This is a genomic window from Lentilactobacillus parafarraginis DSM 18390 = JCM 14109 (assembly GCF_001435895.1).
Lineage (GTDB): Bacteria > Bacillota > Bacilli > Lactobacillales > Lactobacillaceae > Lentilactobacillus > Lentilactobacillus parafarraginis.
Genome location: NZ_AZFZ01000015.1, coordinates 1 through 49,732, shown reverse-complemented (window position 1 = coordinate 49,732; position 49,732 = coordinate 1). Strand labels below are relative to the sequence as shown.

The following is a 49,732-nucleotide window of genomic DNA, read 5'->3' as shown; positions in this document are numbered from 1 at the left end:
ATATTTACTTTAACTTTGGGGGTACACCTCACAAGCGAAAGTGGGGGCGGCGCTTCATTGCGGCGTCGCTAATTGTTATTTTTCTGTTATCTGAAGTTATTTATAACGCCCAGTATTTGCAGGGGGCCCTGCTGAATCAACCACTGACGATTTCTCATCGCGGAGTGGATGATGGCAACGGCGTCCAAAACACGATTCCTGCACTGAACCGAACCAGTAAGGAACATCCGAATTTTGTGGAAATGGATATTCATGAGACTAAGGATCACCAATTTGTCGTGATGCATGATGAAAATTTGGCTAATTTAGCTGGCGTTAACGCCGCACCTTATCAGCTCACGCTCCAGCAAATGACCAGCATGAAGGTTCATGAAAATGGGTATACCGCCCACATTGCCAGCTTTGACCAGTATTTAAGAGCCGCTGAGCGTGATCATCAAAGACTGCTGGTGGAAATTAAGACAACCTCCCACGATAGTCCAAATATGCTCCAATTGTTTATTCACCGTTACGAACGGCGGTTGCTGCACGATCATGATCAGATTCATTCACTGGATTACCACGTGATTAGCGGCCTTAAAAAGCACGCGCCAAAATTATTCGTTAGTTACATTTTACCGTACAACTTTTCGTTCCCAGAAACCAAGGCCAACGCCTACACGATGGAAGAAACGACTTTAAACAGCCAGTTTGTATCAGAAGCTCATCGTCGTAACCAGTGGGTTTACGCCTGGACGGTCGATGATTCTGATGACATGACCAAAATGCTATTCCTAAACGTTGATGGCATTATCACCGACAATCTTTCGGAGCTGCAGGCGACTATCAAATCGACGTTTAACCATCCCAGTTATGCGCACCGGCTGCTCGTTTATTCCAATGAACTGCAAAATGAGAGTCCCGCAAACTAGTTAAGCATCGTAGGTCATTTTAAAGAGAAACCGGCGGGCGAGTTCGACCAGAATGGGCGTCATTGGCGTTGAGAGATCCCGGTAATTGCGTTCCATAAATGGTTCGAATTTGTTGAGGGCGCCTTCTTCGAGCTTTTTATTGTCGGTTAACAAATGGCGTAAATCAATCGTGAATTCCTGGAGAGTTACCTTGTCGGTTTCGGTTTGCATTTTACATTTGCAGGCGATTAGTTGCGTGAGGTAGCCATCATAAGCGGTGTCCGAACTGTGTTGCGTTCGCTGGCCCAGATCCGCGTGAATTGACTTACTTTCTTGAACTTTAAGCGCTTGCAAAAATTTAGACCCTTTAGGCGTGAGCCACCGATCAGCGTGATTGTTAAATAAATTTACCCCATCCACGAAGTCGACGTCCAGTGTGACCGTCAATATGGCTTCGTGTTTTTGGTCCATTTTCAGTAATTCATGGAGAATTTCTGGCGCCGAGTAGTCATTGTTTTTGCCAAATTCAATCAGTTGGCGGATTGTCTTCAAATTTACTTGATTAAGCTGCGTTTCCAAATAACTTAAAATAAATTCCCGTTTCTTATTTTGACTGTTCAATTGACTGCACCCCATTCGTAAATTGACCTAACTGTGAAATAGTTTCATTTGAATATCCTGATCGTAGTTCCCAAATCCGTGGCCGAAAATCGTGCAGCCACCATTGTGCTTGGCGTCTGGTTTAATCGCAAACCGGACGGTGAAGGTTGGTTGGCGCCAATCCAGGTCATCGATTGAAATGTCGGTGAATGGCTGGCCGTCCAAATAACTGCCGTGATTGGTGATGCGCACAATCTTCAATTGACCGTACTGGTTAACATTATCCGGGACCCAAGCCGGGGTGTACTTCCCACGAATGTCGGAGAAATCACCCGGACTGGTCCAGGTACCGATTTCAGTCCCGTTGATCGAAAATGTGATATCTGAGGGCCAAACGTTGTTGGAAAAGGGAAATTCGGATCCCAGTTCCATGGAGAGGTCCAGCATTTCCAGTTTGTCCTTACCTTCAAGATAGTTGGGAAATTGATATTCCACAAATCCGTTATTCCACCAAATCATGCCAGCTTTAATCCGTTCCGGACTCATAAAGTAGGTCGGATTATCAACCTTACCAATATAGTCGTTTTTACCGGCAAGCCCGCACGATGGGGTGACGGAATAGTCCGGGAACTGGCCAACGGGGACTTGAGTGTCGTAAACGGCAAAGGCCGGATAAATCGTTTTCGGGAAGTGGATGTTAATGTTATCGACCTTCAGATAGGAAATCTTTTTGTGACCCTGCCGCTCAAAGCCGATGACCCCAGCATCGGCAAGTTTATTCAAATGCATCAAAATAATTGCCGGACTAAGGTCGATTTTCTTTGCTAACTCCTGAACACTCATCCGTTTTTCGGAAAGAGCTTGAATAATGTCAATTCTGACTTGACTTGCAAGCGCTTTATAAACTTCGAGTGAATCACGAGAGATGTCTAAATCCATGGGGCATCACCTTTCACTACCTATTTTAAAATATTTCGTCTTAGTTTTACATATTTACCAGGTGTTTTAGGACGTTTATCAGATAAACTTTATATTTATGTGAATCTTCCCAAATGAAACCGCTTAATTCGGTGCTTATGTTAACAAAAGCCTGGTTCTATGTCAAAAGGAAGCCAAAGTTTTACAAAAACCATTGTAATCGGTTTCTAAGAATCATATTATCAAAATGTGCACAAGGGAAATAACTAATTAGTCAAATTTTAGACGTAAGGAGATTTCCAAATGAGTGATTCAAAAACACCTGAATACATCAACCCGTTGATTGTGCAACGCGCTGATCCATATATTTATAAACATACCGATGGCTATTATTACTTTACCGCCTCGGTGCCCGCGTACAACTTGATCGAAATTCGCCGTGCTAAGACGTTAGCCGGTCTCGCTCATGCCGCTCCCCGGACAATTTGGCGCAAACATGAAAGCGGTCCCATGAGCCAATTAATTTGGGCACCGGAAATTCACTATATTGATGGTAAGTGGTTTATCTACTTTGCGGCGGCGGAAACTACCGCTTTGGATAAGCTGGGGATGTTCCAACACCGGATGTTCTGTATCGAATGTGATGCGGAAGATCCAATGCGAAGTGAAGACGACTGGTTTGAGCATGGTCAGGTTGAAACTGGCATGGACAGCTTCTGCCTTGACGCAACCTGCTTCCAGCATGATGGCAAATTGTACTACGTTTGGGCGCAAAAAGATCCTGATATTAAAGGAAATTCAAACTTGTACATCGCCGAAATGGCAAACCCTTGGACCCTCAAGACTAAACCAGTGATGCTGTCAAAGCCTGAATTTGACTGGGAAACGATTGGCTTTTGGGTCAATGAAGGCCCCGCAGTCATTCACAGAAACGGGCGGTTCTTCTTAACTTATTCGGCCAGCGCGACGGATGAACACTATGCAATGGGGATGTTAAGCGTTCCTGATGATGCAAATCTATTGGACGCCAGCAAGTGGACTAAGTCAAAGAAGCCGGTCTTTCAAAGTGATATGGCCACTCATCAATATGGGCCGGGGCATAACTCATTTACGGTTGCCGAAGATGGCAAAACCGACATTTTGGTTTACCACTGCCGTGACTATACCGAAATAAAGGGTGACCCATTATACGATCCGAACCGGCATACGAAAGTTCAGCCGTTTACGTGGAATGCGGATGGGACCCCTCATTTTGGCAAGCCCGTTCCGTACAACTACGATTAGTCGGGACTTACAACAATTGACTATTTTTTAGGAGGCACATATTATGCAAAATAGTGCACAAGCACCACAAAAAAAGGGGAGTAAGCACTTCTGGGGCTTTCCATTTACCCACTTTACCTACTTCTTCATGTGGCAAATTATTTTTGGGTATTTAACCCTTTGGATGGAACAAGTTGGGCATATGAATGGCGCTGAAGCCGGCGTTGTATTCTCTGCAATGGCCGGGTTGTCATTACTGTTCCAACCCGCATTTGGTGTTATTTCTGATAAGCTTTTATTTAAGAAGAATCTGTTATTTACCATTTCAATTGCGGCGATGCTGATTGGACCATACTTCCAGTGGGTATTTCTGCCATTGATGAGCATTAACTCAATGTTAGTTGCCATTGTTACTGGGATCTACCTTTGCTTTATCTTTAATGGTGGGGTTTCAGTTATTGAACAATATGTTCAGCGTGCCAGCTTGGCCAACGGCTTTGAATATGGTCACTCACGAATGGGTGGTTCATTAGCCGGAATGGTTGCGTCATTTGTCGGTGGCCAAATTTTCCTGTGGCAACCGAACTCAATCTTCTGGGCATGTACAATTTCCGCAACCATTTTAACTGGACTGCTTCTGTTCAGTGATAAGGTTGATTTGGAAAATGCTTCAGCAGCCGGTGATACTTCGAATTCACTGGATCTTAGCTTGATTGGAAAGATTTTTAAGTTAAAGAACTTCTGGTACCTGTCCATCTTCTACATTGGTACTTCAGCTATTTACGATGTTTTTGATCAACAATTTATCATTTTCTTCAAGTCGTTCTTTAATTCTGCAGCTGCCGGAACCCAGGCATACAGTTACATGACGACTGCTCAAATCGGCTTGGAGTTCTTGCTCATGTTCCCAATGCCTTGGATTATTAACCGCATTGGTTCTCGAAATGGGTTGATTGCGTATGGTGTGATTCTTGCCATTCGGATTGTCGGATCAGCATTATCACCAAGTTTGATCTGGGTTGTTTTCCTACGGTTGTTAGCCGGATTCGAAATGCCATTAGTATTGGTTTCTATCATGAAATACATTGCTGGGGCCTTCGATGTTCGGGTTTACGCCACGGTCTATGCCCTTGCGTCAAACTTTGCTAAGCAAATTTCAGTCTTTATCTTCTCAGCCGTTGCCGGTAATTTGTACGATGCCATCGGTTTCCATCACACATATTTAATTCTTGGTGCAATCGTTGCCGTTGTCACTTTATTTGCTGCCTTTGCTCTTAAGAAAGAAAATCCAGTTCAAGCCGGAGAACGTGACGAATCAGGGAAGGCTAAATCTTAAGGTCACTTACGAACCCCAATTCATAAAAACCTGAAGAGATGGTTCCTGACAATCAGGGATCAGCGACACTTCAGCCCCTCTCACCGAACGTGATTCGAATTCACGCGACTGATTCGATACTAAAAACAAGTTCCACATTTTAAAATGCGGAACTTGTTTTTTCATGTCTCATTTTGAGCGGTGGTTTTCAGAATTTGTCATAAATGATTGGCGGCCCTTCCGATGGGAACCCATGACATATTGAAACAGCCAAACAAAGTTAAATTGTGACATCAGCAGCGAAATAAAGATGACCCCGCCGCCAAGCAGCAGCTGGGGGGTTAACGGTTCCACGCCTAATGACACCGAGAAGATACTGGCAAAAACCGATTCCAGCATCAGAATCAGGCCAGCGGAAATGCTATCTGTAAAGCGTTGACCAACAATTTGGAGAATCTGACCGCCAAACGATGCAAAAACGGCCAATAGGATAATTGGCATCACCACTTGCGGCCAGATAATCCTGGCATAACTGGCGTGTTCAAAGCTCACGGAGTACCCCAAGCCAAATACCGTTTCGCAGAGCGCGGTCATGAAAGCAATGACCATTGGGCGAGCCCTGCCGGTTGCATACTCCAGAAAGACAATTTGCAGGGCACAGAACAACGCGGCCGTGATGGTGAGGCCATCGCCGCCATGCAGCTGAAAGCCGCTTTGAAAGACGCCGGTAAGGATCATCATCCCAAATAAACAGAGAAATGTTGAGAAGTACGCCTTCTTTGCCGGCCGTTTATGCAGGATCAGCCAGGAAACAAACGGGACCATCACCACATAACTCGCGGTTAAGAACGCGCTGTTGCTGGGCGTCGTGAATTTAAGGCCGATGGTTTGCAGCTGAATGACACAGAAGTAGAAGAAGCCAATCGCAAATCCGAGTTTGAATTCAGTGCGGGTCATGTGGTTGATTTGGCGGTGAAAGAATCCGTAGACCAATGCCAGAAAAATGGCACCGCGGATGCCGTTTAGAAGGCCCGCCGGCATCCCGGCCCTGGTGGTGACTTTTATCATGGTGTAGCTGGTTCCCCAGATGAGTGCGGCCAGCAGCAGTAAGCCATTGGCCTGAGATTTATGTAAATGCACGGTATTTCCCCTGATTTCTTAAAATTGATAACCACCTAATATGGTAACTAAAATGTTCCCAAAATAAAAGAGCCGCTTGACCGGCCCTGCGAACAATTATTAGGATCGCTGATAAACTTTGGTTCCGCCAATCCAGGTTTGATCAACGTGCACGTTTTTGAGTTCTTCTTTTGGAACCGAAAAGATATCTTCATTCAGTACCACAAAGTCCCCAGCAAATTTGGGCTGCAGTTGCCCGTTTAACGTGAAGCCTCCGGCTCGAGCGGCGGTATTCGTATAGGCCAGAACCGCTTCGGGAACGGTGATGGCTTCATCCAAATTCACCACATCGCCGTTGGCGGCCTTACGGGTTACCGCCGCATAAATTGCGACAAACGGACTGTCTGGTTCGGCCCATGGCGTACATGGCGCGTCGGAACTGAGGGCCATCATCGCCGTCGTGTTGAGCATCGAGTTGATTCGGTAGGCGTTCTTAAACTGTGAAGCTGATAGGAACTGGCGGTAGGACTCATCTTCGGCAAAGAAGAAGATCGGTTGCGTGATAAGGGCGTAGTTCATGCGGGCGCGGTTAATTTCTCGCAGCATCTCATCCGACAGCAACGTGGCGTGCTCAATGCGAATGGAGGGCCGATCGGTCAGCCATGGGGTTAAATCAGCGGTAATGTCGATGATCAGCTGGACGGCAGCGTCGCCCATGGCGTGAACGGCAAGCTGGAGATGATGTTCAGTGGCGTACCAAACTGCCCGCTTTAATTTGTCGGCGTCCGCCAATAGCACGCCGCTTTGCCCACTTGGGTACGGCTGCTTATTGTACGCCGTCTGCCCGGAAATGCTGCCATCCATAAAGAGTTTAATGCCGGCAATTCGCAGCTGATCGTCACTGGTTGGGGTCACAACTTGGCCGGGCATTAACTCGTCAAAGACATAGTAAATGGCTGTCTTGGGCTTAAACCCGTCATACACGGCATCTTGATAGAGGCGCATTGAATCGTACGGACGGAAGCGGCCCATTAATTCGCCGATTCCAACAATGCCATTTTCAAGGTAGTGTGGTGAGCTGTTCACCATATTCTGGACGTCAGTATTGTAACTTTGACTGGACTTAGCCGTAATTAACAGCTGCGTGGCGGCCACTTCCTTCATGTAACCATTCGGGCGCCCATCGGCAAAGTGACCGATTAGGCCGCCAACCGGATTCGGCGTGGTGGCATCAATTCCGGCCAGTTCAAGGGCCCGGGAATTGCCAACCGACGAATGGCAGTCGGAGCGATAAATGAAGATGGGCTGGGTGGTTGACACTGCGTCCAAGTCATCCCGATTCGGTGATCGATGCTCAGCCAACTTAGTTTCATCAAAGCCCCAGCCCTCAATCCAGGTTGTGGCGTCTTTGCCATAAGCCGGCGATTTTTTTAGGGCGGCGACCATGTCTTTGATGCTGTTGACATTGGGTGGGGTGCAGGCGACCCCGTGCAGGGCGTCGGCAATGTATTTCGGATGGGTGTGCGGATCGATAAATCCTGGCAGAACCGTTTTGCCGTGCAGGTCAATCGCATCAGGATCGGTGACCTCACTGGTTTCACCAACGTGGGTGACCAAGCCATCCTGAATGTTCATGGCGCTGGCAAACGTGGTGGCGTTCGTTCCGAGAAATATTTTTCCATTTTTAAAGGTTGCCATGATGATCCTCCAATCCATTGAGTTTCCATCGTTATTAGTATTAATTATTAGGGTATTTTCAGGGAATTGCAACCGTTCGGCTTGTGATTAACGCGGAAAATGGCTGTTTTTAGGCCGTTGACATTAGAAAATGATTAGAATACTATTAAGACATTCTGCTTTTATGAGGTGATAAAATGGATTGGAATGCCAAACAGTACGATCATCAGCACGACTTTGTGTTTAAATATGGTTCAGCACTGCTGGGATACTTACCGCGCTCAGCAAGTACCGTCTTGGATATTGGGTGTGGGACCGGTGAGCTGACCCATCAAATTCAGCAATTAGGCCATCGCGTTACCGGCATTGATCAGTCAGCGGCGATGATTCATCAGGCCACTTACCAGTTCCCGGAAGTGAATTTTCAACAAGGGGACATTTTACATATGCCAATTGCACCAGCTTCTTATGATGTGATTTTTTCAAACGCAGTCTTTCATTGGATTGCCGATCAACAACACTTAACGCGAATTCTTGAATTAGCTTTGAAGCCTGGTGGCCGACTGATTTGTGAATTTGGGGCTCAGGGAAATATCAAGGCAATTAGTGATGCTTTTGGTACTGAACTTGCCGCCATTGGAAAACGGTATCGATCACCGTTTTACTTTCCGAGCGTGCCGGAATACACGCAGTTGCTCAAAACGCGCCACTTTATCATTGTCAAGGCCCGCGAGTATCCCCGGCCAACGGTTTTGAAAGGTGGCTGGCAGGGATTGCGAAACTGGATTCGCCAATTTTTTGCCGCTGATTTGGCAGAATTGCCCAATGCTGATGAGATTCTTGATAATATGGAAGCACGGCTAAAACCAATTTTGTGGCGGGGGGATCACTGGGAAGCTGACTATCGGCGCATCCAAGTGATCGCCCAAAAACAATCCGCATTTTGAAAAAGGAAGTTAGAATCGTGCAATCACTGGAATCACATACGCTGAACGCATTTTCAAAAAACATTGAATTAACCAAGCACCAAAAGACCATTCTTGATCGGATGACCGCCTTTACGCGGGATCATTTGAACCAGGACGGTCACGCGGTGTTTGTTTTGATGGGGGACGCCGGGACCGGTAAAAGCTTGATTTTAAACCAGCTATTTACCGAGCTTGCCCAAACCGTTGACGACGCATACTTTTTAGTGAACCATCCGGAACTTCTGAAAGTTTACCGAGAATTGGCCGGGGAAACGCCGCACATGCTCAAAAAGTATTACCAGCGGCCGACCAGCTTCATTAACAAGGTTCATAAACAGGGGAAAACGGTCAATTTAACGGTCATTGATGAGGCCCATTTACTGCTGAGTAAGCCGGACCACTACAATAATTACTACGGTGATAATCAGCTTAAAGATATCATTAATATCAGTAAGGTGACCATTGTGGTGTTTGATCCACATCAGGTTTTGCGAACCAAGAGCTTTTGGACCAAGGATCGACTACTGAAGCTCATTGAACCGTACCCCCATGACTTTGTGCACTTGAAGGAACAGTTCCGGATGCAGGCCGGACCAAAGCTCATGGACTGGTTGGATCACTTCGTCGACGGGGATGTCATTGGCCCGGTTCCAGACGAGGGCGGCCAGTATGACTTTCAGGTGTTCGCTGATGCCGAGAAACTATTTCAAACGATTATCAAGAAAAACAACCGCTACGGCCTGTCACGGATGACGTCAACCAGTGGGTATCCCTCGACGCTTGATGGTGGCAAGCACCTCGTTAATGAAGGGAATTTTCACCTGCCGTGGGATCAGTACAACTTTACCAGTACGCCGTGGGCTGAGCAGCCGCAAACGATTAACGAAGTTGGCAGTATTTACACCGTGCAGGGATTTGACTTGAACTACATCGGCATTATCATTGGGCCGCCATTTTACCTAACCGCTGATCATCGCCTGGGGGTTGACCCCAGTAAGGTGACCGACGTGGAAATTTTCAAGCACCGTTCGGATTTGCAGGGCAAGGATTTTGAAGCCAGTAAGGAAATTCTCCTGCGCAACTCGCTGAACGTTTTATTGCGACGGGGAATTCGGGGGATGTATATCCATGCTCATGATCCGAAACTGGAAGCGTGGCTGGAAAAAATGGCGGCGGATTAGGCGGTTATAATTAATTGACAACCTTCTTTATAATCGATATTCTTAAAATTAAATCAGATAATTATTGAAGGAGTTAACACGTCATGAAAAGAGGAACCCTTTACACCCTTGTGGTGATCATTGTTCTGGTTGTGATTGGTGGTATTTACTTCCAAGTCAATTACAGCAAGACACCTTACTATGGTCAAGTTGGTAAGCTTGATCATACTGAAAAGGCCCCCAAGGGTTATCCGGATACCGACTATTATGAAATTACCGGATACGATAAGAACGGCAAGGCAAAACATCTCGAGGTTGGCACGTATGGCGGCCAGAAGTTTACCAAGGGCCACTACATTACGATCTTTTGGTCAAAGGCCCAGGGCGTTGCCTCGTATGAACGGACCTATTGGAATAAGATTCCAAAGAAGGCCCGGGTTCATCTGCCTCAACCAAACAGTCAATAACGTTGGTGCCGACAGGCTGTGAAAATTAATTTTTTTGAAAGCGGGAATGGCTATGCGAATTAACGTGTTGCAGCACACCCCCAACGAGGGACCGGGATCCATTCAAGCGTGGGCGCATACCCATCATCACGAACTGTTTGTTTACCATCCCTATCAATTTGGCTTCTTACCGAAGGCTTCCGAAACCGACATGCTGGTCATCTTAGGCGGGCCCATGAGTCCAAATGACGACCTCCCTTGGATTCCGGCGGAACGTGAGTTGATTAAGACGTTATTAGGTCAGAACAAGCCGATCTTTGGCGCGTGCTTTGGCGCCCAACAAATCGCAAAGACGTTGGGCTATCAAGTTAAAAAGGGCCCGGCCAAAGAAGTCGGCTGGGCGCCGGTCTATCGCCAATCGGCTATCATTCCCGGGATTCCGGAAAAGCTGACGGCTTTGCACTGGCCGGGTGGTTGGATTGCAGTTTCACTTTGAGCCGGAACCTGATAATGTGCGTGAGATGGTGGTTAACGACTTTCCGTACATTGATGGCTCCGTGTTCAAACAAACGGCTGCCGATATTTTAGCGACGCCAGTGCCAGCTGAGAATCAGCGGGTGATGTTTCGAATACTGGATTATATCAGTGAGTAGAGTGAGAAGTGATTGTTTCGTCAAAAAAATTGGAACAATTAATTTAGCAGTTTATCCCTTTATCCCAATTTTCTTTTCTACATTTAACTTTGTTATTTTTTAGCCAAAATTGTAATTATTTTTTAAAATGCCTAGAGATCATTTTTTGGTCACAAATTTTAAGGAGGGAACGCAAACGTGAAACCCATTCAAATTGGCGTATTAGGGATTTGTCTATTTTTCGCCGGTCTTAAGGGACTTGTTTTTTCTGGGGACTATCCTACCTCCTTACAAAAATTGATTAGTATTGTCGTGATGAGTGTTGGATTAGTATTGTCTGGATATGCCTTAATTCTTTATAAGCTTCGAAGGCAAAACAAATAGTAATTATCACTAAAGTATCAAATTCAGCGTTCTCTCGTTACCAAAACAGGGTCAGACAATGTCGTGGGAAAGCCTCACGTTGTCTGAACCCTGTTTTGGTTTTAAAACTAAATCATTGAAATAAAATTATTCAAAAAGTGCAGTGCAATATTGTAACGAATATCCCGGAAGTGCATGTAGGTGTATGAAAGAAAACAGCCTAATCCGGAATACATGAGCCAATTAATATCAAAGTTCAGTTCGTGGGCGAAGCCAAACAGCAGGCCACTGATTAACACGGCGAGCACGTTATTCAACCGGTTATCGCGATTAAAGAAGTAGTTCATAAAGATTCCGCGGAAAATAAGTTCTTCAAAGATTGGGGCGAGGACCACTGAGAAAATGGCATTCCAAAGCGGCAACTTTAACTGATCGGCTTCGACGGCTTTCTGGTTGTTCGGGGTAATCAGAATATGCTTGGAAATCAAGTAGCTCCATATCATTTGAAAGGCCACCATCAAAATAAAGATGACCAGTAACTGCACAATTCGCTGTGAAGTGACCCGCGTTCGGCCAAAGTGCCGGGGGTTGGCGGCTGAAAGCTGCTGACCGTAACGCCAGGCAATCAACGAGAGGGCAATTGCGGTGACAATCAGGGCAATTCCCAGCATGTGGTGCGCAACAAACTGGTTGTTGGCGTAATCCCCGGCCACTTCGAGGGTGCCGGATGCTGCCAGGTAGACGATCAGAAAGCCCAGCCACTTGACGATTTGCCAAGATTTTTTAATGGGATAGTAGTTTAACATGTTATCTAAATTCGTTCACTTCAATCCGGTTCTTATCAGGATCTAGAATCGTGATTGAATTAACGTTTCTCCTGTTCTCTGTTTTTTCGGTGGGTTCGTCAACGATGGTCACAAAATAGTTAATGAGGTGCGCTTTGATATCTGCCATTGAATCCTTGGCAATGAGGCCAAACGAGATTGGTGTCACCTGGTCGACCACTTTAAAGTCCAGAAACATTTTTCGCAGGTCAGCGCCCATATCGCCGTTTGGCAGCGTGATCATTGGCAGGTCAAACACTTCGTGGTAGAAGCGGCGGCTGACTTCCTGATTGGAGATGGGGATGGTGATGTATTCAATTTCTCTGATGTTCATTTACGAATCCGTCCTTTATCTTTTGTAATAGTCCCATTATATCCTATGCGCCATTGATGCAAAGAATTTTTGCGGATTCTTAACCGGTTGATTGACGTCCTGGGAAATAACGTGTAACGTAATAGATTGTATGCTGTCAATCGACTGAAGAATTTAAACACGAGGTGAACACATTGCCATTACTATCAGTTTCAAATCTTTCAATGAGTTTTGCCGAGAAAGATTTGTACAAGGACGCCGAATTCACGCTGGAAAAGGGTGAACACATGGGCGTCGTCGGTCAGAACGGGGTTGGTAAATCAACGCTTATTAAGATCATCACCGGAAGCGAACTGCCCCTTTCCGGCGACATTAAGTGGCAGAAGAACATTAAGATTGGTTACTTGGACCAATATGCCGATGTCGATGGGGATAAAACCCTGATCGACTTTTTAAGAACGGCGTTTGCGGATTTATACAAAACCAGCGATCAGCTGAACCAACTTTATAACGACTACGCGAAGAATGCTGACGATAAATTATTGGAGCGGGCTGGCAAGCTCCAGGATATCCTGGATTCCAGCGACTTTTATAATATCGACACGCGCATCGAGCAGACCATCACCGGCTTAGGATTGGATAACATTGGCCGGGATCATTTGGTTGGCAAGATGTCGGGTGGGCAGCGTTCCAAGATTATTTTAGCAAAGATGTTGCTAGCTGATCCGGATGTCATCCTGCTGGATGAGCCCACCAACTATTTGGACGTTAATCAGATCACTTGGTTAGTGGATTATCTGAACAACTTTCAGGGAGCCGCAATGGTGGTTTCTCATGATTACGACTTTCTGGACCAAATTACCAACTGTATCATTAACGTGGCCTTTGGCAAGATTACCAAGTATCGGGGTAGTTTCAAGAAAGCCATGCGCCAACGCAAGGAACGCGAAGAATTTCAGCAGAAACAGTACGATAAGCAACAGGTTGAAATTGATAAGGCGGAACGGTTTATTCGTAAGAACAAGGCCGGATCCAAATCAACCATGGCGAAATCACGGGAGAAGAAATTGGCCCACATGGACAAGATCGATCCGCCTTCGACGAACATTTCAGCCAGCTTCAACTTTCCGTATGAAGATACCGGTTCTCACGAAGCCTTGACGGTCGATAAGCTGTCAGTTGGGTATAACAAGCCGCTTCTGGCACCGGTGACCTTCACGATTTCGATGGGCGAAAAGGTTGGCTTTAGTGGTTTTAACGGGGTTGGTAAGTCAACGTTGATTAAGACCATTTTGAACCAGCTGCCGGCAAAGGGTGGGACCGCCAAGTTCTCCCCGTCAGCGATTCTGAATTACTTTAGTCAGGATTTAACCTGGGATAACAATCGAATGACGCCGATGCAGATTATTTCGGATAAGTATTCGAAATTAAGTCAGCGGACCATTCGGACCAAGTTGGCCAAATGTGGTCTGGATGCCGAAAACGCCATGAAGCCGATTCACGAGCTTTCTGGTGGTGAGCAGACCAAGGTTAAGCTGGCCATGATGGAATTTGTCCCAAGCAACTTTCTGATTATGGATGAGCCCACTAACCATTTGGACGAGGAAACCAAGGAAGCTCTGAAACGGGCGATTGATCGGTTCCCCGGCAACGTCATTATCGTCAGCCATGAGAACAGTTTCTACGACGGGCTAGTTGACAAAGTACTGAACGTTGAGAAGTTGAGCTTGCGTGAACGGGCGAAGAGTGAAATGGAATAATGATTTGAATAGTTTGAACTGGCATGGCCGCTTTTGGGGGCCATGTTTTTTTGTGTTTCATCATTCGTGATTGATAATTTAAATGCTAACTTCTATAAATAAAAAGTGCTAGGATGAACTTGTATAAACCGGTTATATCATTTACCGGGCGAATAGTAGATATGCTTTATACAATATTTACTGTAATGGGGGTAAGTTTATGGAAAATAATCGACCATCTCATACAATCGTTAGCGAACTGCTTTGGGCAGCGCTAACCGTTCTCTTGGTAACGATTGGATTTAATGTGACTGTGGAGGCGGATTCATCGGGGAATTCGTTCATGGATAGTGGACAAGTGCCAAATCGACAAGTCGTTAACGCCAACGGCTTGGCACATAAGCTTTATTTTGGGTTGAGCAACGGAGAAAAATCAAATTTCGCTTAAGCAAACTCGGATACAAGTCAGACGCCGGACACATCAATTATTGATAAGGCCGGCATTGATTCGAATCATCCACTAACAATTAATTTTGAAATTACCGATAATACAGACAAGGATGATGATAAAGTTGATGAGATTTTGACGTTACCAAATTATCAGAATCCCTATTATCCTGATCCAAATCCCTTACCAACACCGGCAGAAACTGGTGGTACGCACGGGCCGGTTACCATCACGAATAACGCTGATAATAGTGCCCTGACGCTTCAGAGTTCTGATGGAAAAGGGGAGTATGGCCATTTTGTGAATTGGAATGAGCACGACTGGAAAGATGACGATGACGACAGTCAACCTGATCGAACGACTTTTTCTTGGTCTAAAGTTGAGTGTTTGAAGGTCTTGGGGACTCTCAAGGCCCACACGACCTATGCATTTTCAATCGCGCTTAATACCAACGACGTTGATGTAAATAGTGCGCATCTCTTTCATGTGCAGAATCAATCATATATCTATGAAAATTACAATAGTCTCATTCCTATCACCGCCTACGCTCGGGTTGCCAAAAAGGTTGATCTATCCGGTAAGTACTTAGCGGTCACTCAGAACCAGGCCAAAACCGGCTATACACCGCTAAAAGATATTCAAAATCAAATGCCGACGATTGATGCCAATAAGGAAATCTTCTTTGATAATTTTGACGTTTATAAGGGCGAACCCATTAACGGCAAGGATCAGGAGCAAAAACTCAGCACGCTTTCAACCACTGGGTATACCGGATCACCTTACTACATTGATCTATCTAAATTATCACCGCTGATGAAGAACTTAGCGACGAATGACGGCTATTCCGCCATGCATGCCAGTGATGGTACTTTGGAAACCGCCTATACGTACCCGATTACGCCGGCACCGGTATTTACCAGTGCTGATGGGAAGACAACCCTTCAGCCATTGGATAAAAACGGCGTTGGTAACTTTTATCTCATGTTTGATAAGATTCCAAACTGGGTTAAGCCGGTAACGCCGGCCAATTCCGGATCTGGATCTAATTCTAATTCGGTGACGACTAATCCGACACCGACGACCCAACCCAGTCAGAATAGTGGCGCAACAACGCCGACAGTGACCCCAACGCCGAACAATTCGACGTCGACGGTGGTCTCAAACTATGCGGAAGTTAAGGGAGCCGTTGTTTATGGGATCAAAGGTCTGTACATGTATCGCCACCCAACGTTCGCGAAGAACCAGCGGATTGCGCGTTATCCAAACCAAAAGCGCCCTAATCGGCCAATGTTTGAAATCATGGGGTATGCCCGTTCAAATGGCGGCGCCTTGCGCTACAAAGTGCGTGATCTGAATCACGGCACGAAATCGTTTGGCAAGATTGGCTACATTACCGCCAATGACAAATTCGTTGTGAATGGCTACTATCAAACCATGCCAAAGAATAAGCGGATCACGGTGATTGCCAAGCACGGTGTTTATCAATACCGAACGAGTTCCCTGAAGAACCGTGGAAAGCATGATCGTCAGAACGCCCACCTTAAAGTGGCAAAGTTGGTTCATTATCACTTAACAACGCGTTATCAGTTGACGAACGGCCACTTTGTTTCAGCAAATAAGCGGTTAGTGATCCAGGGACTTCACTAACGAATGAATCCCGATTAGAGGAATTGAATAGAATAGACGACAAAAGAGCAGGTACGTTATTTGCGTACCTGCCCTTTTGAGTGGCAAAGTTTCTAAGCTGCTTCGTGACGCATCTTCAAATCAGCTTCAATTTTCGGCTGCATCTTATCAAACTTGTAGAAGTACATCAGAATTAACCCGATGCCAAAGCCAATGAACGGAACCCAGACAAAGTTCATCTCAATTGCCTTGAGGGCTTGCGCTGTCTGCGCGTGGTTAGCGACATAGCCGTTCATGCTGAGCAGAAAGCCGGTGACAACGCCGCCCATGCCCATTCCTAGGTTGGAAGCGATGCCGGAGAATGAGGTGACCAGGCCTTCAGCGCGGACACCGTTCTTCCATTCACCGTAGTCCACGGTGTCGGCCAACATCACTGGCAACAGACCAGCGAAGAAGCCGTTACCGAAGTAACCCAGAATGGTGGCGCCGGCAAGGATTGGCACGTTCATCATTTTGGCACCAACGCCCAGAATTAATTGACTGATAACACAGAGCCCCAGGCCAATGACCATCGTGCCTTTCTTACCAAAGTGGCGGGTTAGGAATGGCGTGAAGACGATCACAACAAGTGAGAGCGCTTGCAGTCCAAGCATGAATGAAGCCAAATCGGCATTGTGCATGTTGTACTTGAAGAAGTAGACCGTCACTTGAAGCTTGGTCTGCATGCCGATCCAGAAAAAGAAGTACATCAGGGAAATGATCATCCATGGCCAGTTGCCTTTAAGCGCCTTGGCCGACTGTTTCAACGTTAATTTTTCTTGGTGACGCGGGTGAACCCGTTCACGGGTGTTCTTAAAGGTTAGGAGCAGGAGAAATGCCGTTAAAATGGCGACAATAATCGCCGTGATCAGAAAGCCGCGCTTGTCATTGCCCTGACCCAGCAGGGAAACGGCAGGCAGCACCATGATTGAAATCAGGGTCGCACCGGTAGTTGCCAGTACTTGACGGACGGTACTGAATCGCACCCGTTCCTGAGGATTGGCGGTCAAACTTGGCAGCATTGACGTGATGGGGATGTTAATGCCGAGATAGAGAATATCAATGGCAATGTAGGTTACATAGGCCCAGACCAGCTTTCCAAGCGGTCCGAGGGGAACTGACGAGAATGCCAAGATAAAGAAGATTGCGTAGGGAATTGAGAACCACAGGAAGAACGGCCGACTCTTGCCCCACCGGGTATGGGTGCGGTCAATCATGATCCCCCAGGTTGGGCCAGAAATCGCGTCGACAATTCTGGCGATGAAGAACAGGGTACCGATTGCCCCGGCGGCCAGGCCGAAGACATCGGTGTAGTAGTACATCAGGTACGTGCCGACCATGCCGTTGGCAACGTTACAGGCAAAGTCACTCGCCCCGTAACTGAGACGTTCTTTGTTGGTGATGTTTTCGTTAGTTGTGAGTTTATCGGAACCCGCAGGCAATGTTTGTGTCATTTTCATTTTTAATCCTTCCAATCTGACTGACTAATCGACAAGCGATAAGTTGCTGGTGAGCACCTGGGTGGTTTGGCCATCCGGCGTGGTTTCGGTGATGGTGAATTGTTGGGTCTTGAGGTTGGCTGCCAAAGTCGCGCTGGTTTTCCCATCGGCAGATCGCCGGGTGACCTGAATCTCGGTTTCGCTTGGCTGCTTCACATCGATGGCGCCGTCAAGGTCAAACGCGGCACTCTTGTTTCTGAACTTCAGCAAGTTAAACAAGGCTTTAACAACCGGCCGTTGGGTTTGCTGGTCAATTTCATCCAGCGAGTAATAGTGCCGGTTGATATTGCGGCCTTCCTTGGTCTTTTCCAGCAGGGCCAAATCATTCTTGCCGGCTAGTAACCCCACGTAGTAAACCTGAGGGATGCCGGGGGCGAATACCTGAACTGCCCGGGCAAGCAGGTAAGCCTGATCATTGTCGCCAAGGGCTGAGTAGTAGGTGGTGTTGATTTGGTAAACGTCGAGGTTGTGGTAGGCGGTACTTGAGTAAACCTTCTTGACGTTGGCACCAACCTTATACATTTCTTCCTTTGTGTAATCCATTTCGTCATCGGTCAGGATGTCCTTGGCATCAACGACGCCGATGCCATCGTGGGTATCAAGGGTGGTAAACTGCTTCATCGGACTATTCTTGAGCCACCCGGCGAGCCGATCGGTCTTACCGGAATACAGGCTGTACAGGGTCACGATGGGTAAGGCGAAGTCGTAGCTGAAGTAGTCGTGGTCGGTAATCTTGCGAACAATGTGATAATTTTCGTGGATTTCCGGCAGCAGCATCGTTTGTTTCGGGGCGGTAATCTGATTGATTTCTTTGAGGAGATCCCAGATTTCTGGTTCAACGAAAAAGTCGTTGGTGTCGAGCTTTTTAACCGCGTAGGCGAACGCATCAAGCCGAATAATGGATGCCCCCTGATCCATCAGGAAGTTGAGGGTATCGGAAATAAATTGCTTAGTGACTGGCTTGGTAACGTCCATGTCGATTTGGTCTTCGCCAAACGTGTTCCAGACGGCTTCTTTCTGACCGTCGGCAAACGTGACTGTTTGGACCGGGGCCTTTGGCTTGCGCTTATAAATCAGGTCGATATCGGCTTGGGTTGGGCGGCCCTTTGGCCAAAATTCGTTCCAGTGAATGAACAGGTCGCGGTAAGCGGAAGCGTTGTGTTTTTCCTGAAAGTCCTTAAAATAGTGGGATTGCTTGGAAATATGGTTGACCATAAAATCAAACATCAGGTAGTAGGATTGTGCCAGCTTGCGGACGTCATCCCAGTCGCCAAATTTGGCATCGACCTTCGTGTAATCCATAGGTGCAAAACCACGGTCGGCTGACGATGGGAAAAATGGCAGGAGATGAACGCCGCCGACAACGCCTTTCAGGTGCTTATCGAGGACGGTTTGGAGGTCCTTGATGTTATTGCCGAGACTGTCGGGGTAGGTGATGAGCATTGCTTTATTTGTTAATTTCATGAGTTAGTCAATTCCTTTCGTATTTGCACAGGTAGGCGCACCATGGCGCAAGCGTCAGGGCCCGGGCAGTTGGTTTGGCTGCCGTGTTACTCAGGACCAGCTTGAGATGCTGATAGGGTGATGGGATTGTGAACGCGGCCGGGTTGTCACTCAGGTTGGTGATGATCAGGTAGCCGGTTTTCCCGGTTTCGCGGGTGTAAACGTAGAGCTGGTGGTCGTGCGTGTCAATCAGCTGGTACTGTCCGTTGAGAAGAACCGGGTCAGTTAATCTGAGATGAACCAGCTTGCGGTAAAAGTTTAAAACCGACTCCGGTTCCTGGGTTTCAGTGGCGACGTTGATGGCGTCGTGATTGGCGTTCATGTCAATCCATGGCGTGTGATCGCTGAAGCCCCCGGTCGGACTGGCATCCCATGGAAATGGGGTGCGGGCGTTGTCTCGACTCTTGCTGCGAAGCTTGAACAGAATGTCCTCAGGAGAGGCGCCCTTTGCCAACTCTTCCTTGTAGAAGCGTTTGGAATCCAGGTCCCGGTACTGATCGATGTGGGTGAAATTCTCGTTGGTCATCCCGAGTTCCTGTCCCTGGTAGATAAAGGGCGTGCCCTTCATAAGAAAGTACATCATCGCCAGGGCAGTCGCACTTTGGGCCCGCATCGTGGTGTCGTTGCCGAAGTACGAAACGGCTCGCGGTAAATCGTGATTTTCCAGGAACAGCGCGTTCCAACCGATCCCCTCCAGGCCGGTTTGCCAGTTGGAGAGCGCCTGTCTGAGTTGAGCGACGTCGACTTTGCCGACAGTGAACTTTTCCCAGAAACTGACGTGGTCAAATTGGAAAATCATGTTGAAGTAGCCGGTTTTGGCGGCCACCCAGCGTTTTGCACCGGTGACCGGCACGCCACCAGCTTCACCGACGGTCATTAGGTGGTTGCGTTTGAAGTCCGTGCTGAGCCCGGCCAGCAGCTGGTCGATTCCCGGCACGTTGTTCATGGCGTCCTCCTGGTCAATGACATCCTTGAATGACTGATTCTTCTTTAAATGGGAAATTGCGTCCAGCCGGAAGCCGTCAACGCCACGCTTAGCCCACCAATCGATGATTTTGGCAACTGCCTGGTGAACCTTGGGATTCTCCCAGTTCAAATCCGGCTGTTGCTTGGCAAACAGGTGGTAGTAGTACTCGTCGGTCGCCTGATTATAGGTCCAGGCCGAACCGCCAAAGAGTGACACCCAGTTATTTGGAACGTGGCCGGCAACCGGTTTGCGCCAAATATAGAAATCATGGTAGGGGTTGGTCACTGATTTTTTGGCTTCCTCAAACCACTTATGCTGGTCAGAGGTGTGGTTGATGACCAGATCGAAGACCACCCGGATGTCATTGTCATGAAACTTGGAGATCATTTCAAGCGTATCGTTCAGTGATCCGTACTGGGGATCAATTGCCTGATAATCCGAAACGTCATAACCATTATCAACGTTTGGCGAGGCGAAGAATGGTGACAGCCAGACGAAGTTGACCCCCAGTGATTTAATATAGGGGATTTTTTGGATGATCCCCTGTAAGTCACCGATGCCGTCATGGTTGCTGTCCAAGAAGCTCTTGGGATAAATCTGGTAGCCAACGGCATTCTGCCACCAGTTTGGATTGGCCTGATTATTAATCAACTTGCTCACCTCTCATAATTATTGAAACCCCTTTCACAAAATCCATCATACACGCTGACAACTCGATATGTCAATCGTTTGACATAAATTATCATAAAAGATTTTTCGGGTATGCTATACTTGATACTGAGAAAATGCGATAAGGGGTGGAGTCATGCAGCCAAAATTGACGGATGTTGCAAAGCTGGCGGGCGTTTCCGTAACGACCGTTTCCCGGGTGATCAATGATCGGGGTTATTTGTCAGCGGCAACTAAGGAGAAGGTCTTTGCGGCCATGCAGCAGCTGAACTACCAGCCGAGCTTAGCGGCCCGGGTTCTGCAAGGTAAGCAGTTTAAGCTGGTCGGACTGATTTTTGCCAGCCTGGAAAATCCATTGATTGCCGAAGTGGTTGAAGAAATCGAGAACCGGCTGTTCGCTAAGGGATACAAAGCCATTATCTGCAATAGTATGGATAATCCGCAAAAGGAGCAGCAATATTTGAAAATGCTGATGGCCAACCAGGTGGATGGCATTATCACTGGCTCCCACAACGAGGGGATCAAGGAATACAAGATGTCTGGACTGCCAATTGTGTCGTATGACCGGTATTTTCAGAACAAGATCCCCACGGTCAGTTCCGATAACCAGGCCGGCGGTGAATTGGCCGCGCGAACGTTGATTGAGAAAGGCTCTCACAAGTTGATGCTGGTTGCCGGCAGTTTGGAAAAGAAGGTCCCCAATAACGGCCGGATGACTGGCTTTGTGGAGGGCGCCAAGGGCCATGGCCAATCGGTCGTAACGGTCCGGTTTCCATTTAACGCCACCCCGACCATTCGGCGGGCGACCATCCGTGAGAAACTAGCGGCCAAAAAACCGGATGGGATCTTCTGTACCGATGATCAAACGGCCCTGTTGTGCATTCAGGAAGCCCAAAAGTTGGGAATGACGGTCCCAAATGACGTGCAGGTAATCGGCTACGACGGTTCAACCTACGTGCAGGAATATCACCCCGAACTCAGCACGATTGTGCAGCCGGTTAGCGATATCGCTGATTTACTGGTGCGGCTCTTATTTAATCGTCTGCAGAAAAACGACGAACAGCTTTTGGATAAGTATATCCTGCCAATCAAGCTGCTCCAGCGGGATTCATTACGAAAATGACGTTAAAAATTTTTGGAGGAATTTGATGACCCAAACAACTGATAACCAACAGATTTCTTATGATCTAACGTTAATTAACAATTGGCAAAAACAACTCAACTATTCTGACGACCAGGTGCGGGCCGTCATTCAGATTGGCTCAGACGACCTACCTGATTTTTTGGCCGGCCACTTGGACGTCGACACTTATGACTTAGCAGCTGAAAGGATGCGCAAGGTCGCCTTTAAGCAGCTGTTGCCTCATCTGGACACCCGGTCGGCGTACCTACTGAACGGCATGAAGTTTGAGATCCGTGACTTGCGGCTAACTCCGGAGACCGTGCGGCAAATTACCGGTGTTTCCGCTGACGAATACAAGCGATTTCTCGCCGGTCAGTCGGATAGATTGGTGTACGAGGACGCCTTTGATTGGTTGGGCGTTTACTACTATTTCCAGACTAAGCGTTAAACGAATTGGTGTTTCAAGCGACGCCCGGGATCAATGCGTTCGGTTAGCCAGAAAGCCAACTTGGTTGATCGTCATTGCAGTTTGAATTTGTTGATCGACAAAGTTTGTGAACAAATCATATTAGATCATTTAAGGCCACCCGGCAATCCTTCCCAAACGGAAGAAACTGCTGGATGGCCTTAAATAATGTCCGTAATTTTTTGATTTCAATTGTTGCCCTGATAAGCGGTTCGGCTGTATTGCTTTGGGGTAACGTGATTATATTTTTTGAATAACTGGATGAACCGCGAAGTGTCGGGAAAGCCCACCTGCTGGGCAACTTCTTGAACCCGTAAATCTTGGCGGGTGACCAGCAGGTACTTTGCCTGTCGCATTCGATAATCGCTTAGGTACTGAAGGGGCGTCACGCCGTATTTTAATCGAAAAATCCGGTTTTGATAAGAGGTCGATAAGCCCGTTAGCTGACTGATTTCGTTATTGGTGATGGGAAATTGATAATTGCTCTCTAAAAAGCCAATGATCCGTTCAATAATTGGATCAGACTGCTTCAATGTTTGGTCAGTGGTTTCCTTTTTGCGTAAGAGCATCAGGAAATGGTAAATCAGTGCTGACTGGGTGGTTTGGGCCGCAACATCGTTATTGATGAATTCCCGATAATGCGCCTCAATAAACCCGCTGATTTCTTTGGATAAGTTGGTGAAGACCCGATATTTGTTAATATCAAGAAAGTTCGCCATGTAATTTGTGAGCGGCCCGTAGATGGTCAAATACGCGGTATCCCATTCTTCGGTGTCGGAATCGGCCGCGTAGGAGTGGGCAATCATCGGGGCGATTAGAAGCGCGGAATTGGGCGGTAATGAAATCTCCCTGCCGTTAATTTTAACCGTGCCGGAACTGCTTTCAGTTTGCAGCCAATGAAAGAAACGGTACCCGTTTGGCCGATAAATGGGGTATTGCCGCCAATGATAGCCGATTGACTCACAGGCTAACGGCATCGGACTATTTGGATTACTAAATGCAATTCTCATAAACATCGCTCCTCACATGATCACATCGTTGAGCATTTTAAGGGCTGACTCTCAAAATCGCCTATTTTTTCACCCAATATCGAACATTTCTGAAATTGCTTTTAACTTATGATAACGGTGTTGAGGTTGTTGTTTGGAAATGGTCATGTCAGGAACCGTGATCGCCAACGATGTCTCAACAATAAGATTATATTCGATGATTTTTCACCGAATGTCAAATCTTGATTTCTGTTTCGAGATTTGCGAAAGGAGAGCTATTAATGCTTAAAGTACCTGATTATGAATTTTGGTTTGTTGTTGGGAGTCAGCATCTTTACGGTGAGGACATCTTAGCTGAAGTCCGCTCTGATACGGAGGACATCGTTAAAAAATTGAATGAGTCTGGTAAAATGCCATACCCGATTCGATTTAAAACGGTGGCAACGACTGCCGATGAAATTACGGCCGTTATGAAGGAAGCAAATTTCAACGACAAGGTTGCCGGCGTGATGACCTGGATGCACACGTATTCACCAGCCAAAAACTGGATCCGCGGGACAAAGCTTTTGCAAAAGCCCCTCATGCACTTAGCCACCCAATACTTGGATCATATTCCCTATGACTCAATTGACTTTGACTATATGAATTTAAATCAAAGTGCCCATGGTGATCGCGAATATGGTTACATCAATGCCCGTCTCCAGAAGCACAACAAAGTTGTCTATGGTCATTGGGCAGATCCAGAAGTTCAATCAGAAATTGCTGATTGGGAAGATGTCGCTGTCGCTTATAACGAAAGCTTCAACATCAAGGTTGCCCGGTTCGGTGATACCATGAGAAACGTTGCCGTAACGGAAGGTGACAAAGTTCAAGGCCAAATTCAATTTGGTTGGACCGTTGATTACTGGCCAGTTGGAAACTTAGTTGAAGAGATGGATAAAGTTTCCGAACAGGACATTGATGCCAAGTATGAAGCGCTCAAATCTCAACATACGTTCGTGCAGGGGCACAACGACCCAGCAAAGTACGAACACTCGGTTCGTTATCAACTGCGGGAGTATTTTGGAATTAAAGCACTTCTTGATAAGGGTGGCTATACCGCCTTTTCAACAAACTTTGAAGATTTGTTTGGAATGGAACAGTTGCCTGGATTAGCTGTCCAATTGTTGATGGCAGAAGGTTACGGGTTTGCCGGCGAAGGTGACTGGAAGACAGCTGCCTTGGACCGACTACTCAAGATTATGACGCACAACGACCGGACAGTCTTCATGGAAGACTACACCTTAGAGTTGACGAAGGGCAATGAAGCGATCTTAGGGTCACATATGCTCGAAGTTGACCCAACAATTGCAAGCGGAACTCCTCGAATCGAAGTTCATCCGCTGGGCATTGGTGGTAAGGACGATCCTGCCAGATTGGTCTTTGATGGCATTGACGGCGACGCAATGGACGTGACAATTTCGGACTTCGGAACGGAATTTCGGATGATTGGCTACGGTGTTAATGCGCACAAGCCGACCAAGCCGACGCCGCATTTGCCGATTGCCAAGCAATACTGGACACCGAAGATGGGGCTTAAAGAAGGCGCAACCAAGTGGATTCAAAATGGTGGCGGCCACCATACGGTGTTGACATTTACAGCATCAGAACAACAAATTCAGGACTTAGCAACCCTATTTCAACTGCCGTTTATTGACATTAAATAGCTGAAGTGGGTTTATAACGAGTAACATTAATGGGTTCTCTCCCCAAATTAAAAACAGAATTAAAACAGGTGAGCAAGTGGCGTTTTTGATAGAGGCGCGCTTGCGGTAAGGTTGAGACAGGATAATGACTGTCTCAGCCTTTTTGGGTTTTAGGGGATTCGACCGCTGCTAAGGTGGATGGCTTAAAGCGATTCAATAGCCATATTATTACATAAATATTACATTGTTAATTAGAACTTTTCATTGTGAATTGAATTTACAAATGAGGTTGTATTCTATGCTTATTAATATATCAGAGCTGATTTAACTTGTGAAACGATCAATATTTCAACAGGTTTAAAATTTTATTAAGGCCGTTAATGTTTCAATTATATTTCGTTGACACCAATTTGTAATGTGGCATAATGAACGTAATCAATTAGGAGGTCAAGATTATGAAAAAATTTGCAACCATTTTAGCAGCCGCAACATTTGCATTACCACTGGCTTTTGCAGCCCCGCTTGCCGCATCTGCCGCAACCACGGCCACTGCAGCAACGACTACAAAGGCAGCCAAGGCAACGACCTATAACGTTGTTAAGGGCAGTTTGAAGAACTTTAAGGCTAAGAGCTATCATATCAAGACTAATATTCCGCTATACAGCGCTAAGTTCTCAAGTAATAAGGCGAAGGTCAGCTTTACCCGCAAAGGGAACTTGACAAAGCCAGTTACTTACAAAGTTACCCAATCAGTTAAGGTCAAGACCAAGACGAACAAGACCGCGTCATTCTACTATGTAAAGGGCTATGGCTATGTTCAAGCATCTAAGATTACCAAGGGCATTTACATGCCAGCTGACTAGTTTCAGCCCCTCAAATTAAATCATCAAAAAACTGGAAGTAAGTCACCCCGTTCGGTGACCCGCTTCCAGTTTTTTATTTGTCGTGGCTTATTTGTTAAAACTACCGTCCTCAACCTGACGGATGAAGTCAGCGAGATGCTTGTAATAAACATCTGGATTGTCGACCATATGATGGTGGCCGCCTTCAGGAGTTGAGACAAATTTGGCGTTCGGAATCATTTCGGCCATTCGCTTACCAGTGGCGATTGGCATGGTTTCGTGTTCACCAAATGTGACTAACGTTGGGACGTGAATGTTCTTCAGGTGATCGGTGAAGTTCCATTCGGCCAACTTACCGGTGATAACAAATTCATTGTCACCTTGGAAGGCACCGTAGATGTCGGTGTTGGTCACGTCAATTAAGTGTGACAGCTTGGAAGGCTGCTTGCGGTCAATGTAACCCTTGTTGAGGATGTCAACGTACGACTGGTATTTGGCGTTGTCATAGTCATTGGCTGCTTCGCACTTCTTCATATAGGCGACTTGATCGGCAGACAGGGCTTCTTCACGAACCTGTTCCAAATGATCAGTGTAGTCGGTGATTCGGTCGACCATTGAAGAAATAATTGCGCCTTTCAGGTGGGTGCCGTACTTCTCAGCGTATTCCTGAACCAACAGGCCGCCCCATGATTGACCGATGAGGTAGAAGTTATCAAGGCCTAACTTGTCCCGAACTTCATCGACTTCGTCAAGGAAGTATTCATAGTTGAGGATATCTTTTCTGGTTTGCGGATCGGAAAAGTCGGGACTGTCCGAGTACCAAGAACCAAGTTGATCGTACATGGTGACCTGAACGTTTAGTCCCTGTTTCTTTAATTGTTGCGCGGCGTCTTCCCAGTATTCGTGTTCGCCGCCGGGGCCGCCGTGCAGTGCCAGCAAGTGAATGTCGCCTTCACCCTGGGTGTTGGTCCACAAATGATAACCGTTATCCAACGTAATGATTTTTGTGCCTGTCTTCATCAAAATCACCTAGTCTTTCTAATTTATTTGCTTAATTAATATGATACCACGGATGACCGAATCAGTCGGCGGCTTTCGTTTACCGCTACTTGTTGGCCGAATCCGTTCTTAAAATTGGTAGGCTGATGCTTGAGTTTGCCAAGTCGACATGGTAAGTAATCGCCTGGTTGCCACGAATGGTGTAATCCATATCGGTGCCGTAGATAACAATGCCCAGCTGGTGGCCGGCTAATAACCGCCAGAAAGTTGGCTGAAAGTCAAGGTCAAAAGTGTAGAACTGATCCGGACTGACGTTATCGACGCGGTAGGCATTTTCACGATTTTGCAAATTGATATGAGCGTCGGTAAATTTCTTGTAAGCCGAGGCCTTTTTTTCTGGGACAAATTCACGGAGATTATCCTTACGCCAGTTATAACCCGTGATAATTTGCTGGTTGGCCAGAACTTGGGGAACTGCCGTCAGCCGTTTTGCCTTGCCATAGTCCACCAACGCCACGCTGATTACGCCAACGTTGGCGCTGCTGGACGCCGAAAGGGTGATCTTGGGTCGGCCGTCGATGATGATATCGTTTGAGAGGGGTTCGGAAACCAACTGAATGGCGTGGTTGGTCATCTTTGAATGAGACTTGGTGAAGAGGGCGTGCTGCCATTTGTTGGGATTCTTCACGTAACTCTTGAACAGATCATCGGGTAATTGGTCGGAAAATTTGGAATTTTCGTTTAAATTGGTGAAGTAGCTGTCATCCAGCGTGTACTGCTTGCTCGAAGGGGCGCCCCAGTCCGGATAGGTGTGCCAAGTTTCAGCCTCAGCATTATCCTGAACTAACACATCCGGAACCGTTTGGACGGCGGCATTATCAACATCGTAAAGCTTGTTTGAAAGCCAAAGATTGACCAAGTCGGTGAAGTCTACCGAACGGAAATTGTTTAGATATTCATGCTGTCCCTGATGAAGCACCAACTTCTGGGTAATCGGTTCCTGCTTAAGACGGTTACGCAAGTTCCAAACGTGTGAGAGCTTAACATTCCAATCGTTCAAGCCGTGAACCAGCAGCATATCACACTTAATATTCACGTTCTTTAACAGATTTCTGGCATCCCAGAAGGAATTATAGTTGCCAGTTTCACGGTCCTGGCCGGCAGTGAGTTTTTTTAGTTGGGCCAGCCAGCTATCCTTAATCTTCAAATAATCGGCGGCAGACTGCTCCCGGCTAAAGGTCAGTTCACCGAGCACGTCGGTATCTTCGCCTTGAAAGCCGCCAGGAGCGACCACCAGACCATTTTCCCGGTAGTAGTCGTAGTAGTTGGAAATCCCTGCTTCAACCACCGCGGTTTTTAAGCCGGTCACCCCAGTCATGGCGGCTGCCGTGGACAACGTGCCTAAATAGGAACGGCCGGTCATCGCGACATTGCCGTTAGACCACCACGCCTTGATTTCAATTTGATCGTTGCGGTTGGTGAATGCCGGCCGATCCCCGTGAAGCCACTCGATGACCGATGTGGCCGAAATGGTTTCAGCTTTGGTGCCAGTGGTGCGAACACCGTCCGAATCCTTGGTGCCGACACCGGCGGAGTAGACTACGGCAAATCCGCGGGCTAAGAAGTAGTCATTCAGGGTGTAGGTCCAATTCTTGGTAAAGGTTTCTTCGGCAACGTCGGTATTGCCTTTGATAACCCGGGGTTCTGGAAGGACTGGATCATCATCAGGCGCCTTCACATCGTCGTAGGTCGCCTTGTTGGGTTGTTTGCGTGCCAGCGGGTGGTTGACGTCATGGGTTAATTTGTCCGCAGCCTCGTCATTAGTGCCTTGATCGTACGGACTGGCCGTGAAGACGGTTGGCACCTTCAAGCTACTCTCCGTATCGGCAGGCCTGATAATTTCAGCTTTTAACAGGTCGCGGTGCCCGTCGTGGTCCGTATCCAGTGGCGCTTCAACATAAACGACGTCCCGGATCAATCGACTGGTGTCAAAGACCGCTTGGGCCTTGCCGTTAAAGAAAAATGGCCGGGGAAATTGGCTTTCGTCCTTAAACTGGTCGTAGTACCCCTGACCGGCCAAGTAGTCGATTAACGTTTGCCCAAATTTGGTCCGGGTATTTAATAGTCGGTACCAGGCGTCGATTAATTGATCACGGGTGAGGGGATCATCGGTATCGATGGTCGGAAGTTTAAGGGCCGCCATTTTCGTAAACGGATCGGCGAGCTCGAAATCCAAGCCAACTTGAAATCCCAGCAATTGGAGACCCACATTATAGAAGGCAATTCGCGACACGGCCGCTTGCTGGGTCGTGTAATCGTAAGCGTTCAGATCGGTCGTCGCCATCATATTGGCCACCTTTTGAATCCGAACTGCGCGGCTTTGGCGCTTTTCCATGAAAAATTTTAACAGCAGCTCCCGGTACAGCATAACCGGATCGGCCATCTTGCGGGTGCGGGCTGATAAAAACTGGGCAGCGGCCAATTCCTTGACGATGGCGGCATGATTTGTGGGAACGTAAGCAAATTGATTGATTTTCAAAGTGGGTCCTCCTCTTAATTTGATCGTTAGGGATATTATACCTTCAATTGCGGGTGATTGGGTGGGGGTTTCAAGGAGCGACGTGGCTTTTACGGAAATTTGATGGTGTCATTCCTGTGAACCGCTTAAACACTTTAGTGAAATAATTTGCGTCCTCAAAACCGGTCATGAGGGCAATATCAATGATTGAAGCCGGTTGGGTTAACAAGGCATTCTTTGCTTCTTCAATTCTTTGACGGTTGATATAGTCGGTCATGGACATGCCAACTTCTTGTTTGAAACGCCTGGATAGATATGCGGGGTTTGCCTCTAACTTGGTGGCCACTACTTCAAGGCTGACGGGATGGCCAAGATTAATCATGATGAAGTCGATTGCTCGCTTGATGATGGGGCTGAAATTTGTAGTGGCCGTATCGTGCACCAGCTGGGTATATTCCAGAAGCATGGCGGCCGTGAGGTGTTCAAGGGCGCCAACGGTATTTTGCTTCTCAATAAGAACGGCAAACTTTTCGGAGATGCTGTCAATGAAAACTGGATTAACGCCGCCATTTCTGGCTGCAATTCGGCAAAGGGTATTCGATACAAACGAAATGTTTTTGACTGATCTCAGGGGTGCGTTGGGGATTCGGGTGCTGAAAGAAGTAACAATCTCCGTCAGTGGGGTCATGAATCGGTCAATTTTGGCCAAGTTACCGGTGCTAACGGCTTGCATCATGTCCGCCTCCATTTGGTATCGCCGTTCAATGAGAGACTGTTTAATTGGATTAACCCGTTGGCTGATTGGAGTCTGCATCGAAGCTTGACTTGTGCGGGTGTTGACAAGCTTTGGAGGGATGAACGGCTTGGCAAATAAATTTGTCAGAAGAGCACTTGTTTGAGTGATGTCCTTTTTACTAAGGATGGGTAACTCATTGTAAAGCTGGGTTAACTGATGTCGGTCACTGATGGTGAGCTGATTAGCTACCAAGATTTGGTCGATCTGTGACGAACTTATTGGTTGGGAGAGGAAGGGTCCGACTAGGCAAGCACCAAATAAAGAGTCGTCAGTCCCAAGACGAAGAGCGAGGTATTCAAGTTGGGCGGCGGTTCGATAGTGCAGGCAGTTTGTGATGGAATAGTCTTTCAAAGAGCGCAAAAGATGGTGACCGGTTGGCAAATTTTGAAAACGAGGAATGACCAGACCGGTTTTAGAGTAAAAGAGCTTAGCTTTGTCATCAAATAGATGCACGTCAAGTTTAGTTGTCGCTTCAATGATGTCGGCATAATGGGTTGCTGAATTTTTGTCCAATTCGACCGTCTCCTTAAAATAATGGTAGCGATTACATAAAAGTCAAAATTACACGGTAAATGTCAATATTAGTCGGGATACAGCTAGCTGGTTCTAGTATATTAGACTCATGGAAAAACACAACCTGAAACGGAGGAGCTAATAATGTTATACCCAACAACCACTGCAAGCCGCACCCTGATAGATTTGTCAGGCCTATGGAAATTTATGATTGACGAAGAAACTAAGTCAATTACGCCCACTAAACCGCTACCGACCGAAGACGTCATCTCAGTGCCGGCATCGTTTAATGATCAGACTGCCTCGAAAAAGATTCGCGAACACGTGGGCTATGTGTGGTATGAAACCCACTTTAGTATTGCTAAACCACTTCTGAACCAGCGGTTGGTTTTACGTTTTGGATCTGCAACTCACGAAGCGTGGGTTTACTTGAATGGGGAAGAAATTACCCATCACAAGGGCGGTTTCACGCCGTTTGAAGTTCAAATTAATGATTACCTGGTGGATGGTGGGGTTAACCGGTTAACGGTTAAGCTCAGCAACATGCTGGATTACAGCACGTTACCGGTCGGCAACTATTCTGAATCCGTTGATGAAAATGGCCATAAAGTACGGAAGTTGGACGAAAACTTTGACTTCTTCAACTATGCCGGACTTCAGCGACCGGTTAAAATTTACACAACCCCAAAGGATTACATTGACGATATCGTGGTTGTGCCAACCGTCAATTTTACTGATGGCAGTGCGGACGTCAGGGTAACGACTGCTGTTAGCGGCCAATTTGATCACATCGAAGTCAATATTCTTGATGAAAATGGCAAATTAGTTGGCCAAACAGATGGAACCGATGCCAACGTGCATCTTGAAAACGTCCATCTGTGGCAGCCTTTGAATGCCTATCTTTATACCGTTCGGGTGACCGGATATCAGGAAGATGAGCCAGTGGATACTTACTCGGAGCCGGTTGGCATTCGCCAAATCGAAGTAAAGAACGGCCAGTTTCTGATTAACGAAGAACCGTTCTACTTCAAGGGCTTTGGCAAGCACGAAGATAGCTATATCCATGGTCGAGGATTCAACGAGCCTGTTAATGTTTTGGACATCCATCTAATGAAGGATATGGGGGCTAATTCGTTCCGGACTTCACACTATCCATACTCTGAAGAGATGATGCGCCTATGTGATCGCGAGGGAATTGTTGTGATCGACGAAACGCCGGCAGTTGGCTTGATGGTCTCATTTGGATTCGATTTGTCAGCTTTGGAACGCGATGATTATGAGGATGATACTTGGAAATCATTGAAGACGGCCGATGCTCACAAACAAGTTATCCAAGAAATCATTAATCGTGATAAAAATCACGCCTGTGTCGTTATGTGGTCAATCGCCAACGAAGCTGCGACGTTCTCGAAGGGTGCCCACGAATACTTTAAACCGTTGTTTGATTTGGCCCGAAAACTGGATCCTCAGAAGCGACCGCTAACCTATACCAGTATTATGATGGCCAATCCACGGAGCGATAAATGTATTGATTTAGTGGATGTTATTGCGCTAAATCGCTATTATGGCTGGTATCTCAATACTGGTGATTTGAAGACGGCCGAAAAATTAACCCGAAATGAATTGCTGGAATATCAGGCAAAATTCCCGGATAAGCCAATCATGTATACGGAATATGGTGCCGACACAGTTGCTGGCTTGCACAGTAATTATGGCGAGCCGTTCTCCGAAGAATTTCAAGAGGATTACTACCGAATGGCTAGTAAGGTGTTCGACGAAATTCATAATTTTGTCGGCGAACAGCTATGGAACTTCGCTGATTTCCAAACGAAATTTGGTATTCAACGTGTTCAAGGAAATAAGAAGGGGATCTTTACCCGGGCACGGGAACCAAAGATGGTCGTCCGCTATTTGAAGAATCGCTGGACAACGATTCCGAACTTTGGTTACAAGAAGTAGGTAGACACGCAAACAATTTTCGTAACAGGTATTACACGACTTCGACCGTTTTAGCCGAAGTCATTTTTAGGGGATAAATGAAAGCGCTAACAAAAATAGTTAATCAATTATCGGGAGTGAGTAAAATGGATAAAACACGTATTATTCCGGGGGCGGCGACTGAAGCTGCAAATGACACCGCAGCCCAGACAAAGCAGACAATTACCATCACGAAAGCGAGCCCCTTTGGATGGCCAGATAAAATTGGGTATATGTTTGGTGATATCGGCAACAACTTTTCGTTTAATATGGTCAATTCATTTTTAATGATCTTTTATACCAATGTTCTTGGATTATCAGGGGCAATGGTTGGCCTTCTATTCTTGATTGCCCGGCTGGTAGACGCTGTCGCAGATGTGACGGTTGGCCGCTTAGTTGATAACAGCCAACTGACCGAAGAAGGCCGCTTTAAACCCTGGATTCGGCGAATGAAGTACCCGTTGTTGATCTTTTCAATTCTGTTGTTTGTTCCATGGGTAAAGGAATTGTCAATGGGGATGAGGTTAGGATATGTATTTTTAACATACCTACTCTGGGGAATCTTCTACTCAGCCGTTAACATTCCTTATGGCTCAATGGCTTCGTCTTTGTCAGATCAGCCAAGCGATAAAACATCGTTATCGACATTTAGGAGTATCGGTGCTGCCCTAGGTGGAACCGTGGTTGCCTACGTTGTCCCGTTGTTTATGTATGTTGGAAGCTCACACCAAATCAGTGGGGAGCGCTTTTTCCTAGTCGTGATTGCTTGTTCACTATTAGGGTTTGGATCATATAAAGTTTTGACAAAAATGACAACAGAACGGGTTCGAACTAGTAAAAATGAACCGGTTCCGATGAAATTATTGATGACGAACTTGTTGAAAAACAAAGCGCTTATTGTACTGGTGATTGTCGACATTGTTGTCGTGATTAATCAAAACCTCAGTATGGTAACGATTGCTTACTTGTTTAATGACTACTTCAAAAATACGGCAGCAATGTCGGTTGCGATGATATTCAACTATATGATCATTATTATTCTGGCCCCGTTTAGTGGCTGGATTGTGAAACGGTTTGGTCGCAAAGAAAGTTCGGTGGTGACCTTGTTCTTCGGAGCAATTATCTATGTCGCTCTGGTAATTCTCCACACCCATAGTGTTGTGATTTATTTGGCAATGGTGTTACTGGGTGCTTTGGGAGCTGGCATGTTCAGTATGATGGTCTGGGCATTTATTACCGACGTGATTGATAATCAGCAGGTATTGACCGGTATTCGCGAGGATGGCATTGTCTATGGAATTAACTCCTTTGCCAGAAAGTTCGCCCAGGCACTTGCGGGTGGCTTTGGCGGAATTATGCTGACGCTGATTGGATATCAATCCTCTTCGGCCGGTGGGGTTGTTCAAAGTGACGCAGTTGCCAATAGCATCTACTACATGGCAACCGGGATCCCGGCAGTCTGCTGTGGACTAGCTGCAATCATCCTACTATTCTTCTACCCGCTTGGCAAAAAGCAAGTGATTCGAAATGCTGAAATCTTAAGAGAACAAGCTAAATAAGTGTTATAAAAAAGGGCCAGGACTCCAAATTAGCTAGGAGCTCTGGCCCTTCATCCGTAAAAATTGCCAAAAGAAAAAGGCCCCTCACCGGGAACCCTTATTTTCTAACTGGCTACTTAAGCAGGTGTTACGTTAGCTGCTTGCAAACCACGGTCGCCCTTTTCAACATCAAGGGTAACTTTTTGACCTTCTTCAAGAGTCTTGAAGCCGTCGATGTTGATAGCTGAGAAGTGAACGAACACGTCTGAGCCGTTGTCGAGAGTGATGAAGCCGTAACCTTTGTCGCCATTAAACCATTTAACTGTACCTTGTTCCATAGAATGAAACCTCCGTGCGCTGTGCGCAATTTTAAATTTTGCATTTGATGAAACTTTTGAATACTTGGAGTCATTCTATGAAGAACGCCGTACCAAATTTCGAAGTCATAAATACATTAATGGTAACTATATACGCGTTTGCCCAAAATAGCAAGACTTAACGCTCGAATAATCAATTGAGCCAGCCAACGTTGAGGCGCAAACCTATACGGGGTATCATTTCGATGCTAAAAAATTAATTCTGACAAAGGGCCATCTGGTGAGAGAAACGTAGGTGGAGGTTGTTGCATACTACGATGCAATTAGTCACTGTAAAAAAATAAGTTTCATCACAAAATATCGGCACTTTAACATGGTGAACGACACGCGGTCAATGGTATGATAATAGTAATTATATTGAAAGTCAGTCGACTTAAAGATTTGGAGGAATTGGATGGCATTTGTTGGTGCAATCGCCCTAATTTTAATTACGACGTTAATCGCCGGTGCAATTAGTCAGCGGCTCTCAATGCCGGCCGTGATTGGTCAGCTGTTGGTCGGCGTGATTCTGGGGCCCGGGATCTTGGGCGTCCTTCAGAATACTGAATTGATGCACGTTGGTTCGGAAATTGGGGTCATCATTTTAATGTTTATTGCCGGAATTGAAAGTGATTTAGACCTGCTCAAGAAGTACTTCAAACCAGCCATGAACGTTGCGATGATCGGTGTCTTACTGCCGATGCTGGTGTTTTACGTCTATGGGCAAATGATGGGGCAAAGCTTTGAAAAGGCAATCTTTTGGGGCGTTATTTTTGCCGCCACCTCGGTCTCAATCAGTGTCGAGGTGCTCCGAGAGTTTGGCAGTCTCAATACCAAAGAAGGGGCGACGATTCTTGGCGCGGCGGTGGTCGACGATATTATCGCCGTTGTCCTGTTAAGTATCTTCGTCAGTACCTTCGGGGTGGGGGATGCCTCCGAAAGCAATCTGCTGATTTCAACCATTTGGCAGCTGCTGTATTTCGTTGGGGTGGTGATTGTCGTTAAATGGGTCACGCCGATTCTATTGAGAATCGCGCAACGGCTGCCGGTCCACGGGTCGGTGCCGATCATCTCGTTATTTCTATGTTTGGCGATGGCCTGGCTGGCCGACGCGATTGGCTTAAGCTCGGTGGTTGGCGCGTTTTTTGCCGGGGTTGCCGTGTCCCAAACCAAATTTCAGGATGAGGTATCTGACAGTGTCAGCTCGGTTGGCTACACCTTCTTCATCCCAATTTTCTTTGTCAGCATTGGTCTCGACATGGAATTTAGCGGCCTGCTGACCAACTTGGGATTTGTGATCATCATGACGCTGCTGGCGATTGCGACCAAATTATTTGGCGGCGCGCTTGGGGCAGTTATGACCAAGATGAACTGGCATTCCGCGCTGGCCATCGGTTCCGGGATGGTTTCGCGGGGTGAAATGGCGCTGATCATTGCCCAGATTGGGCTGTCGGCACACTTGCTGGCGAAAAATTTATATTCGGAAATCATTATTGTAATCGTTTTGTCAACCATTGTTGCTCCATTGCTATTAAAATGGACGTTGAAGCGAGTTAAGAAAAACCAGCCGCAAAAGGCTGAGTAGTTGAGAAATATTGGAGGGATGTATGATGGTCACTGAACACGCAAGCGGCGCGGTCGTTTATAATGTCTGGAAGGGTGAAATTTGTTACCTGCTGCTCCAAAGTGCCACCGATGACTTTTGGGGATTACCCAAAGGTCACGTGGAGGCGTATGAAAACTTGATCCAAACGGCGATTCGGGAGATTAAGGAAGAAACCAGCCTGGACACCCGAATTGATCCGGATTTTAAGCAGCAGATCGACTATGATATGAAGAATGGGCATCACAAAACCGTGACGTTCTTTGTCAGTAAGGTTGCCCCAGACGTTAAGGTGACCCGGCAGGTTGAGGAGATTAACTCATTTGGCTGGTTTAACTTCCAAGAGGCTTACGATAAGCTGACCTATGATAATTTGAAAAAATTATTGCAAGACGCTGACACGTATATCCGAAATAAAGAAGAGATCGGGGAGTAGGCCTATGAAAAATCGCGTTTTTGTCATTACCGGTGCTGCCGGCAGCGGAAAAACCACCGTTCGCAATTATTTGCATGAGCGCTATGGCATGCCCCGCGTCATTACCCATACGACGCGGCCCGCACGGGAAAACGAAGTCAACGGCGTCGACTATTATTTTGAGACGGAAACGTCATTTTTCAAGCGTCACTATCTAGAGTCTGTTACCTATGCCGGGCACCACTATGGGTCTTCGTATGAAGGCTTACAGAGCGCGTGGCACAAAAATCCAGACGCGACAATCGTCCTGGACGGGGCTGGCGCGGTCACTTATAAGCAAAAGCTGGGCGATCAGGCAGTCATTATTTTCTTAAGAGTCGGCAATCCTGACGAACTGGTCAGGCGAATGCAAACCCGCGGTGACGATACCACCATGGTGGCAAAGCGGGTGAAGAGCCAGGAATATGCCCGTGATTTACAGATGCCCCGTCAGTTAGTGGGCAGGGCCTATGAAATTGTGAACACGGATCTGGCCCAGACAAAGGCCAAGATTGATCAAATTGTTGCCAAATACGTGGACTAACGGTGTTTCGTTTGTTGTTGACGCTGTTTTATGGTAGTATCATTTAAATAGTAATTATTACTAGTGAGGCACTGGCCGACAACGAACGCAATCGAAAAAGTAAGGGTGATTTTAATGCCTGCAGCAATGGAACAAGCAACTCATTTATTAAAAGATAATAATTTAAAAATTACCAAGCAACGAAAAGCAATGCTGGAATATTTGGTTGATACGGCTTCAAAGCGCTATATTGACGTTACCAGCATCGATGATTTTATGCGGCAATCATTTCCTAAGATGAGCCACAATACCATTTATCGCAACATCTCTGAATTTGCTGATCTCGGAATTGTTGAACGTCAGATTCAAGGCGACCGGGCATCCGTCAAATTTCAGTGTGACTTTCAACACGAACATCACCATCACTTCATCTGTAGCAACTGCGGCAAGGTGATTGAATTAAAGGACTGTCCTCTAAGCGATGAGATCACCTCCCAGCTCGCGGGCTGTGAAGTGACTGGACACCTCTTTCAAATTTATGGCTTGTGTCCGGAGTGCGCTAACTTAAAGAATAATTAACCAATTCTTCAGGTTTCGTTGACCTAAATGTGCGATAATATGGTTTACTAATTTGAGATAGGGAGTTTTTGGAATGGATAATCGAATTCCACCATTAGTAACGCCATTTGCAATTTTATCGATTTCATTGGCCCTCGGTGCGACAAATATCGTGGCCAACAAAGTGACCTCGACAAATGAAGGGACGCCCACCACGACCCAAACCACAAATCAGAAGAACGTGTCGAATTCAATTTACGGCAAGACCACTAAGAAACCGACCCAGACCGATAAGGAAAAGGCGAAGGAATCTTCTGAAAAGGCTGCCAAGGAGTCGTCGGAAAAGGCGAAGGAATCTTCACTGAAAGAAAAGCAGAAGGAATCCTCTTCGGCAGAGAAAGCGTCATCTGACGCCAACGAGAGTAGTAGCAATACTGACGATACAACGACCGGCAACACCGGCACGACGACCACAAAGAAGTCGGGAACGACAAATTCGAATACTGGGACGACCAACAAGTCGACCGGAACCACGAAGAAGTCGACCAATACCGGTAATACTGGAAATACCGGGACAACAACCGGCAACAATACCACCACTAACAAATCGACCGGGAATACCGGTACCACTGGGAATACCGGTGATACCGGGACGACCACGAATAATGATCAGGGAAATACCACCACTAACAACGATACCGGCGCAACTCAACAGACGACGGGAGGTAATGAATAATGTTTAGCTTTTTAGACATGATTAACCATTACCTTGGCTACTTCAACATTAACGTCACCGTTAAAAGCCGTATTTATACTGTGTTGGGATTTCTCGGCAACATGTATCTGTTCTACATTAGTTTCCGGTTCCTTCAGAATGGTTACTACGATCGTGGTGCGCTGATTTTGCTGGTCTCAATTGTGCTGTTCTACTTTCTGGTTTGTAATTTCTTCTATTACTTCACCAAGAAACAGCCGTGGTTCGACATTTCGCCGAAGTTAGCGCGGGCATTACATTTGCAGCCTCACGAGAAGGAAATTCAGGCGAATTCTAAAATGGGCAATACAACGATTCAGGAACCCCAGAATCGCCGAGGAAATGCTGCCAACGGGATCTTCGACGATGCCCATGTATTGCCGGCGAAGCTTGATGTTTCGCCGATTCAACAGGATAATTTGAATCGCTTAGTTGCTCAGATGCAGCAACGGCAGCTGTTTACCGCTGATTATGACGGCATGAATGATCGGAAGATCTATGAATTACTGAAGATTAATGGCGGTAAGCCGCTGTACGCAATTGGCAAGGGTGTCATGATGCCATACTTTGAGATGCGAAAAGAAGGCAGTTCGCTGGTTGTTTACTGTGGCTTGAACCAGGCGGACGTCTATCCGGTGGGCGTGATCAAACGAGTCGGCTTGCAGTCCATTCGGTCGGTCGACCTTTCGGATTTGAAGCTGTACTTGGCATCCGTCGAACTCTTTGGTGGGCCATACAAAGAGATTGGCCGATCCAGCGTGTTGGAACACCAACAGGACTATACTCTGCGGGCGGCTGTCGCCTATAAACGGGTCTAATGAAGTTAACTAAATCATTAATAGATGTCATTGGGTGATGATCAATCAATAGTTGGTCATCACTTTTTTATTGTCCGCGAAAGTTATCCGCTGATCCAAATAAGTTCCCCAGCCATCTTAAAGAATGCGGTCAGTCATTTGGAGGGGTCACAAAAGGCCGGTAATACGTTACAATGGATAAAGTAATCGCTTTCAATTAACTCGTTTGAAATGGGGAATCATGATGACAACGAAGCAATCCATTGACTTGGCGGCAATTGACCAACGCTTAAATCGCTTTTCAAAAATTGTTAACTCAAAGCAACCATTGCGACCGGTGAAGAAGGGGGAGTCCATCCGAACTGGGGTTGATCTGGGAACCTCATCAATTGTTCTGACCGTACTGGATCACGATAATCAGATGCTTTACGGCACCTTTGAATATGCTGATGCGGTTCGCGATGGGGTGGTGGTGAACTACCTAGACTCGGTGAAAATTCTGACCAGACTCAAGCAGCGCGCTGAGCACGTTCTGGGGGTTAATTTAACAACCGCGTGCGGGGCAATTCCTCCTGGAACGGGGAAGGGCAGTGCCAAAGTGGTCGCCAACGTGATTGAGTCAGCGGAAATGGCCTGCCGAAATGTGGTTGATGAGCCAACCGCTGCGGCCACCTTTTTGAATCTTAAGACCGGGACGGTTGTGGATATTGGCGGTGGCACGACCGGGATCAGTGTCTTTAATCGCGGCAAGCTCACCCAGGTGGTCGATGAACCCACCGGCGGCTATCACATGACACTGGTGATTGGCGGCAATTATGGGATCGAGTCATCGGCTGCCGAAGCGCTCAAGCGTGACGCCAGTCGGGAGGCGGAAATCTTCCCACTGATTCGGCCGGTTGTCGAGAAGATGGCGACAATCGTCAAGAATACCGTTGGGGCAGATATCAAGCAACCAGTGATCGTGGTTGGCGGCGCGGTTAACTTTGCTGACTTTGTCCCAACCTTTAGTGACGTTCTCGGCGTCCCTGTATACAAGCCGACGTTTCCACAGTATATTACCCCGCTTGGAATCGCGATGGACGATCATGACTGAGTTTCACTTGGTTTTCAACGTGGTGAAATTGAATTGCCAAAAATGAATAATCAAGATCCGGTGATTGTTGTGGTTGCCGGCTTTTTAAATGGCGGTCAATCCGACTGCCATTTATTTTTAGCGCACCTGCTTTTCTTTTCAGGAAAAATCCTGTAAAATTGTTATACATTAGACTTCATTAACCAAATTGATGCTTTTCACATTTTTAAGATTCAGTTTTAATCGCCAGTTTTTAGGGTTGAAAAATCGGGTGAATCCAGGCCATTATCAGATCGTGAAACATCCGATAACTTGTTTATAAATTTTTATATTACAATTTTTTGACCTGTTGTAATTTTTAACCTAAACTGGAAGTAGATTCATTCTTAGACAATTCTCATATTGTCAATTATTGGAGGAAAATGACATGGCAATGATCGAATTTAAAGATGTACAGAAGTACTACGGCGAGTTCCATGCGCTTAAGGACATCAACTTGAAGATTGATGCTGGCGAGACGGTGGTGCTCATCGGCCCTTCAGGCTCTGGGAAGTCGACATTAATTCGAACGGTTAACGGATTGGAAAGAATCCAAGAGGGGCAGTTAATCGTTAATGGGCAGGATTTGGCAAATCGGAAGACCGATATTAACCGAATTCGCAAGAACGTTGGCATGGTATTCCAGCATTTTAATCTCTATGTAAATAAGACGGTTCTGGAAAATATTATGCTGGCACCCCGGATTGTTCTGAAGCGTAATGAAGATGAAAATCGGAAGATCGCTTACGAATTGCTGGATCAAGTTGGTCTTCGCAGTCAGGCCGAAAAATTACCGGCCCAGCTTTCAGGTGGTCAGCAGCAGCGAATTGCGATTGCCCGTTCCTTGGCAATGCGACCAAAGTGCCTGTTGTTTGATGAACCAACCAGCGCGTTGGATCCTGAAATGATTGACGATGTTTTGAACGTTATGAAGGACATCGCCCGTAACTCCGATATGACCCTGCTGGTTGTGACTCACGAAATGGGATTTGCTCGTGAAGTTGCCAACCGAGTGGTCTTTATGGACGATGGTCGAATCCTTGAAGACGATACCAGTGAGAAGTTCTTTGACGGCGAACCCACCAATGAACGTGCCCGCCAATTTCTTGGGAAAATTATTACTCACTAAAACGTCGGATTGGAGGAAACATCATGAAAAAGATCTTATCAAAGATTGGATTGGTGTTCGCCTTACTCATCATGGTGGTTTCCCTGGGAGCCTGCAGTCAAAGCAGTTCTGGGGCAAAGCGCGATGTGCTGAAAGACGACAAGCAATCCAACACTATTACGTGGGGTGTTAAAGCGGACACCAAGCTGTTTGGCTTGATGGAAGTGAAGGATAACAGAATTAAGGGATTTGAAGTTGATCTTGCCAAGGCAATGACCAAGCAGATCCTGGGCAAAAATGGTAAGGCCCGCTTCATTCAGGTTACCAGTCAGACACGGATGCCGTTACTGGCAAATGGGAATATTGATGCCATTATGGCAACGATGACCATCACTCCAGAACGGGCTAAACAAGTTGACTTTACACGGTCCTACTTTGATGCCGGCCAAGCCATTCTTGTTAAGAATGGCAGCCCCATTAAGAACGTCAAAGGATTAAATCATAAGGGCGCCGTGGTGCTTGGCGTTGTTGGTTCCAACTCCGTTCAAAATATTAAGAAGTTTGCCCCTAAGGCTAGAGTGCTTCAGCTTTCAGATTATTCACAGGCGCTGACCGCTTTGAAGTCTGGCCAGGGGGATGCGTTAACCACTGATAACGGGATTCTTTACGGGATGTCAATTGAAAATCCCGGTTATTCAGTTGTCGGCGGCACCTTCACCAAGGAACCATACGGGATTGCAACCGCTAAGGGTCAAAAGCCCCTTCACAACGCTATGAATAACGCGTTGACCAAGGTTGAAAATTCTGGCCAGTACAATAAGCTCATTTACAAGTGGTTCCACAACGTGCGGGGCTTTGATATGAAGGGGGCAGAACGATGATAAGTATTTTCCAAAACTATGGCGGTGAATTACTGACCGGCTTGGGCCAGACACTCCTCTGCAGTATCATTGCGTTGTTCTTCGCATTAATTATTGGGTCAATCTTTGCAATTATGGAAACTGTCCCTAATAAGGCCGCTCGGATTATCGCCCGGGTATACATTGAAGTTTTTCGGAATATTCCACTGCTGGTTATTACCATGTTCTTCTACGTGGTTATTCCAATGTACGTCGTTAAGATCAGTGGCTTTGCTTCCGGAACCATTGGCTTGACGCTGTATTCATCCGCGTTTATTGCCGAAACGGTGCGGTCAGGAATCCAATCCGTTGATCCTGGTCAAATGGAAGGATCGCGAGCCAACGGCCTTTCATTCTGGCAGGCAATGCGGTATATTATCCTGCCACAGGCGTTTCGGTACGTTATCCCGCCATTGGGCAACCAGTTCATTAACCTGGTTAAGAACTCATCGGTCTTGGCCTTTGTTGCCGGGTTTGATTTGATGTATCAAGGAAACGTGATTGCATCTGACTCGCTGCAGAGTATGAGTACTTACCTGTGCGTTGGGTTATTGTACTTAATCTTAACCCTGCCGTTGAGTTACTACATGCGCTACCTTGAAAAGAAATTGGCCTAAAGGAGGAATTTAAACATGTTAACTGTCTTAGGTGCATATTCATGGGTTAATATCAAGTTCCTTCTTGAGGGAGCCTGGGTAACGGTGTTTGTTTCAGTCCTTTCAATTATCCTGAGTTACATTTTCGGGATTATTTTAGGGGTTATCCGTTACGTAAAAATTAAGTATTTGTCAGCGATTGTCGGCTTTGTGATTGATATCATCCGTAACCTGCCGTTGATCTTAATTCTCTTCTTCACTTACTTCGGGTTGCCACATATTGGTTTCAAGCCGGATCCGATTTGGGCGTCAGTGATCGCCATGGCGGTTTTCGAATCGATGATGGTGGCCGAAATTGTCCGGGCCGGGATTGCGTCAATTCCAGTTGGCCAAATGGAAGGGGCTCGCGCCAACGGGCTGAGTTATTGGCAAGCATTGAGATACATTGTTTTGCCGCAAGCGATTCGGAATATGATTCCCGCAATCGTGAGTCAGTTCATTTCATTGGTTAAGGATACCTCACTGGCAACCATCATTGTGCTGCCGGATTTGATGAACCATGCTCAGATTATTTACGGGCAAAATACGAATTACACGATTCCAATGTTCTTGGCCCTGGCGGTTATGTACTTTGTGGTTTGTTACTCGCTGTCCCTGCTTTCCAGATACTTGGAGAAACGGATTGGCGGCAACAACAGCAAGAAGCATGACCATGCGGTTGAACAGGCAATCGAGAATGGCAGCGATGCTTAAGGCGGATGGTTCGTTGATAATCATCGTTAAATAAACCGCAAAATGGTGTTTTGGATAAAGCGTTCTTTATCCGAAACACCATTTTTGAGTTAAACAACAAGTTAGTCAATCACTTCAATTTCTTGAACATCGGTAAACCGGGTCATCTGCTTGATGAACCCGTTTGGATTAACCTTCTTTTTTAGCCGTACGGTAATTGCCAGCGTGAACGATTCCGGATCATATTTCAAAATCCGCATTTGGCTGTTCAGGCCACCAATTTCTTTCAGGCGGGATGGCAGCTGGTCCATGGCCGTTAATTGGCCGCTTAGGGTTACTTCCATACGCAGTAGGGATCGGTTCGGATACCTCTTGAGGGCCCGAATCCGCCGAACAATGACTTGGGTAATCAGAATACAGCCGGTTCCGGCAATGCCGATGACGTACATGTCGGCTCCAATCGCAAGGCCAATGGCGGCAGTGGCCCACAAGCCAGCTGCGGTTGTCAGGCCGTCAATTTGATTGTTCCGGGTCATGATGGCCCCGGCACCAATAAACCCAATTCCGGTAACCACGCCGGCGGCAATTCGGGAGGGGTCCAAACCAATGCTGGAATGGCCGGCAACGTCGAAGAAACCGTATTTTGAAATAAGCATGAACAATGCCGAACCAACGGCAACGAGCATGTGGGTCCGAATCCCGGCCGTTTTAAGGCGCACTTTTCGTTCAAACCCGACCATGCCGCCACAGATTGCCGCAACGACCAACCGGAGAATCCATTCTAATTGATAAAGCGTAAAGCTCACGCGACCACCTCCTAATAAGCGTTACAGCACTATCCCTATGATAACCAATTTTGATGGAAACTTCTAAAATTAGCTTTGGGATTATCATCCCGGCGGGTTCGCTGACTTCTCAATCCTGTGATATGATTGGATTAATCACTTAAAATGGCGTAAGAAGGATGGGGCATATGGCTGCAACAATTAAAGACATTGCACGTTTAGCGGGGGTGTCGCCCTCGACGGTATCACGAGTTTTATCAAATCAGGTGGAATTCTACTCGGAAAAAACGGCGAAAAAGGTCAAGAAGGCCGCCACGAAACTGGGTTACCGGCGAAATGTCGGCGCCGTTGAATTGGTGACCCGCAAAAGTAACGTCATTGCGGTCATCGTGAGTTCGGTGCAGACAAACTTTTCTGACCAAATTATTCAGGGGATTCAGGATGAAGCCGCCAAAAAAAGTTTGAGCGTCATTATCATTTATGCCGGCGGCTCAGACGCTGAACTGCAACGGCGGGCGATTGAGACGGTGATTGAAAGAGCCGTCCGGGCCATTCTTTTGGTAGCGATTGACCTCAATCCGCAAAATGATGACTTGCTGACAACCGCGAATATTCCGTATCTATTTCTGTCGATGCGCTTTTCTGATCGGCCGTTTCCGTTCATTACGTCGGATGATTTTCAAATTGGCTATCAGGGAACCCAATATCTCATTAATAAGGGCCACCGCCAAATTGGGTTAGCGGCCACTGATTTGGAATCGCTGATTGGCCAGATGCGGGTTGCCGGCTACCGAAAGGCCATGACTGAAAACCAGCTGCCGATTGATCCGCACTGGATTGACGACGGCGAATTCACGTATGAAGATGGCGCTCGGGCGATGCGATCCTATGCAAAAATGGCGGTAACCGCCGCGGTTGCCTCCAGTGATTTGGCAGCGATTGGGATGCTCAATCAAGCCGCTGATTTGAAGATTAAGGTGCCCAGCGACTTCGCGATTGTCAGCGTTGACGGCACGAATTTGTGTTCAATTGTGCGCCCAAAGCTCACCAGCGTGACCCAGTCATTTTATCAAATGGGGGCCACGGGCCTGCAAACCTTGCTTTCACCGCGCCTCAAGCAGTTTAAATCCAGCTATACCCCGATCCAAATCGACGAACGACAGAGCAGCTAGCTGATTGTTGAGTGATAATGATTGCGGTTATCTCATCATTCTTTCAGCTAACCGGTCTTGAAGGGCATAACTGAGTAAGTGAATACTCTTCATGGCAATTCGATCCATGAAGCGAACCTGGTAGCGATTTTTCGGTCGTTTAGTACTTATTGCCTTGATAATGGTCCTTGAAACGTCTGCGGTTGTTTGGGTCGGTTTAGTGATCAGCTGCGCCTGCCGCTCGGCCATTTGCCGATAAGGGGAGCTTTTTGGCGTAACGCTTAACATTTTATCGATGGTAATGCGCGCCCAGTTCGTATTTGTAATGCTAGGCTCAACAATGACCACTTTAATGTTGAATTGCTTGAGTTCCAACCTCAGGACGTCACTCATTGTTTCCAAAGCGTGTTTTGAGATATAGTACCAGCCAGCTAACGCCGAGTAGGATTGTCCGGCCAGCGATGAAATGTTGATGATCCGTCCGCACTTTTCCGAATTAACGGGAGGATCACTTGGATCAGATCGACAATGCCCAGTAAATTAACATCTAATTGATTTCGGGCTTCTGCCAGCGGGACCTCTTCAAGGGCGCCAAATGCCCCATATCCCGCCGCGTTAACCAAACCATCAACATGGGAATATTGATCTGAAATGGCCGTGACAAAGTGGGCGATACTTGCATGACTGGTGATATCGAGGTTCATGGTTGTGATATTTTGATGATTCGATAACGCCTGATCGTTTTCGATCGTTCGGGCTGCGCCAATCACTTGGACCCCCTGATTGGCTAAATCTAATGCGGTTTGGCGACCAATTCCGGATGAGGCGCCAGTGATAACAACTATTTTTTTCATTTGTAAGCTCGCTCCTTGATTAACAAATTAAAGTCATTTATTATTAGTGATAGGTCTATCGTCAATAACTATAGCGATAGACCTATCACTTGTCAAATGATTAACCCATGAATAAAGAGGCGAATCTAGTTGAAGGTTAAAAGTACCGTCTTGCGGCAAACGATCTTGAACGCGACAACTGACATGATCGTGAAGGGTGGAATTGGCGCCGTGTCGACGGTTAAGGTTGCGCGATTATCCGCAACCACTCAGTCAAATATCTATTCTTATTTTCCGAATAAACAGGCATTATTACTGGCAGTTTTTGCGTATCACCAGCAGCAGATGATCGGGGCACTATCCCCGTTGATTTCGGATACTCTGACGCCAAAGGCTCAAGTCACTGCGTTTGTGAAGGGAACCGCTGAATTCGGCTTGGCGCACCCGGAGACCATTCAGGTAATCGCAAGCTTTCGAAGCCAACCGGATTTACGAACAAAATTACCAACGATTGCGGAGAGCAAGTTCTTTTCCGACTTGTTTAAACAATTAGCGACTTATCAAGCCAAGGGGATCATTCGCCATATGGACTTGGCGTTTCTGGCTGACAGTGTTTTTTTGATTATTTCTAACTTTGTCCTGACAACTCAGTTAGACCAAAATTCACCGGCACCAGTATCGATTGATGAATTGATCGATTTAATTGGTCATTTGTTGTTTCGATCCAATTCAGAGCCGGAAACTAGGGGGTAATTTGGAAAACACGAGCCAAGTCGGTCTGCTGCCCCAATGAATCACGGTACAAAAATATCGCCACCATTCAAAATTGGGCTTTTGAATGATGGCGATACTTTTTGAAATTTTTGAATGACCATGTGATTGATAAATTTTCTAACTATGAACGAAAGTCTGAAATTGGTAATTACACCACTAGTTCTGACCCTTTACTGATGAAGAATCCGATTGGTCGTCATCCTCTTCAATGGGGGCATCTTCATTTTTGGCTTCAACGATGCCGTGTTTTTTAGTTTCGTAATAGAAGACCGGAACCCCAACGGCAACGAAGATGAATGACGTCAATACGCCTGGCAGGTCGGAAGCAATTTCACTCACGATAACAAATAGCGATCCGAAGATGGCGATGATTGGCGTGATTGGGAAGAATGGCGTCGAGAATACCCGGTGCTGGTTCGGGTTGCGCTTCCGCAGCAGGAAGACGCCGACAAATGCCATGACGTAGAAGCAGTAAACCGTGAAGATACAAAGTTCTGACAGCCGATCGGCATTTGAGAAGATGATCATGATTGCAACAATGATCAGTTCAGCAATGGTTGAAAAGATTGGCGTGTGGGACTTTGGATGCAGGTAAGCCAGCGTCTTTGAGAATGGTAATTGATTGCGCTTAGCCATGGCGTACATGATTCGGGGGAACGTCATGATTTTCCCGTTCATACAGCCGACAATTGAAATGATGATCCCAATACTGAGAATTTTGCCGCCAATGTTGCCAAAAGCGGTGGTGGCGATAAATGGAATGGCGCCGGTCCCCATGCTGTGGATTTTTTCAGCGGGAATGGCCCGGTAAACGCCGTAGGATACTAAAAGATAAATTGCGAGAACGGCAAGGATCCCAAAAGTAATGGCTTGGGGTAATAGCTTTCTCGGGTTCTTGATTTCACCACCCAGGTTGGCAATTAAGATCCAGCCATCAAAGGCAAATAACGTTGCCAGAATTGCGACCCCGAAGTTTCCGGCTGATTGATGCACTTCTGAAATGCTTTGGCCCAGGGCGCCCTGCTTGCCAAAGAACAGGCCGAAGATAATCAAGGCAGCGACTGGGACCAGCTTACACAACGTCGTGATAATGGCGAAGGTTGCGCCGTACCGGTTGGAAAATAGGTTCAAAATGCCGACCAGGATAATTGTCCCGATGGCGATTAATGCGTTATATCGACTTGGAAATCCGAAAAAGTCAGATAATAAAATAGCTAGATAAGCGCCCAGTGAGGCAATCATTGCCGGGCCGTAGATGATAATCTGCATCCAGCCGGAAAGAAATCCCCAGATGCGGCCATAGATTTTTTCCATGTAGACATATAGACCACCGGTTTCCGGCATCTGTGAGGCAATTTCAGCGATGGTTAAACCAGCGGTAATCGTTAAGATACCGCCTGCCAGCCATGCCAGAAGACCCATTGTGGTTGAGCCGGCGTCATCTAGTACGGCTGATTGACGGACGAAGACACCGGCACCGATGATCGTTCCGATCACCAGCGATAACGCGGACCAGAGACCGAGGTCCCGGTCAAGCGAAACTTGTTTTTGTTGTTTCATTGAAGTTCTTCCTCTCTGTAGGTCGCGAATTAGACCAAAATCGTATCACAGAATAAATTGATGACGCAAGCATTGTTAATCAACTGGCTGAACGTAACGGCTAAACCGCTTAGCGTCAACTTCATTTAATTCAGCGGTGATTAACGTGCCGTTGGCGTCGTAATCGGTTTTAAGGACCGTGGCGTTGTCATTAAGATAGGAAACAACGTCGCCCTTATCAAATGGGATCATGAGTTGGAGAGTCTTGAAGTTCTTGAAGACCTTTTCCTTAATGATGGCGGTGAGCTCGACAAGTGATGTTTTGTCGGTGGCGGCCATGATCAGGTTATCGCCTTCCCGGGTGGGGTAAGGGGTCTCCATTTTGTCAGCCTTATTTAAAGCGACGACCATCGGGATGTTGTCAATGCCAATTTCCTTCAGGGTGTCCTCAGTGGTCTTAATCATCATGTCCCGATGAGGATCGGAATAATCGACCACTTGAATAAGCAGGTCAGCGTTGGCGGCTTCGGCCAAGGTTGATTTAAATGCTTGGACCAGCTGGTGAGGCAGTTGACTGACAAATCCGACGGTATCACTCAACAGAAATTTCTTCTGGTCTGGCAGTGTCAGCTTTCGTACCGAGGTGTCCAAAGTGGCGAACAGCATGTTTTTAACCAGAACCTGCTTGTCTTCATTTTCGCCCAATAAATTAGGGTCCGTCTGAAAACTTTATTT

At 46.7% G+C, this 49,732-nt stretch carries 45 protein-coding genes and 3 pseudogenes; 30 read left to right on the top strand and 18 right to left on the bottom strand.

Annotation, left to right across the window (positions count from 1 at the left end):
* The coding region (locus FD47_RS05440; protein WP_235806058.1) for a glycerophosphodiester phosphodiesterase at window positions 1-911 on the top strand (911 nt) is incomplete at its 5' end.
* Here the strand turns inward: FD47_RS05440 and FD47_RS05435 are convergent.
* Together FD47_RS05435 and FD47_RS05430 are read right to left on the bottom strand one after the other, a co-directional pair.
* Window positions 912-1,511, bottom strand: coding sequence for a hypothetical protein (locus FD47_RS05435; protein ID WP_225425073.1), 600 nt, complete (start codon window positions 1,509-1,511; stop codon window positions 912-914).
* A gap of 27 nt (window positions 1,512-1,538) precedes the next feature.
* Window positions 1,539-2,429, bottom strand: coding sequence for an ArsR/SmtB family transcription factor (locus FD47_RS05430; protein ID WP_054733720.1), 891 nt, complete (start codon window positions 2,427-2,429; stop codon window positions 1,539-1,541).
* A gap of 282 nt (window positions 2,430-2,711) precedes the next feature.
* On the opposite strand from FD47_RS05430, the gene FD47_RS05425 reads away from it, so the two are divergent.
* Together FD47_RS05425 and FD47_RS05420 are read left to right on the top strand one after the other, a co-directional pair.
* Window positions 2,712-3,692, top strand: coding sequence for a glycoside hydrolase family 43 protein (locus FD47_RS05425; protein WP_008211381.1), 981 nt, complete (start codon window positions 2,712-2,714; stop codon window positions 3,690-3,692).
* A 43-nt stretch (window positions 3,693-3,735) separates the two neighbouring features.
* Window positions 3,736-5,007 carry an oligosaccharide MFS transporter gene (locus FD47_RS05420; protein ID WP_008211382.1) on the top strand — a complete coding sequence of 424 codons (1,272 nt, stop codon included), beginning with the start codon at window positions 3,736-3,738 and terminating at the stop codon, window positions 5,005-5,007.
* A gap of 168 nt (window positions 5,008-5,175) precedes the next feature.
* Here FD47_RS05420 and FD47_RS05415 read toward each other — a convergent pair whose 3' ends face one another.
* Together FD47_RS05415 and FD47_RS05410 are read right to left on the bottom strand one after the other, a co-directional pair.
* The gene (locus FD47_RS05415; protein ID WP_056980168.1) at window positions 5,176-6,126 is read right to left on the bottom strand and encodes a DMT family transporter; all 951 of its coding nucleotides are present in this window, start codon (window positions 6,124-6,126) and stop codon (window positions 5,176-5,178) included.
* 99 nt (window positions 6,127-6,225) lie between these two features.
* Window positions 6,226-7,803 carry an amidohydrolase gene (locus FD47_RS05410; protein ID WP_054733711.1) on the bottom strand — a complete coding sequence of 526 codons (1,578 nt, stop codon included), beginning with the start codon at window positions 7,801-7,803 and terminating at the stop codon, window positions 6,226-6,228.
* Between the two features lie 176 nt (window positions 7,804-7,979).
* On the opposite strand from FD47_RS05410, the gene FD47_RS05405 reads away from it, so the two are divergent.
* The 4 genes and pseudogenes from FD47_RS05405 to FD47_RS05390 all read left to right on the top strand — a co-directional run bounded on the left by FD47_RS05405 (window position 7,980) and on the right by FD47_RS05390 (window position 11,009).
* Window positions 7,980-8,729 (top strand): class I SAM-dependent methyltransferase, encoded by a 750-nt coding sequence (locus FD47_RS05405; RefSeq protein WP_054733708.1) that lies wholly within the window; start codon window positions 7,980-7,982, stop codon window positions 8,727-8,729.
* 17 nt (window positions 8,730-8,746) lie between these two features.
* Entirely contained in the window at window positions 8,747-9,931 is a 1,185-nt protein-coding gene (locus tag FD47_RS05400; RefSeq protein ID WP_054733705.1) for a DUF2075 domain-containing protein, read from the top strand.
* Window positions 9,932-10,014: 83 nt separating this feature from the next.
* The gene (locus tag FD47_RS05395) at window positions 10,015-10,377 is read left to right on the top strand and encodes a YxeA family protein (RefSeq protein ID WP_054733701.1); all 363 of its coding nucleotides are present in this window, start codon (window positions 10,015-10,017) and stop codon (window positions 10,375-10,377) included.
* 52 nt (window positions 10,378-10,429) lie between these two features.
* Window positions 10,430-11,009, top strand: a pseudogene (locus FD47_RS05390) (type 1 glutamine amidotransferase).
* 470 nt (window positions 11,010-11,479) lie between these two features.
* Here FD47_RS05390 and FD47_RS05380 read toward each other — a convergent pair.
* Entirely contained in the window at window positions 11,480-12,157 is a 678-nt protein-coding gene (locus FD47_RS05380) for a CPBP family intramembrane glutamic endopeptidase (RefSeq protein WP_054733695.1), read from the bottom strand.
* A gap of 1 nt (window position 12,158) precedes the next feature.
* Window positions 12,159-12,509 carry a VOC family protein gene (locus tag FD47_RS05375; RefSeq protein ID WP_008211392.1) on the bottom strand — a complete coding sequence of 117 codons (351 nt, stop codon included), beginning with the start codon at window positions 12,507-12,509 and terminating at the stop codon, window positions 12,159-12,161.
* Between the two features lie 203 nt (window positions 12,510-12,712).
* Between FD47_RS05375 and FD47_RS05370 the strand changes: the two genes are divergently transcribed.
* The 3 genes from FD47_RS05370 (at window position 12,713) to FD47_RS15015 (ending at window position 16,322) form a co-directional block, all read left to right on the top strand.
* Window positions 12,713-14,248: an ABC-F family ATP-binding cassette domain-containing protein gene (locus tag FD47_RS05370; protein ID WP_054733729.1), complete on the top strand. Its 1,536-nt coding sequence runs from the start codon at window positions 12,713-12,715 to the stop codon at window positions 14,246-14,248.
* Between the two features lie 199 nt (window positions 14,249-14,447).
* Window positions 14,448-14,675 (top strand): hypothetical protein, encoded by a 228-nt coding sequence (locus tag FD47_RS05365; protein WP_054733692.1) that lies wholly within the window; start codon window positions 14,448-14,450, stop codon window positions 14,673-14,675.
* Window positions 14,676-14,810: 135 nt separating this feature from the next.
* Complete coding sequence (locus FD47_RS15015; RefSeq protein ID WP_082620193.1) at window positions 14,811-16,322, top strand: DUF5776 domain-containing protein; 1,512 nt, start codon at window positions 14,811-14,813, stop codon at window positions 16,320-16,322.
* Window positions 16,323-16,414: 92 nt separating this feature from the next.
* On the opposite strand, the gene FD47_RS05355 is transcribed toward FD47_RS15015, so the two are convergent.
* Genes FD47_RS05355 through FD47_RS05345 form a run of 3 tightly spaced genes read right to left on the bottom strand, consistent with a single transcriptional unit; the run spans window position 16,415 to window position 20,969 of the window.
* On the bottom strand, window positions 16,415-17,800 hold the full coding sequence (locus tag FD47_RS05355) for a glycoside-pentoside-hexuronide (GPH):cation symporter (RefSeq protein ID WP_054733685.1): 1,386 nt from the start codon (window positions 17,798-17,800) through the stop codon (window positions 16,415-16,417).
* 24 nt (window positions 17,801-17,824) lie between these two features.
* Window positions 17,825-19,303, bottom strand: a complete 1,479-nt coding sequence (gtfA, locus tag FD47_RS05350; protein ID WP_054733683.1) for a sucrose phosphorylase — start codon at window positions 19,301-19,303, stop codon at window positions 17,825-17,827.
* A 7-nt stretch (window positions 19,304-19,310) separates the two neighbouring features.
* A complete protein-coding gene (locus tag FD47_RS05345) occupies window positions 19,311-20,969 on the bottom strand; it encodes a glycoside hydrolase family 13 protein (protein ID WP_191982191.1) in 1,659 nt (552 codons plus the stop codon).
* Window positions 20,970-21,114: 145 nt separating this feature from the next.
* Here FD47_RS05345 and FD47_RS05340 point away from each other — a divergent pair, with 145 nt between their 5' ends.
* On the top strand, window positions 21,115-22,101 hold the full coding sequence (locus FD47_RS05340; protein WP_054733680.1) for a LacI family DNA-binding transcriptional regulator: 987 nt from the start codon (window positions 21,115-21,117) through the stop codon (window positions 22,099-22,101).
* A gap of 25 nt (window positions 22,102-22,126) precedes the next feature.
* The gene (locus FD47_RS05335; protein WP_054733677.1) at window positions 22,127-22,549 is read left to right on the top strand and encodes a hypothetical protein; all 423 of its coding nucleotides are present in this window, start codon (window positions 22,127-22,129) and stop codon (window positions 22,547-22,549) included.
* A gap of 206 nt (window positions 22,550-22,755) precedes the next feature.
* Here the strand turns inward: FD47_RS05335 and FD47_RS05330 are convergent, their stop codons facing one another.
* Window positions 22,756-23,577, bottom strand: coding sequence for an AraC family transcriptional regulator (locus FD47_RS05330; RefSeq protein ID WP_054733674.1), 822 nt, complete (start codon window positions 23,575-23,577; stop codon window positions 22,756-22,758).
* Between the two features lie 260 nt (window positions 23,578-23,837).
* Between FD47_RS05330 and araA the strand changes: the two genes are divergently transcribed.
* Together araA and FD47_RS05320 are read left to right on the top strand one after the other, a co-directional pair.
* Window positions 23,838-25,262, top strand: coding sequence for an L-arabinose isomerase (gene araA / locus FD47_RS05325; RefSeq protein ID WP_054733671.1), 1,425 nt, complete (start codon window positions 23,838-23,840; stop codon window positions 25,260-25,262).
* A gap of 434 nt (window positions 25,263-25,696) precedes the next feature.
* Window positions 25,697-26,104: a hypothetical protein gene (locus FD47_RS05320; RefSeq protein WP_008211764.1), complete on the top strand. Its 408-nt coding sequence runs from the start codon at window positions 25,697-25,699 to the stop codon at window positions 26,102-26,104.
* A gap of 87 nt (window positions 26,105-26,191) precedes the next feature.
* On the opposite strand, the gene FD47_RS05315 is transcribed toward FD47_RS05320, so the two are convergent.
* From FD47_RS05315 to FD47_RS05305, 3 genes are all read right to left on the bottom strand, one after another.
* Complete coding sequence (locus FD47_RS05315; RefSeq protein ID WP_054733670.1) at window positions 26,192-27,103, bottom strand: proline iminopeptidase-family hydrolase; 912 nt, start codon at window positions 27,101-27,103, stop codon at window positions 26,192-26,194.
* An 85-nt stretch (window positions 27,104-27,188) separates the two neighbouring features.
* Window positions 27,189-29,621: a Xaa-Pro dipeptidyl-peptidase gene (locus FD47_RS05310; protein ID WP_056980163.1), complete on the bottom strand. Its 2,433-nt coding sequence runs from the start codon at window positions 29,619-29,621 to the stop codon at window positions 27,189-27,191.
* A gap of 70 nt (window positions 29,622-29,691) precedes the next feature.
* Window positions 29,692-30,909: an AraC family transcriptional regulator gene (locus tag FD47_RS05305; RefSeq protein WP_056980162.1), complete on the bottom strand. Its 1,218-nt coding sequence runs from the start codon at window positions 30,907-30,909 to the stop codon at window positions 29,692-29,694.
* A 144-nt stretch (window positions 30,910-31,053) separates the two neighbouring features.
* On the opposite strand from FD47_RS05305, the gene uidA reads away from it, so the two are divergent.
* Entirely contained in the window at window positions 31,054-32,868 is a 1,815-nt protein-coding gene (gene uidA, locus FD47_RS05300) for a beta-glucuronidase (RefSeq protein ID WP_056980160.1), read from the top strand.
* A 125-nt stretch (window positions 32,869-32,993) separates the two neighbouring features.
* A complete protein-coding gene (locus FD47_RS05295) occupies window positions 32,994-34,445 on the top strand; it encodes an MFS transporter (protein ID WP_054733662.1) in 1,452 nt (483 codons plus the stop codon).
* A gap of 116 nt (window positions 34,446-34,561) precedes the next feature.
* Here FD47_RS05295 and FD47_RS05290 read toward each other — a convergent pair whose 3' ends face one another.
* Entirely contained in the window at window positions 34,562-34,762 is a 201-nt protein-coding gene (locus FD47_RS05290) for a cold-shock protein (RefSeq protein WP_008210390.1), read from the bottom strand.
* A 433-nt stretch (window positions 34,763-35,195) separates the two neighbouring features.
* On the opposite strand from FD47_RS05290, the gene FD47_RS05285 reads away from it, so the two are divergent.
* The 12 genes from FD47_RS05285 to FD47_RS05235 all read left to right on the top strand — a co-directional run bounded on the left by FD47_RS05285 (window position 35,196) and on the right by FD47_RS05235 (window position 43,936).
* Window positions 35,196-36,365, top strand: a complete 1,170-nt coding sequence (locus tag FD47_RS05285; protein WP_008210391.1) for a cation:proton antiporter — start codon at window positions 35,196-35,198, stop codon at window positions 36,363-36,365.
* A gap of 25 nt (window positions 36,366-36,390) precedes the next feature.
* The gene (locus FD47_RS05280) at window positions 36,391-36,819 is read left to right on the top strand and encodes a bis(5'-nucleosyl)-tetraphosphatase (protein WP_040537450.1); all 429 of its coding nucleotides are present in this window, start codon (window positions 36,391-36,393) and stop codon (window positions 36,817-36,819) included.
* A 4-nt stretch (window positions 36,820-36,823) separates the two neighbouring features.
* Window positions 36,824-37,381 carry a guanylate kinase gene (locus tag FD47_RS05275; RefSeq protein WP_056980158.1) on the top strand — a complete coding sequence of 186 codons (558 nt, stop codon included), beginning with the start codon at window positions 36,824-36,826 and terminating at the stop codon, window positions 37,379-37,381.
* A 114-nt stretch (window positions 37,382-37,495) separates the two neighbouring features.
* Complete coding sequence (locus FD47_RS05270; RefSeq protein WP_054733659.1) at window positions 37,496-37,939, top strand: Fur family transcriptional regulator; 444 nt, start codon at window positions 37,496-37,498, stop codon at window positions 37,937-37,939.
* 73 nt (window positions 37,940-38,012) lie between these two features.
* Entirely contained in the window at window positions 38,013-38,654 is a 642-nt protein-coding gene (locus FD47_RS05265) for a hypothetical protein (protein WP_054733656.1), read from the top strand.
* Complete coding sequence (locus FD47_RS05260; protein WP_054733653.1) at window positions 38,654-39,490, top strand: DUF6681 family protein; 837 nt, start codon at window positions 38,654-38,656, stop codon at window positions 39,488-39,490. The genes FD47_RS05265 and FD47_RS05260 overlap by 1 nt, the downstream gene beginning before the upstream one ends.
* A 220-nt stretch (window positions 39,491-39,710) precedes the next feature.
* Window positions 39,711-40,562, top strand: a complete 852-nt coding sequence (eutJ, locus tag FD47_RS05255; protein ID WP_054733651.1) for an ethanolamine utilization protein EutJ — start codon at window positions 39,711-39,713, stop codon at window positions 40,560-40,562.
* Window positions 40,563-40,595: 33 nt separating this feature from the next.
* Window positions 40,596-40,718, top strand: a complete 123-nt coding sequence (locus FD47_RS16080; RefSeq protein WP_263849864.1) for a hypothetical protein — start codon at window positions 40,596-40,598, stop codon at window positions 40,716-40,718.
* Window positions 40,719-40,968: 250 nt separating this feature from the next.
* Window positions 40,969-41,709, top strand: coding sequence for an amino acid ABC transporter ATP-binding protein (locus FD47_RS05250; RefSeq protein ID WP_054733648.1), 741 nt, complete (start codon window positions 40,969-40,971; stop codon window positions 41,707-41,709).
* Window positions 41,710-41,732: 23 nt separating this feature from the next.
* Window positions 41,733-42,569 carry a transporter substrate-binding domain-containing protein gene (locus FD47_RS05245; RefSeq protein WP_054733646.1) on the top strand — a complete coding sequence of 279 codons (837 nt, stop codon included), beginning with the start codon at window positions 41,733-41,735 and terminating at the stop codon, window positions 42,567-42,569.
* Entirely contained in the window at window positions 42,566-43,204 is a 639-nt protein-coding gene (locus FD47_RS05240) for an amino acid ABC transporter permease (protein WP_008210404.1), read from the top strand. The genes FD47_RS05245 and FD47_RS05240 overlap by 4 nt, the downstream gene beginning before the upstream one ends.
* Window positions 43,205-43,219: 15 nt before the next feature.
* Window positions 43,220-43,936 carry an amino acid ABC transporter permease gene (locus FD47_RS05235; protein ID WP_008210406.1) on the top strand — a complete coding sequence of 239 codons (717 nt, stop codon included), beginning with the start codon at window positions 43,220-43,222 and terminating at the stop codon, window positions 43,934-43,936.
* Window positions 43,937-44,037: 101 nt separating this feature from the next.
* Here the strand turns inward: FD47_RS05235 and FD47_RS05230 are convergent, their stop codons facing one another.
* Window positions 44,038-44,721 (bottom strand): MgtC/SapB family protein, encoded by a 684-nt coding sequence (locus FD47_RS05230; protein WP_008210408.1) that lies wholly within the window; start codon window positions 44,719-44,721, stop codon window positions 44,038-44,040.
* Between the two features lie 167 nt (window positions 44,722-44,888).
* Between FD47_RS05230 and FD47_RS05225 the strand changes: the two genes are divergently transcribed.
* Window positions 44,889-45,872 (top strand): LacI family DNA-binding transcriptional regulator, encoded by a 984-nt coding sequence (locus tag FD47_RS05225; protein ID WP_054733643.1) that lies wholly within the window; start codon window positions 44,889-44,891, stop codon window positions 45,870-45,872.
* A 27-nt stretch (window positions 45,873-45,899) separates the two neighbouring features.
* Here FD47_RS05225 and FD47_RS05220 read toward each other — a convergent pair.
* Window positions 45,900-46,705, bottom strand: a pseudogene (locus FD47_RS05220) (SDR family NAD(P)-dependent oxidoreductase).
* A gap of 129 nt (window positions 46,706-46,834) precedes the next feature.
* Here FD47_RS05220 and FD47_RS05215 point away from each other — a divergent pair.
* Window positions 46,835-47,437 (top strand): TetR/AcrR family transcriptional regulator, encoded by a 603-nt coding sequence (locus FD47_RS05215; protein WP_054733641.1) that lies wholly within the window; start codon window positions 46,835-46,837, stop codon window positions 47,435-47,437.
* 177 nt (window positions 47,438-47,614) lie between these two features.
* Here the strand turns inward: FD47_RS05215 and FD47_RS05210 are convergent, their stop codons facing one another.
* Together FD47_RS05210 and FD47_RS05205 are read right to left on the bottom strand one after the other, a co-directional pair.
* Window positions 47,615-49,018, bottom strand: coding sequence for an APC family permease (locus FD47_RS05210; protein WP_056980156.1), 1,404 nt, complete (start codon window positions 49,016-49,018; stop codon window positions 47,615-47,617).
* A 75-nt stretch (window positions 49,019-49,093) separates the two neighbouring features.
* Window positions 49,094-49,708 (bottom strand): annotated as a pseudogene (locus FD47_RS05205) (GTPase); the annotation flags it as partial.
* Window positions 49,709-49,732: the final 24 nt, after the last annotated feature.

What these genes read in the sequence shown, in the direction of transcription:
- FD47_RS05340 (WP_054733680.1), top strand. Translation starts at nt 21,115, where the DNA reads ATGCAGCCAAAATTGACGGATGTTGCAAAGCTGGCGGGCGTTTCCGTA.
- FD47_RS05270 (WP_054733659.1), top strand. Translation starts at nt 37,496, where the DNA reads ATGCCTGCAGCAATGGAACAAGCAACTCATTTATTAAAAGATAATAAT.
- FD47_RS05330 (WP_054733674.1), bottom strand. Translation starts at nt 23,577, where the DNA reads ATGAGAATTGCATTTAGTAATCCAAATAGTCCGATGCCGTTAGCCTGT.
- FD47_RS05275 (WP_056980158.1), top strand. Translation starts at nt 36,824, where the DNA reads ATGAAAAATCGCGTTTTTGTCATTACCGGTGCTGCCGGCAGCGGAAAA.
- FD47_RS05355 (WP_054733685.1), bottom strand. Translation starts at nt 17,800, where the DNA reads ATGAAAATGACACAAACATTGCCTGCGGGTTCCGATAAACTCACAACT.
- FD47_RS05420 (WP_008211382.1), top strand. Translation starts at nt 3,736, where the DNA reads ATGCAAAATAGTGCACAAGCACCACAAAAAAAGGGGAGTAAGCACTTC.
- FD47_RS05245 (WP_054733646.1), top strand. Translation starts at nt 41,733, where the DNA reads ATGAAAAAGATCTTATCAAAGATTGGATTGGTGTTCGCCTTACTCATC.
- FD47_RS05235 (WP_008210406.1), top strand. Translation starts at nt 43,220, where the DNA reads ATGTTAACTGTCTTAGGTGCATATTCATGGGTTAATATCAAGTTCCTT.
- FD47_RS05405 (WP_054733708.1), top strand. Translation starts at nt 7,980, where the DNA reads ATGGATTGGAATGCCAAACAGTACGATCATCAGCACGACTTTGTGTTT.
- FD47_RS05315 (WP_054733670.1), bottom strand. Translation starts at nt 27,103, where the DNA reads ATGAAGACAGGCACAAAAATCATTACGTTGGATAACGGTTATCATTTG.
- FD47_RS05425 (WP_008211381.1), top strand. Translation starts at nt 2,712, where the DNA reads ATGAGTGATTCAAAAACACCTGAATACATCAACCCGTTGATTGTGCAA.
- FD47_RS05265 (WP_054733656.1), top strand. Translation starts at nt 38,013, where the DNA reads ATGGATAATCGAATTCCACCATTAGTAACGCCATTTGCAATTTTATCG.
- FD47_RS05290 (WP_008210390.1), bottom strand. Translation starts at nt 34,762, where the DNA reads ATGGAACAAGGTACAGTTAAATGGTTTAATGGCGACAAAGGTTACGGC.
- FD47_RS05285 (WP_008210391.1), top strand. Translation starts at nt 35,196, where the DNA reads ATGGCATTTGTTGGTGCAATCGCCCTAATTTTAATTACGACGTTAATC.
- FD47_RS05225 (WP_054733643.1), top strand. Translation starts at nt 44,889, where the DNA reads ATGGCTGCAACAATTAAAGACATTGCACGTTTAGCGGGGGTGTCGCCC.
- eutJ (WP_054733651.1), top strand. Translation starts at nt 39,711, where the DNA reads ATGATGACAACGAAGCAATCCATTGACTTGGCGGCAATTGACCAACGC.
- gtfA (WP_054733683.1), bottom strand. Translation starts at nt 19,303, where the DNA reads ATGAAATTAACAAATAAAGCAATGCTCATCACCTACCCCGACAGTCTC.
- FD47_RS05320 (WP_008211764.1), top strand. Translation starts at nt 25,697, where the DNA reads ATGAAAAAATTTGCAACCATTTTAGCAGCCGCAACATTTGCATTACCA.
- FD47_RS05395 (WP_054733701.1), top strand. Translation starts at nt 10,015, where the DNA reads ATGAAAAGAGGAACCCTTTACACCCTTGTGGTGATCATTGTTCTGGTT.
- FD47_RS05210 (WP_056980156.1), bottom strand. Translation starts at nt 49,018, where the DNA reads ATGAAACAACAAAAACAAGTTTCGCTTGACCGGGACCTCGGTCTCTGG.
- FD47_RS05370 (WP_054733729.1), top strand. Translation starts at nt 12,713, where the DNA reads ATGAGTTTTGCCGAGAAAGATTTGTACAAGGACGCCGAATTCACGCTG.
- FD47_RS05280 (WP_040537450.1), top strand. Translation starts at nt 36,391, where the DNA reads ATGGTCACTGAACACGCAAGCGGCGCGGTCGTTTATAATGTCTGGAAG.
- FD47_RS05375 (WP_008211392.1), bottom strand. Translation starts at nt 12,509, where the DNA reads ATGAACATCAGAGAAATTGAATACATCACCATCCCCATCTCCAATCAG.
- FD47_RS05365 (WP_054733692.1), top strand. Translation starts at nt 14,448, where the DNA reads ATGGAAAATAATCGACCATCTCATACAATCGTTAGCGAACTGCTTTGG.
- FD47_RS05335 (WP_054733677.1), top strand. Translation starts at nt 22,127, where the DNA reads ATGACCCAAACAACTGATAACCAACAGATTTCTTATGATCTAACGTTA.
- uidA (WP_056980160.1), top strand. Translation starts at nt 31,054, where the DNA reads ATGTTATACCCAACAACCACTGCAAGCCGCACCCTGATAGATTTGTCA.
- FD47_RS05410 (WP_054733711.1), bottom strand. Translation starts at nt 7,803, where the DNA reads ATGGCAACCTTTAAAAATGGAAAAATATTTCTCGGAACGAACGCCACC.
- FD47_RS05240 (WP_008210404.1), top strand. Translation starts at nt 42,566, where the DNA reads ATGATAAGTATTTTCCAAAACTATGGCGGTGAATTACTGACCGGCTTG.
- FD47_RS05430 (WP_054733720.1), bottom strand. Translation starts at nt 2,429, where the DNA reads ATGGATTTAGACATCTCTCGTGATTCACTCGAAGTTTATAAAGCGCTT.
- FD47_RS05250 (WP_054733648.1), top strand. Translation starts at nt 40,969, where the DNA reads ATGGCAATGATCGAATTTAAAGATGTACAGAAGTACTACGGCGAGTTC.
- FD47_RS05380 (WP_054733695.1), bottom strand. Translation starts at nt 12,157, where the DNA reads ATGTTAAACTACTATCCCATTAAAAAATCTTGGCAAATCGTCAAGTGG.
- FD47_RS05260 (WP_054733653.1), top strand. Translation starts at nt 38,654, where the DNA reads ATGTTTAGCTTTTTAGACATGATTAACCATTACCTTGGCTACTTCAAC.
- araA (WP_054733671.1), top strand. Translation starts at nt 23,838, where the DNA reads ATGCTTAAAGTACCTGATTATGAATTTTGGTTTGTTGTTGGGAGTCAG.
- FD47_RS05295 (WP_054733662.1), top strand. Translation starts at nt 32,994, where the DNA reads ATGGATAAAACACGTATTATTCCGGGGGCGGCGACTGAAGCTGCAAAT.